This window comes from Cupriavidus sp. FW306-01-F10A (genome assembly GCF_058782785.1).
This window is the reverse complement of record NZ_JBYSYA010000021.1, coordinates 55,069-106,743: the sequence shown is the minus strand read 5'-3', so window position 1 is coordinate 106,743 and position 51,675 is coordinate 55,069. Positions and strand designations below refer to the sequence as shown.

Annotated in this window: 48 protein-coding genes and 1 tRNA gene (1 of these 49 only partly in view); 23 read left to right on the top strand and 26 right to left on the bottom strand. The window is 67.5% G+C overall.

What is annotated here, in order from left to right; translation table 11 throughout:
* Positions 1–111: 111 nt before the first annotated feature.
* A complete protein-coding gene (locus AC3WLF_RS24830; protein WP_492358960.1) occupies positions 112–1,368 on the bottom strand; it encodes an SUMF1/EgtB/PvdO family nonheme iron enzyme in 1,257 nt (418 codons plus the stop codon).
* 144 nt (positions 1,369–1,512) lie between these two features.
* Positions 1,513–2,610, bottom strand: a complete 1,098-nt coding sequence (egtD, locus tag AC3WLF_RS24825; RefSeq protein WP_492358959.1) for an L-histidine N(alpha)-methyltransferase — start codon at positions 2,608–2,610, stop codon at positions 1,513–1,515.
* Positions 2,611–3,133: 523 nt separating this feature from the next.
* On the opposite strand from egtD, the gene AC3WLF_RS24820 reads away from it, so the two are divergent.
* The 3 genes from AC3WLF_RS24820 (at position 3,134) to AC3WLF_RS24810 (ending at position 5,270) form a co-directional block, all read left to right on the top strand.
* Positions 3,134–3,835 (top strand): TerC family protein, encoded by a 702-nt coding sequence (locus tag AC3WLF_RS24820; protein WP_010813608.1) that lies wholly within the window; start codon positions 3,134–3,136, stop codon positions 3,833–3,835.
* 143 nt (positions 3,836–3,978) lie between these two features.
* A complete protein-coding gene (locus AC3WLF_RS24815; RefSeq protein ID WP_492318694.1) occupies positions 3,979–4,773 on the top strand; it encodes a thymidylate synthase in 795 nt (264 codons plus the stop codon).
* A complete protein-coding gene (locus AC3WLF_RS24810) occupies positions 4,770–5,270 on the top strand; it encodes a dihydrofolate reductase (protein ID WP_492318695.1) in 501 nt (166 codons plus the stop codon). Before AC3WLF_RS24815 ends, AC3WLF_RS24810 begins: the two co-directional genes overlap by 4 nt.
* Positions 5,271–5,336: 66 nt before the next feature.
* Here the strand turns inward: AC3WLF_RS24810 and pmbA are convergent, their stop codons facing one another.
* Positions 5,337–6,704, bottom strand: a complete 1,368-nt coding sequence (gene pmbA, locus AC3WLF_RS24805; protein ID WP_013957507.1) for a metalloprotease PmbA — start codon at positions 6,702–6,704, stop codon at positions 5,337–5,339.
* A 58-nt stretch (positions 6,705–6,762) separates the two neighbouring features.
* On the opposite strand from pmbA, the gene yjgA reads away from it, so the two are divergent.
* Positions 6,763–7,374, top strand: a complete 612-nt coding sequence (yjgA, locus tag AC3WLF_RS24800) for a ribosome biogenesis factor YjgA (protein WP_492351566.1) — start codon at positions 6,763–6,765, stop codon at positions 7,372–7,374.
* Entirely contained in the window at positions 7,371–8,009 is a 639-nt protein-coding gene (gene mog, locus AC3WLF_RS24795; protein ID WP_051591363.1) for a molybdopterin adenylyltransferase, read from the top strand. Before yjgA ends, mog begins: the two co-directional genes overlap by 4 nt.
* 47 nt (positions 8,010–8,056) lie before the next feature.
* Here the strand turns inward: mog and AC3WLF_RS24790 are convergent, their stop codons facing one another.
* On the bottom strand, positions 8,057–8,938 hold the full coding sequence (locus AC3WLF_RS24790) for an AEC family transporter (protein ID WP_010813614.1): 882 nt from the start codon (positions 8,936–8,938) through the stop codon (positions 8,057–8,059).
* Between the two features lie 95 nt (positions 8,939–9,033).
* Positions 9,034–9,660, bottom strand: coding sequence for an oligoribonuclease (gene orn, locus AC3WLF_RS24785; RefSeq protein WP_492318698.1), 627 nt, complete (start codon positions 9,658–9,660; stop codon positions 9,034–9,036).
* A gap of 227 nt (positions 9,661–9,887) precedes the next feature.
* On the opposite strand from orn, the gene AC3WLF_RS24780 reads away from it, so the two are divergent.
* The 3 genes from AC3WLF_RS24780 to AC3WLF_RS24770 are packed head-to-tail and all read left to right on the top strand — an operon-like array spanning position 9,888 to position 12,442.
* A complete protein-coding gene (locus AC3WLF_RS24780) occupies positions 9,888–11,135 on the top strand; it encodes a M48 family metallopeptidase (RefSeq protein WP_492357535.1) in 1,248 nt (415 codons plus the stop codon).
* On the top strand, positions 11,132–12,103 hold the full coding sequence (gene rsgA, locus AC3WLF_RS24775; protein ID WP_492357536.1) for a ribosome small subunit-dependent GTPase A: 972 nt from the start codon (positions 11,132–11,134) through the stop codon (positions 12,101–12,103). Before AC3WLF_RS24780 ends, rsgA begins: the two co-directional genes overlap by 4 nt.
* Positions 12,104–12,136: 33 nt before the next feature.
* Entirely contained in the window at positions 12,137–12,442 is a 306-nt protein-coding gene (locus tag AC3WLF_RS24770) for a putative signal transducing protein (RefSeq protein ID WP_316150879.1), read from the top strand.
* A 28-nt stretch (positions 12,443–12,470) separates the two neighbouring features.
* Here the strand turns inward: AC3WLF_RS24770 and AC3WLF_RS24765 are convergent, their stop codons facing one another.
* Entirely contained in the window at positions 12,471–13,466 is a 996-nt protein-coding gene (locus tag AC3WLF_RS24765; RefSeq protein WP_010813619.1) for a CobD/CbiB family protein, read from the bottom strand.
* A gap of 179 nt (positions 13,467–13,645) precedes the next feature.
* Complete coding sequence (locus tag AC3WLF_RS24760) at positions 13,646–14,344, bottom strand: pirin family protein (RefSeq protein ID WP_492357537.1); 699 nt, start codon at positions 14,342–14,344, stop codon at positions 13,646–13,648.
* Between the two features lie 153 nt (positions 14,345–14,497).
* Between AC3WLF_RS24760 and AC3WLF_RS24755 the strand changes: the two genes are divergently transcribed.
* Positions 14,498–15,418: a LysR family transcriptional regulator gene (locus tag AC3WLF_RS24755; RefSeq protein WP_010813621.1), complete on the top strand. Its 921-nt coding sequence runs from the start codon at positions 14,498–14,500 to the stop codon at positions 15,416–15,418.
* A gap of 11 nt (positions 15,419–15,429) precedes the next feature.
* The gene (gluQRS, locus tag AC3WLF_RS24750) at positions 15,430–16,362 is read left to right on the top strand and encodes a tRNA glutamyl-Q(34) synthetase GluQRS (RefSeq protein WP_492358958.1); all 933 of its coding nucleotides are present in this window, start codon (positions 15,430–15,432) and stop codon (positions 16,360–16,362) included.
* 61 nt (positions 16,363–16,423) lie between these two features.
* Here gluQRS and AC3WLF_RS24745 read toward each other — a convergent pair whose 3' ends face one another.
* Positions 16,424–17,926: a DEAD/DEAH box helicase gene (locus tag AC3WLF_RS24745; protein WP_176844223.1), complete on the bottom strand. Its 1,503-nt coding sequence runs from the start codon at positions 17,924–17,926 to the stop codon at positions 16,424–16,426.
* Positions 17,927–18,244: 318 nt separating this feature from the next.
* On the opposite strand from AC3WLF_RS24745, the gene AC3WLF_RS24740 reads away from it, so the two are divergent.
* The gene (locus AC3WLF_RS24740; protein WP_189374251.1) at positions 18,245–18,391 is read left to right on the top strand and encodes a hypothetical protein; all 147 of its coding nucleotides are present in this window, start codon (positions 18,245–18,247) and stop codon (positions 18,389–18,391) included.
* 36 nt (positions 18,392–18,427) lie between these two features.
* Here the strand turns inward: AC3WLF_RS24740 and AC3WLF_RS24735 are convergent, their stop codons facing one another.
* Together AC3WLF_RS24735 and AC3WLF_RS24730 are read right to left on the bottom strand one after the other, a co-directional pair.
* Positions 18,428–19,438, bottom strand: coding sequence for a tripartite tricarboxylate transporter substrate binding protein (locus AC3WLF_RS24735; protein WP_492358957.1), 1,011 nt, complete (start codon positions 19,436–19,438; stop codon positions 18,428–18,430).
* 193 nt (positions 19,439–19,631) lie between these two features.
* Positions 19,632–21,260, bottom strand: a complete 1,629-nt coding sequence (locus AC3WLF_RS24730) for an acyl CoA:acetate/3-ketoacid CoA transferase (protein WP_492356998.1) — start codon at positions 21,258–21,260, stop codon at positions 19,632–19,634.
* Between the two features lie 180 nt (positions 21,261–21,440).
* Here AC3WLF_RS24730 and AC3WLF_RS24725 point away from each other — a divergent pair, with 180 nt between their 5' ends.
* On the top strand, positions 21,441–22,220 hold the full coding sequence (locus AC3WLF_RS24725; protein WP_492318706.1) for an IclR family transcriptional regulator domain-containing protein: 780 nt from the start codon (positions 21,441–21,443) through the stop codon (positions 22,218–22,220).
* A 529-nt stretch (positions 22,221–22,749) separates the two neighbouring features.
* Here the strand turns inward: AC3WLF_RS24725 and AC3WLF_RS24720 are convergent.
* On the bottom strand, positions 22,750–23,103 hold the full coding sequence (locus AC3WLF_RS24720) for a DUF1428 domain-containing protein (RefSeq protein WP_010813628.1): 354 nt from the start codon (positions 23,101–23,103) through the stop codon (positions 22,750–22,752).
* Positions 23,104–23,188: 85 nt separating this feature from the next.
* Entirely contained in the window at positions 23,189–24,106 is a 918-nt protein-coding gene (locus AC3WLF_RS24715) for a LysR family transcriptional regulator (RefSeq protein WP_492318707.1), read from the bottom strand.
* A 69-nt stretch (positions 24,107–24,175) separates the two neighbouring features.
* Here AC3WLF_RS24715 and AC3WLF_RS24710 point away from each other — a divergent pair, with 69 nt between their 5' ends.
* The 4 genes from AC3WLF_RS24710 (at position 24,176) to AC3WLF_RS24695 (ending at position 27,466) form a co-directional block, all read left to right on the top strand.
* On the top strand, positions 24,176–24,316 hold the full coding sequence (locus AC3WLF_RS24710; protein WP_492358956.1) for a hypothetical protein: 141 nt from the start codon (positions 24,176–24,178) through the stop codon (positions 24,314–24,316).
* 31 nt (positions 24,317–24,347) lie between these two features.
* Positions 24,348–24,857: a nucleoside deaminase gene (locus AC3WLF_RS24705; protein WP_492318708.1), complete on the top strand. Its 510-nt coding sequence runs from the start codon at positions 24,348–24,350 to the stop codon at positions 24,855–24,857.
* 138 nt (positions 24,858–24,995) lie between these two features.
* Positions 24,996–25,187 carry a hypothetical protein gene (locus AC3WLF_RS24700; RefSeq protein ID WP_454751400.1) on the top strand — a complete coding sequence of 64 codons (192 nt, stop codon included), beginning with the start codon at positions 24,996–24,998 and terminating at the stop codon, positions 25,185–25,187.
* Between the two features lie 32 nt (positions 25,188–25,219).
* A complete protein-coding gene (locus AC3WLF_RS24695; protein ID WP_492351558.1) occupies positions 25,220–27,466 on the top strand; it encodes a phosphocholine-specific phospholipase C in 2,247 nt (748 codons plus the stop codon).
* A gap of 61 nt (positions 27,467–27,527) precedes the next feature.
* Here the strand turns inward: AC3WLF_RS24695 and AC3WLF_RS24690 are convergent.
* From AC3WLF_RS24690 to AC3WLF_RS24665, 6 genes are all read right to left on the bottom strand, one after another.
* Positions 27,528–27,606: transfer RNA gene (locus AC3WLF_RS24690), tRNA-Ile, on the bottom strand.
* A gap of 10 nt (positions 27,607–27,616) precedes the next feature.
* Entirely contained in the window at positions 27,617–30,169 is a 2,553-nt protein-coding gene (rpoD, locus tag AC3WLF_RS24685) for an RNA polymerase sigma factor RpoD (RefSeq protein ID WP_492358955.1), read from the bottom strand.
* Positions 30,170–30,372: 203 nt separating this feature from the next.
* A complete protein-coding gene (gene dnaG, locus AC3WLF_RS24680) occupies positions 30,373–32,184 on the bottom strand; it encodes a DNA primase (protein ID WP_492318711.1) in 1,812 nt (603 codons plus the stop codon).
* 202 nt (positions 32,185–32,386) lie between these two features.
* Positions 32,387–32,836, bottom strand: a complete 450-nt coding sequence (locus tag AC3WLF_RS24675) for a GatB/YqeY domain-containing protein (protein WP_492358954.1) — start codon at positions 32,834–32,836, stop codon at positions 32,387–32,389.
* Between the two features lie 128 nt (positions 32,837–32,964).
* A complete protein-coding gene (rpsU, locus tag AC3WLF_RS24670; protein ID WP_492318713.1) occupies positions 32,965–33,177 on the bottom strand; it encodes a 30S ribosomal protein S21 in 213 nt (70 codons plus the stop codon).
* Positions 33,178–33,313: 136 nt separating this feature from the next.
* Entirely contained in the window at positions 33,314–34,579 is a 1,266-nt protein-coding gene (locus AC3WLF_RS24665) for a BaiN/RdsA family NAD(P)/FAD-dependent oxidoreductase (protein WP_492358953.1), read from the bottom strand.
* A 157-nt stretch (positions 34,580–34,736) separates the two neighbouring features.
* Between AC3WLF_RS24665 and tsaD the strand changes: the two genes are divergently transcribed.
* Entirely contained in the window at positions 34,737–35,771 is a 1,035-nt protein-coding gene (tsaD, locus tag AC3WLF_RS24660; RefSeq protein WP_010813639.1) for a tRNA (adenosine(37)-N6)-threonylcarbamoyltransferase complex transferase subunit TsaD, read from the top strand.
* Positions 35,772–35,831: 60 nt separating this feature from the next.
* On the opposite strand, the gene folE2 is transcribed toward tsaD, so the two are convergent.
* The 4 genes from folE2 to AC3WLF_RS24640 all read right to left on the bottom strand — a co-directional run bounded on the left by folE2 (position 35,832) and on the right by AC3WLF_RS24640 (position 39,984).
* Positions 35,832–36,635: a GTP cyclohydrolase FolE2 gene (folE2, locus tag AC3WLF_RS24655; protein WP_492351556.1), complete on the bottom strand. Its 804-nt coding sequence runs from the start codon at positions 36,633–36,635 to the stop codon at positions 35,832–35,834.
* Between the two features lie 217 nt (positions 36,636–36,852).
* Positions 36,853–38,769, bottom strand: coding sequence for a 1-deoxy-D-xylulose-5-phosphate synthase (gene dxs, locus AC3WLF_RS24650; protein ID WP_492318716.1), 1,917 nt, complete (start codon positions 38,767–38,769; stop codon positions 36,853–36,855).
* A 25-nt stretch (positions 38,770–38,794) separates the two neighbouring features.
* The gene (locus tag AC3WLF_RS24645) at positions 38,795–39,679 is read right to left on the bottom strand and encodes a polyprenyl synthetase family protein (protein ID WP_492358952.1); all 885 of its coding nucleotides are present in this window, start codon (positions 39,677–39,679) and stop codon (positions 38,795–38,797) included.
* Positions 39,676–39,984 (bottom strand): exodeoxyribonuclease VII small subunit, encoded by a 309-nt coding sequence (locus AC3WLF_RS24640; RefSeq protein WP_492358951.1) that lies wholly within the window; start codon positions 39,982–39,984, stop codon positions 39,676–39,678. The genes AC3WLF_RS24645 and AC3WLF_RS24640 overlap by 4 nt, the downstream gene beginning before the upstream one ends.
* A gap of 380 nt (positions 39,985–40,364) precedes the next feature.
* Here AC3WLF_RS24640 and AC3WLF_RS24635 point away from each other — a divergent pair, with 380 nt between their 5' ends.
* From AC3WLF_RS24635 to AC3WLF_RS24625, 3 genes are all read left to right on the top strand, one after another.
* A complete protein-coding gene (locus AC3WLF_RS24635) occupies positions 40,365–41,468 on the top strand; it encodes an aromatic ring-hydroxylating oxygenase subunit alpha (RefSeq protein ID WP_492318719.1) in 1,104 nt (367 codons plus the stop codon).
* Positions 41,469–41,678: 210 nt separating this feature from the next.
* Positions 41,679–42,602: a DMT family transporter gene (locus AC3WLF_RS24630; RefSeq protein WP_010813645.1), complete on the top strand. Its 924-nt coding sequence runs from the start codon at positions 41,679–41,681 to the stop codon at positions 42,600–42,602.
* 49 nt (positions 42,603–42,651) lie between these two features.
* Positions 42,652–43,509 (top strand): sulfurtransferase, encoded by an 858-nt coding sequence (locus tag AC3WLF_RS24625; RefSeq protein WP_492358950.1) that lies wholly within the window; start codon positions 42,652–42,654, stop codon positions 43,507–43,509.
* A 2-nt stretch (positions 43,510–43,511) separates the two neighbouring features.
* On the opposite strand, the gene AC3WLF_RS24620 is transcribed toward AC3WLF_RS24625, so the two are convergent.
* The 4 genes from AC3WLF_RS24620 to polA all read right to left on the bottom strand — a co-directional run bounded on the left by AC3WLF_RS24620 (position 43,512) and on the right by polA (position 49,859).
* Positions 43,512–44,402, bottom strand: coding sequence for a ZIP family metal transporter (locus tag AC3WLF_RS24620; protein WP_011615804.1), 891 nt, complete (start codon positions 44,400–44,402; stop codon positions 43,512–43,514).
* Between the two features lie 121 nt (positions 44,403–44,523).
* The gene (locus AC3WLF_RS24615) at positions 44,524–45,402 is read right to left on the bottom strand and encodes a dienelactone hydrolase family protein (RefSeq protein WP_010813648.1); all 879 of its coding nucleotides are present in this window, start codon (positions 45,400–45,402) and stop codon (positions 44,524–44,526) included.
* A 156-nt stretch (positions 45,403–45,558) separates the two neighbouring features.
* The gene (locus AC3WLF_RS24610) at positions 45,559–46,884 is read right to left on the bottom strand and encodes an NAD(P)/FAD-dependent oxidoreductase (protein ID WP_492318721.1); all 1,326 of its coding nucleotides are present in this window, start codon (positions 46,882–46,884) and stop codon (positions 45,559–45,561) included.
* 158 nt (positions 46,885–47,042) lie between these two features.
* Entirely contained in the window at positions 47,043–49,859 is a 2,817-nt protein-coding gene (gene polA / locus AC3WLF_RS24605; protein WP_492318722.1) for a DNA polymerase I, read from the bottom strand.
* A 4-nt stretch (positions 49,860–49,863) separates the two neighbouring features.
* Between polA and AC3WLF_RS24600 the strand changes: the two genes are divergently transcribed.
* The 3 genes from AC3WLF_RS24600 to AC3WLF_RS24590 form a co-directional block, all read left to right on the top strand.
* The gene (locus AC3WLF_RS24600) at positions 49,864–50,811 is read left to right on the top strand and encodes an LOG family protein (RefSeq protein WP_011615808.1); all 948 of its coding nucleotides are present in this window, start codon (positions 49,864–49,866) and stop codon (positions 50,809–50,811) included.
* A 220-nt stretch (positions 50,812–51,031) separates the two neighbouring features.
* Entirely contained in the window at positions 51,032–51,466 is a 435-nt protein-coding gene (locus AC3WLF_RS24595; protein ID WP_492351552.1) for a hypothetical protein, read from the top strand.
* A 131-nt stretch (positions 51,467–51,597) separates the two neighbouring features.
* A protein-coding gene (locus tag AC3WLF_RS24590) for a homoserine kinase (RefSeq protein ID WP_492318724.1) crosses the window boundary here: on the top strand, positions 51,598–51,675 show its start. The gene runs 918 nt beyond the window's last position; only the first 78 of its 996 coding nucleotides appear in the window; the start codon lies at positions 51,598–51,600; the stop codon falls past the right edge of the window.

Sequence of the window (51,675 nt, the reverse complement as noted above, 5' to 3'; positions counted from 1 at the left end):
CGGCTTGCGGTTTACAACTGCTTCGGCGGCTAACAATGAAAAATGCCGTTCAGTCTTAACTGAACGGCATTACACCCTCGGGTGCTTTTTTTTGTTGTCGCGTACCGCCCGCTACAGCGCGCAGGTGCGAAAGCCAATGAAGGACAGATCATCCTCCGGCAAGCGCGCCCACCTTGCCCGCACGTGGCGCAGCCGCGCGGGGCTGGCGAACGACACACCGCGCACCGCCTGGTGCGAGCCGAAGCGCCCCACCACCTCGCTGTCTGACGGCGCGGCGGCAAACCCGGCGTACGGCTCATAGGGCGTGGCAGTCCACTCACGCAGCGCCCCCCACTGCAGGCCGCGGTTCTGCGTCGCGGCAAGCTCCCATTCCGATTCCGCCGGCAGGCGCCGCCCCGCCCACACGCACCACGCCTGCGCCTCGTACAGCGTGACATGGCGCACCGCCTCATCCGGATTGAGCGTGCGCAGCGTGCCGAAGCGCTCCACCATCCAGGCGCGCGATTCCGGATGGCGCGACCAGTAGCGCGGCGCCGAGCGTTCCTGCGTCATCAGCCACTGGCGCCCCGCTGCCGACCACCACGCCGGGTGCTCGTAGCCGCCGTCCTCGACGAACTCTAGGAACTGCGCGTTGCTGACCGGCGCCATGTCCATTTCAAACGCGGGCACGTAGGTGGGTTGCGGCGGCAGCTCATCGGGCCAGGCAAAGCCGTCGGGATCGCTCCAGCCGAGCGTGAAGCGGCCGCCCGGGAAATGCAGGGTGCCGCCATGCCCCGCAGGCTGCACCGGACCGGCCCCGATGGCCTCCGCGGGCGCCATGCCCAGCGCCTGCAACAGCGCGGCCACGCCTTCGCCCTGGGCATCTTCATGCAGCAGCGCGCGGCGGTACGGGTACAGGGTCAGGTCGCTGTCGTCGGCCAGCAGCGCAATCCGGCGCAGCACGCCGTCGAGCACGTCGGCGGCGTAGCGCTTGACCACCGCGACGTCGGGCAGCGTGACCTCCCAGCGCTCGTCGGGGCCGATGCGGTCCGGGTCGAACCACTCGTCGGCGCCGTCCAGCAGCGACGGCTCGGCCGCCACCGGCACCGGCACGCCGCCGCGGTCCACCTGGCGCACGCCGCGCAGGCACCACCACTCCGCATGCCAGGCCACGTGCCCGAGCGTCCACAACGGCGGATCGGCATCGTACTGATGCGGCACGTCCCAGGCGCGGCGCGTCTGCCCGAACGGTGCCAGCCACGCCAGCGTGCGGTTGCGCGCATCGACCAGCGCCTGCGCCAGCCCTTCGCGCGGCAGCCGGCGCGGATCGGACCAGGCCGCCTTGCCGCCGGTGAAGTAGAGATCGGGAAGCATGGGAAAGCCGCTCATCGGGAAAGTCCGTGCAGGGGAGTGAACAGTGGACAGGCAGTGACCGAAGCAGGCAACTGCTGGCCTGGCGCTCGCACGCCAGGCCGGCCGCGGCCATTATGACACTACCTGCCATCCCTGCCGGATGGTGCCCGCGAGGGCGGATCAGCCGCGCGCGTGGAACACGGCGAACCAGCCGCTCGGGTCGGTCCAGTACACCGGGTCGTCAAACCCGGCGGCTTCCAGCAAGAGCGTGAAGTCCTCCGGGCGGTACTTGTAGGAGTCCTCGGTATGGATCCGTTCGCCGGCGGCAAATTCGCGCGCGCCGCCCTGCCACTGCACGCGCACGTCGCGGCACGCCTGCAGGTGCATCTGGATGCGCGAGGCCGCGCGGTCGAAGCTCGCCACATGGCGCCAGTCGTCCAGCGAGAAATCCGTGCCGACGATGCGGTTCACGTTGCGCAGCACGTTGCGGTTGAACGCGGCGGTCACGCCCAGCGCATCGTCATAGGCAGACACCAGCGTGGCTTCTTCCTTGTGCAGGTCAACCCCGATCAGCACGCCGTCGCCGCGCCCGGCCGCGCCGCGCATGCGCTGCAGCAATGCCAGGGCCTCGACCGGGGCGAAATTGCCGATGCTCGAGCCCGGATAGAAGAACAGCCGCCTGCCGCGCCTGACGTTGGCGGGCAGATCGAACGGCGCACACAGGTCGGCGCCCAGGCCCAGCATCGGAATGTCGGGATGCTGTTGCTGCAGCGACGACAGCGTCGTGCGCAGGAACTCTATGGAGATATCCAGCGCCACGTACTGTGCCGGGCGCAGGGTGCCAAAGAGCCTGGCAGCCTTTTCGCAATTGCCCGCACCCAGGTCCACCAGCACGCAGCCGCTGCCGGCACGCGCGGCAATGGCGGGCGCCGCGCTGGCAAAGATCGCGGCCTCGGTGCGGGTCGGGTAGTACTCTGGCAGGTCGGTGATGGCTTCGAACAGGCGCGAGCCCAGCACGTCGTAGAAGAACTTGGGGCTGATGGCGGCCTGCCCGGCACGCAGCCCGGCCAGCACCTGCTCGCGCAGCGCGCCGCTGTCCTCGCGGTACTGCTGCACGAACTCCGGCTGGGGCGGCTGCCGGTGCGCGCGGCCATTGGCCAGCGCGACCAGGGCGGGCGGTGCGGCCGCATGGCCGTTGTGGTGGTTCAGGGGTGGGAGAGGTGTCTGCGGGGCTTTTTTCTGGAAGGGGGTATTCGGCGGATTCGGGACAGCCGGCATGTCGTTTCCTTGTGTGGTCGCGAATGGTCACTGCTTCACTGCGTATTCCCCAAGGCCGCGCTGTGCATGTCGTGCGCGCCGGTCTCCGCAACGCCTCCCTGTGCCGTCCGGGACGCATCGGGCGAAGCCGAACTTAAAGGATAGGCCCATCCGGCGGATCGCGCACCGCCCGATCGCCGGATGGGCCGTATGCAGCACATCAAAAAAGCTTGAGTCAGTATCTTTCCTAATGGGGCATATCCCTTGCAGTTCGTTTATAATCCCGCCCAGCGCGGCCCCGAAACGGGTCGTGTCCCTCAAAGGGGAGTAGCTCCGGGGCCCATGCCCTTAGCACAATCGTCATTCCGGGACCCTTGTCCCCGGTTGTGCTGACTACCGGCGTGCATACCGCGCCAGTGGTCGAGCAAGACCTTTGCAACCTGGACTTCATGGTTTGCAAAGGCGCCCCCACGCTCCCGTGCTACGTGAATCCAGGCGAACCCGATACGCGCACTTGCGCTGATTTGTACCCTGAGGAGAGTTCATGGAGTGGTTTACCGATCTGTTCACGATGCAGTTCCTGACGGCACTGCTGTCCATCGTCGTCATTGACCTGGTGCTGGCTGGCGACAATGCCATCGTGATCGCCCTGGCGGCGCGCAACCTGCCCGCCCACCTGCAGAAAAAGGCCATCATCTGGGGTACCGTCGGTGCCGTGGTGGTGCGCTCGGCCATGACGATCGGCGTGGTCTGGCTGCTGAAGATTCCGGGGCTGATGCTGATCGGCGGCCTGGCGCTGGTGTGGATTGCCTACAAGCTGCTGTCCGACGAAGGCGACGGCGAGGGGCACGGTTCGGGCGCCTCGACCCTGTGGGGCGCAATGAAGACCATCATCATCGCCGACGCGGTGATGGGCGTGGACAACGTGCTGGCCGTGGCCGGCGCCGCGCACGGCAGCTTCCTGCTGGTGGTGCTGGGCCTGCTGATCAGCATCCCGATCGTGGTGTGGGGCTCGAGCCTGGTGCTCAAGCTGATGAGCCGCTTCCCGATCATCATCTACCTGGGCGCGGGCGTGCTGGCGTTCACGGCAGTCAAGATGATCGTGCACGAGCCGATGATCAAGGCGTTCTTCGAAGCCAACCCGGTGGTCAACTGGGGCCTGTACGTGCTGATCGTCGGCGGCGTGCTGGGCGCCGGCTACCTGGTGCAGAAGCGCCGCGTGCAGCAACCGGCCGGCAGCCACTAAGGCGGCAAGCCGTGCCAGGCATGGCCGGGGCACCCGCCCCGGCCAGCCCGCTGAAGGGCCATCCTGAGGGATGGCCCTTTTGCTTTAAAATGCCAGCTTTGCGGGACCAGTGCCCGCGTCACTCCCGATCCCGCCCCGCGCCGATGAAACAGTACCTCGACTTCATGCGCCATGTGTACGAGCATGGCACCGACAAGGCCGACCGCACCGGCACCGGCACGCGCTCGGTGTTCGGCTACCAGATGCGCTTCGACCTGCGCGCAGGCTTCCCGGTGGTGACCACCAAGAAGCTGCACCTGAAGTCGATCATCTATGAACTGCTGTGGTTCCTGCAGGGCTCGACCAACGTGCGCTGGCTGCAGGAGCACGGCGTCACCATCTGGGACGAGTGGGCCGACGAGAACGGCGAACTGGGCCCGGTCTACGGCTCGCAATGGCGCTCGTGGCCGGCGCCGGACGGCCGCCATATCGACCAGATCACCGAGCTGGTGGCGCAGATTCGCGCCAACCCGGATTCGCGCCGCCTGATCGTATCGGCCTGGAACGTGGCCGACATCCCGCGCATGAAGCTGCCGCCCTGCCACGCGTTCTTCCAGTTCTACGTGGCCGATGGCCGGCTGTCGTGCCAGCTCTACCAGCGCAGCGCCGATATCTTCCTGGGCGTGCCGTTCAATATCGCCAGCTATGCGCTGCTGACCCATATGATGGCGCAGCAGACCGGGCTGGAAGTGGGCGACTTCGTCTGGACCGGCGGCGACTGCCACCTGTACAACAACCATTTCGAGCAGGTGCAGACCCAGTTGGCGCGCGAGCCGCTGGCGCTGCCGCAACTGAAGATCCTGCGCAAGCCCGACAGCATCTTCGACTACCGCTACGAAGACTTCGAACTGGCCGGCTACCAGTCGCACGCCGCCATCAAGGCACCGGTGGCCGTATGACGCTGCTGACACTGGTGGTCGCCCGCGCCCGCAACAACACCATCGGCCGCGACAACGCGCTGCCTTGGCGCCTGCCGGAAGACCTGGCGCACTTCAAGCGCACCACCATGGGCGCGCCGGTGATCATGGGCCGCAAGACCTGGGATTCAATCGGCCGCCCGCTGCCGGGGCGCCGCAATATCGTGGTCAGCCGCAACCCGGACCTTCGCATCGAGGGTGCCGAGGTGGCGGCCTCGCTGGAAGACGCCCAGCGCCTGTGCGTGGGCGCGGAGCAGATCTTCCTGATCGGCGGCGCGCAGCTCTACGCCGAGGCCATGCCGTGCGCGGACCGGCTGGTGGTGACCGAGATCGACGCGGATGTGGAAGGCGATGCCTTCTTCCCGGCGATCGACCGCACCCAATGGGTGGAGACCGCGCGCGAGACGCATCATTCGGAGGCCAATGGCTTCGACTATGCCTTCGTCACGTACGAGCGGCCGCCGTCGGACGAGTCGTAAGCCGTTGCGCGGGCAATAAAAAAGCAGGCCGTCCGGCCTGCTTTTTCTTTGGGCGGCGCGCGCCGCTCAGGTGCCGGCAATCGTCATCTGCTCAAGCAGGATCGAGCCCGTTTCCTTGGTGCCGCGCACCAGCGCATCCGCGCCGATAGCGACGATCTGCTGGAACATCTCGGCCATATTGCCGGCGATGGTGATTTCCTCCACCGGGTACTGGATCACGCCATTCTCGACCCAGTAGCCCGAGGCGCCGCGCGAATAGTCGCCGGTCACGTAGTTGACGCCCTGCCCCATCAGCTCGGTCACCAGCAGGCCGGTGCCGAGCTTGCGCAGCATCGCCGGGAAATCGTCGCCGGGCTCGGTCAGCGAGCTGGTCAGTGTCAGGTTGTGCGAGCCGCCGGCGTTGCCGGTGGTCTGCATGCCGAGCTTGCGCGCGGAATAGGTCGACAGGAAATAGCCCTGCACCACGCCGTCGCGGACCACGTCGCGGGCACGGGTGCGCACGCCTTCCTCGTCGAACGGGGCGCTGCCCATGGCGCCGGGGGTGTGCGGCTGCTCATGGATCTGGATATGCGGCGCAAACACGGCCTGGCCCAGCGAATCGCACAGGAACGTGGATTTGCGGTACAGCGCGCCGCCCGACACCGCCTGCACGAAGGCGCCCAGCAGCCCCGCGGCCAGCGGCGCCTCGAACAGCACCGGGCAGCGGCGCGTGGACAGCTGGCGCGCCTGCAGCCGCGCCAGCGCGCGCTCGGCGGCGTAGCGGCCGATGTCCTCGGGCGCGGCCAGCGCCAGCGGCGAGCGCTTGGACGAGTACCAGTCATCGCGCTGCATGCCGCTGCCGCTGCCGGCGATCGGCGCGCACGAGATGAAATGGCGCGAATACGGGTAGCCGCCCGAGAAGCCGCGCGTGGTCGCCAGCACGAACTGCGAATGCTGCGCCGACACGCTGGCGCCGTCGCTGTTGCGGATGCGCGGCGACACCGCGAAGGCGGCGGCCTCGGCGCGGGTGGCGATGTCGATGGCGCGCTCGGCGTCCAGCGCCCACGGGTGGAACAGTTCCAGGTCCTGTGGCGCGCGTTCCAGCAGTTCTTCCTCGGCCAGGCCGGCGCAATCGTCCTCGGCCGTGAAGCGGGCGATGTTGTAGGCGGCCTCGGCGGTGGCGCGCAGCGCGGCCGGAGAGAAGTCCGAGGTGCTGGCATTGCCGCGGCGCTTGCCGATCATGACCGTGACCCCGACCACCTTGTCGCGGTTCTGCTCGATGGTTTCCACCTGCCCCTTGCGTACCGATACCGACAGGCCGCTGCCTTCGGAGATCTCGGTGGCGGCGTCGGTCGCCCCAAGTTCGCGTGCAACGCGCAGCACATCGGCGGCCATCTCGCTGAGCTGGGCCTGGGTGTAGGTGAAGTGCGCGGTCTGTTCTGCGATCTGGTCCATGCTGGGCGGGTGTCATCAAAAGTCCAAGCGGCAATCATAGCAAGATAAAATGCCGGGCATGACGCGAAATTCCCGTAATCCGAATGGCTCGCGCTTTCCCGGAGGCTTTGCGCCCGAACCGGAAGACGACGAACCGAAAAGCAAGTCGCAGCGCAAGCGCGACATGACCGCCCTGCAGGATCTTGGCGCCGAGCTCGAAGCCCTGGCCAAGGACCGCCTGGCGCGCGTGCCCATGCCCGAAGCGCTGGCCGACGCCATCCACCAGGCCCGCCGCATCAACAGCCACGAGGGCAAGCGCCGCCAGATGCAGTTCGTGGGCAAGATCATGCGCGGCCTCGAGGACGAAGAGGTCGAGGTGATCCGGCAAGCGCTGGAGGGCTTCAAGGGCACCAGCAAGGCCGAAACCGCCCGCATGCACCTGATCGAGCGCTGGCGCGAGCTGCTGCTGGCCGACGACGCGGCGCTGACGCGCTTCCTCGCCGAGCACCCCGGCATCGACGTGCAGGCGCTGCGCAACACCATCCGCAACGCGCGCAAGGAAAAGGAGCAAGGCAAGCCGCCGCGCTATTTCCGCGAGCTGTTCCAGGCCATCAAGACGGCGCTGGACGCGAAGGATGGCAACGCCGGCGCCGCCGCGGACCAACCCCCTACCCCGGAGCCCGAGGCATGACCCAGACCACGCAGCCGGTAGTCCGCAACCATCCCGATGAACTCGTTGTCGGCTTCGTTTCGATCTCGGACCGCGCCTCGGCCGGCACCTACCAGGACGAAGGCATCCCGGCGCTGCGCGAGTGGTTCGGGCGCACGCTGACCACGCCCTGGCAGGCGGTGGAGCGGCTGATCCCGGACGAGCAGGCGCAGATCTCGCGCACCCTGATCGACCTGGTCGACGTGGCCGGCTGCGACCTGGTGCTGACCACCGGCGGCACCGGCCCGGCGCGCCGCGACGTGACGCCCGAGGCCACGCTGGCCGTGGGCACCAAGGAAATGCCCGGCTTCGGCGAGCAGATGCGCCAGGTCAGCCTGCATTTCGTGCCGACCGCGATCCTGTCGCGCCAGGTGGCGGTGATCCGCGAGACCGCCAGCCGCGCCGCGCTGATCGTCAACCTGCCCGGCCAGCCGCGCGCCATCCGCGAGACCCTGGAGGGCCTGCGCGATGCCGATGGCAAGGCCGTGGTGCAAGGGATCTTTGCTGCGGTGCCGTATTGCATCGACCTGATCGGCGGCCCCTACATGGAAACCGACGAAGCCATCGTCAAGGCCTGGCGCCCGAAGAACGCCGTGCGGGCCAAGCCCGCGGCGTAAACGCCAATCCCCGCAGGCGCCCGCCTGCGGGCTCCCCTCCCCGCGCCTCAGCGCAAGCCCAGGTACAACCCCACCGGCACGAACACCACCGCGGCGATATTGCCCAGCAGCACGATCGACGCCACCTGGTCCGGCTCCTGCCGGAAATGGTCCGCCACCAGGAAGTTCAGCACTGCCGGCGGCAGCGCGGCAAACACAAAGAGCAGGCCACGCTGCAATTCGGTCAGCGGCACCCACTGCGCCAGCAGCAGCGCCACCGCGATTCCCGTCAGCGGGCAGGCCGCGGCGCCGACCAGGCCCATGCCCCAGTTGCGCAGGCTGACGTCCTTCATGCGCACGCCCAGTGCAAACAGCATCAGCGGCACGGTGGCGTCGCCCAGCAGCTTGACCGACTGGTAGACCGGGTCCGGCAGCGTGAACCATGGCCGCGCCAGCGCCAGCGCCACGCCCGCCACGGTGGCCAGCACCATGGGGTTGCGCGCGATCTGCGCCATCGACGCATGGCGGTTGACGATCTTCATGCCGATGGTGAAGTGCATCAGGTTCGATGCCGCGAACAGCGCCACCGCCGGCGCCAACCCAGCCGGACCGAAGGCAAATACCGACAGCGGCAGGCCCATATTGCCGCAGTTGTTGAACATCATCGGCGGCACGAAGGTGCGCGGATCGGCCTTCAGCAGCCGCGCCAGCGCCCACGCCAGCACGCCCGAGCCCAGCACCACCGCCACCGCGCAGCCCAGCAGCACCAGCTGGTCGGCCAGCACGAAATCCTTGCTGACGAAGGCCGACACCACCAGCAGCGGCGCGATCACGTCCAGCGTGGCGCGGTTGATGCCGGCCATGTCCGGATGGGCCTTGCGCCCGTACAGCCACCCGACCAGGATGATCAGGATGACCGGCGTGATGATGGAGACGATGCGCTCAAGCATGGGCAGGCGGGCGGGACGCGCCCCGGCGGCGGCCGCCCCGTGCGGACGGCCCGTCGCTTGCAGTGGGTTGTTGTTCCGGGAGCAGCCGGCCCCGCTTATTGCGCGGGCGTGTCGGCGGCCGGCGCGTCCGCTGCCGGTGCGGCGCCCGGCGCGGTGTGACGGATAAAGTGCGTGCGGTAGTAGCGCAGTTCTTCGACCGATTCCAGGATGTCGGCCAGCGCCGTATGCAGCTGGCGCTTGATAAAGCCCTTGTGGATGGCCGGCTCCCAGCGCTTGCACAGCTCCTTCAGCGTGGACACGTCCAGGTTGCGGTAGTGGAAGAACGCCTCCAGCTTGGGCATGTAGCGCGCCATGAAGCGGCGGTCCTGGCAGATCGAGTTGCCGCACATCGGCGACTTGTTGGCCGGCACCCAGCGCTTGAGGAAGGCCAGCAGCTCGGCCTCGGCCTGCTCTTCAGTCAGGGTCGATGCCTTGACCTTGTCGATCAGGCCCGAGCGGCCGTGGGTGCCCTTGTTCCAGTTGTCCATGCCATCGAGCACGGCGTCGCTCTGGTGGATCACCAGCACCGGGCCTTCGGCCAGGATATTGAGTTCGGAGTCGGTAACGACGATCGCGATTTCGATGATGCGATCGGTATCCGGCTGCAGGCCGGTCATTTCCATGTCCAGCCAGATCAGGTTGTTTTCGCTTTTGACGGATTTGGCGGTGGCTTGGCTTGTCATCGGGACTGCGGAAGATAGGGATTTCAGGGAAGCGGCCGCGGCGGGGGCGGGCGCGAACAATTTATAATTCTCGCATATCCGTCCGGAATGGCCGTTTGCGCACCAGCGCCGGGGCGTTTTCCGGATATCCCGGACCACCGCCTGCCCCACCCCGGGGCCCGGCGGTCCCAACGGACGCCCGCCGCGCACAATGCGGGGCGCCCGCACCCACAACAAGGCTCTTGCCGATGTTCACGATTGTCTTTCTCGCCGCCCTGGTGCTGATGGTGCTGACCAGGCTCTGGCTGGCCGCCCGCCAGGTCCGGCATGTGGCGCAGCACCGCAATGCGGTGCCGCCGCGCTTTGCCGACACCATCAGCCTGGCCTCGCACCAGAAGGCCGCGGACTACACCATCGCCCGCACCCGGCTGTCGATGCTCGAGGTGCTGGCCGGGGCCGCGGTGCTGATCGGCTTCACCATGCTGGGCGGGCTGCAGTGGCTCAACCAGTCCTGGCTGGACACTTTCGGCCCGGGCTATGCCTATGGCGTGGCGCTGGTGGCCAGCGTGGCGCTGATCGGCGGGCTGGTCGACCTGCCGTTCTCGCTGTACGGCCAGTTCGGCATCGAGCAGCGCTTCGGCTTCAACAAGATGACGTTCGGCCTGTGGCTGGCCGACATGGCCAAGATGCTGGTGGTGGCCTGCGCGCTGGGCCTGCCGCTGCTGCTGGCGGTGCTGTGGCTGATGGAGCGCGCCGGCTCGCTGTGGTGGGTCTGGACCTGGCTGGTGTGGATGGCCTTCAACCTGTTCCTGCTGGTGGTGTTCCCGACCTTTATCGCGCCGCTGTTCAACAAGTTCGAGCCGCTCACCGACGAATCGCTGCGCCAGCGCATCGAGGCCCTGATGAAGCGCTGCGGCTTTGCCAGCAAGGGCCTGTTCGTGATGGACGGCAGCAAGCGCAGCGCCCACGGCAATGCGTATTTCACCGGCTTCGGCGCGGCCAAGCGCATTGTCTTCTTCGATACGCTGCTGGAGCGCCTGACGGGCGACGAGATCGAGGCGGTGCTGGCACATGAGCTGGGCCACTTCAAGCGGCGCCATGTGGCCAAGCGCATCGTCGTCACCTTTGCGCTGAGCCTGGTATTCCTGGCGCTGCTGGGCTGGCTGGCCACGCGCAGCTGGTTCTACACCGGGCTGGGCGTGGTGCCCAACCTGGGCGTGTCCAACAACGCGCTGGCGCTGGTGCTGTTCTTCCTGGCGCTGCCGGTGTTCACCTTCCTGCTGGGGCCGCTGTCGAGCCTGTCGTCGCGCCGCCATGAGTTCGAGGCCGACGCCTTTGCCGCCGACCAGACCGATGCCGGCAACCTGGTGTCGGCACTGGTGAAGCTGTACAAGGACAACGCCTCGACGCTGACGCCCGATCCGCTCTACAGCGCCTTCTACTACTCGCATCCGCCCGCCGCGCAGCGGATCGACCGCCTGCTGGCGCACGCATGAGCCGCGCCACGCGTCACCGCAACGCCGGCGGCGGCAGCCATGCCGGCACGGCCACCGAATCCGCGCTGATCATCGCCGCCCATGGCCGCCACTACGTGGTCGAGCTGGGCGACGGCACGCGCATGCATGCCTTCCCGCGCGGCAAGAAGAGCGACTGCGCGGTGGGCGACCATGTCAGCGTGGAACGCGCCGCCGCCGACCAGTGCGTGATCACCGCGGCCTCGCCGCGCAAGAACCTGCTGCACCGCTCCGACCAGTTCAAGTCGAAGCTGCTGGCCGCCAATATCGACCAGGTCGTGATCGTGCTGGCAACCGAGCCGGGCTTCTCCGAAGACCTGCTCGGCCGCGCGCTGGTGTCGGCCGAGGCCATGGAGATCCGGCCGCTGATCGTGCTCAACAAGACCGACCTGCCCGACCGGCTGGAGGAAGCGCGAGGGCGCCTGGCGCTGTACCGCAGGCTGGGCTACGACACGCTGGAGCTGTCGGTGCGCGCCGACCCGGCGCAGGCGCTGGCCGCGCTCAAGCCGCGCCTGGCGGGGCTGGCCAGCATCCTGATCGGGCAATCGGGCATGGGCAAGTCGTCGCTGCTGAACCTGCTGATCCCGGGCGTGGATGCGCAGACCCGCGAGATCTCGGCCAAGCTCGACTCCGGCAAGCACACCACCACCTTCACGCGGCTCTATCACCTGCCGGCCGAATGGGGCACCGTGGACGGCCATCAGGGTGCGCTGATCGATTCGCCGGGCTTCCAGGAATTCGGCCTGTACCACCTGAGCGAGGGCATGCTGGAGCGCGCCTTCCCGGAGTTCCGGCCGCTGCTGACCGCGTGCCGCTTCTACAACTGCCACCATGTCAACGAGCCCGGCTGCGGCGTGCTGGCCGCGGTCGCCTCGGGAGCGATCTCCGAGCGCCGCCACCAGCTCTACATGCAGTTGCTGCACGAATCCAACCAGCAGAAGCCGTGGTAAGGTAAGCGCACCTGGGTTACCCGGTGCGCTGCCATGAAACTGCTGCTGTCCGCCACTTCCCTCGTCCATGCGGCCCATTGCCGGAACGTCCTGCGGGCGGCCGGCATCCGGGCGGAATTGCGCAATACCTGGCTGGCCGGCGCGACCGGCGAGATCCCGTTCCGGGAGAGTGCGCCACAGGTGTGGCTGGTCGATGACGAGATGGAAGCGCAGGCGTGGGCGGCGCTCAATGCCGCCGCCAACCCGGCGCCGGGGCCGAGCTGGCAATGCCGCCACTGCCTGGAATGGCACGAGGCCCAGTTCGGGGCCTGCTGGCGCTGCGGCGCGGCCCGCGACTAGCGCGCCGCCCCCCCCTTTTTAACGCTGGTCAGCCGACCCAGAGCGCCAGCGACAGCATCGCCAGCAGCAGCATCCACAGCACCACCGCGCGCCATACCAGGCCCACGGCCGACTGCAGCGTGCGCACGCCGGGCTCGGTGCCGAATTCGGGCGGCACCGGTTCCGGGCCGCCGTTTTCCTCTTCCATGCCGGGCGCATAGTCCACGGCCGGGCCGGCCACGCTGGCGCGCAGCACCACGGTGGAATCATCCTCGGCCAGCGGCGTGCCCAGGCGCACGCCCAGCGCCCCGCCCCCGCTGGCAAGCAGGATGCCGTTGACGGCATCGTTCCACTTGCGCGCATGGTTGCGCCAGGCGTAGACCGCGTCCTCGAAGTTGCCGACGATGGCAAAGCCGATCGCCGTCAGCCGCGACGGAATCCAGTCCAGCAAATAGAAGGCACGCGCCGCAAAGCGGCCCAGCGCGGGGCTGCGCTCGGTCGAGGGCTGGTTCCAGTGGCGGCTCAGGTATTCGGCGGTGCGGTACAGCACCACCCCGCCGGGGCCGACCGGCACCAGGAACCAGAAGAACACGCCGAACACATGCCGGTGCACGGCGATGATTGCCGCTTCCAGCGTGTGCCGCACGATCTCGGAGACCGGCATCTCGACGGTGTCCAGGCCGGTCCATTCGTGCAGCAGCGTGCGCGCGGTATGGACGTCATCGCGGTTGAGGGCCTCGTGGATGTCGGTGAAGTAGTGGCTGAACTGGCGAAAGCCCAGCGTCATGTACAGCACCAGCACATTCCAGGCGAGCGTCAGCGCCACGCTGATCGAGGCCAGCAGGTAGTGCACCACGATCACCGCCAGGGTCAGCGGCAGGACCACGGTCAGCCAGGCCAGCGCGGCATCGCGCGGCCGGCCGGTGTCGAAGGCATGTTCCGCGCGGTCGCCGAGTGCGCGCACGATCTCGTGGATCGGGTTGTTGCGGCCCAGGGCGCGGAATTGTTCAGCGATCAGCGCCAGGAGAATGGAAACAAAGGTCATCTTGGTACGGGGTGTTCCAAGGGCACGCCTGGCCCTTCCGGGCTTGCCGGCGATGTGTCGGCGCAGGCGCAATGCATAGCGAGAAGATAGCACAGCGCTACCTGCCGGGGCCCGGCGCGCCGCGCAAAAAGCAAAAGCCCGCCGTCAGGCGGGCTTTTGCATGCGGCAATGGACGATGCTCAGGGCAGGTCGAACACCAGTACTTCGGCGCCATCGCCGCCGGACAGCGCGACCTCGCCCTCGGCTTCCAGCCTCGCCGCGTCGCCGGCTTCAAGCGCCTTGCCGTTGACCGTCACCCGGCCGCGCGCCACGTGGATATAGGCGCGGCGGCCCGGCGCAAGCGCCAGCGTGGCAGCCTCGTCGCCATCGAACAGGCCAACGTACAGGCGCACGTCCTGGTGCACCACCACCGAGCCCTCGGCACCATCGGCGCTGGCCACCAGGCGCAGCTTGCCGCGCTTGTCGGCTGCGTCGAAGTGCTTTTCCTCGTAGCCAGGCTCGATGCCGTTCTCGGCCGGCATGATCCAGATCTGCAGGAAGTGGGTGGTGTCGTGCGCGGCGTGGTTGTACTCCGAATGGCGCACGCCGGTGCCGGCGCTCATGCGCTGCACATCGCCCGGGCGGATCACGCTGCCGTTGCCGATGCTGTCCTTGTGGGCCAGTTCGCCCTCAAGCACGTAGCTGATGATCTCCATGTCGCGGTGGCCGTGCGTGCCAAAGCCCATGCCCGGCGCGACGCGGTCCTCGTTGATCACTCGCAGCGGCCCAAACTGCACATGTTGCGGGTCATAGTAGTCGGCGAACGAGAACGAATGAAAGGACTTCAGCCAGCCATGATCGGCGTAACCACGCTCTGCAGACTTTCTGATTTCAATCATTTTGATGGCCCTCCTTGAGCCTGTTTGCCCGCAAGCACTGGCTTGGTAACCGTGTCGCGGCATACGTTTTCGCTTTTGATGCTAGGAAGTTTAGGGCTTGAGGCGTATATTTACGGGGATCGACTTAGAAGCAGTCATTCAGAATTTCTGAACATGGCCCTCTCGCTAGAATCCCTCGAAGTCCTGGACGCCATCGAACGCAAGGGCAGCTTTGCCGCCGCCGCCCACGAGATGGGCAAGGTCCCTTCCGCGCTGACCTACGTGGTGCGCAAGCTGGAAGAAGACCTGGACGTACTGCTGTTCGACCGGCGCCGCCACCGCGCCGAGCTGACGCCGGCCGGACGCGCCCTGCTCGATGAGGGCCGCCACCTGCTGCATGCCGCCGATGACCTGGCACGGCGCGTCAAGCGCCTGGCTACCGGCTGGGAGGCTACCCTCACCATCGTGGTCGACGACCTGATCAACTTCCGCGCGCTGCTGCCGGTGATCCACGACTTCTACGCCGAGAACACCGCCACCCGGCTGCGCTTTTCCAAGGAAGTGCTGGGCGGCGCCTGGGATGCGCTGGTCAACAACCGCGCCGACCTGGTGATCGGCGGCGCTTACGATGCGCCCAGCACGCAGGGCTTCCAGATCCGGCCGCTGGGCTCGATGCCGTTCGTGTTCGCGGTGGCCGCGCACCATCCGCTGGCCACCGAGGAAGGCCCGCTCACCACCATCCAGATCGCCAGGCACCGCATCGTCGCGGTGGGCGACACCTCGCGCAACCTGCCGGCGCGCACCCATGGCGTGCTGGCCGGGCAAGACGTGCTGGTGGTGCCCACCATGCGCGACAAGCTCGAAGCACAGATCCGCGGGCTGGGCTGCGGCTGGCTGCCGGCGCCGATGGCGCAACCCCATATCGAAAGCGGCGTGCTGCAGGCGCGCGAGACCGTCGAGGTGCGCGCGCCCGGCAACTTCAAGGTAGCCTGGCGCACCAGCAACCGCGGCAAGGCGCTGCAGTGGTGGGCCAGCAAGCTGGAAGACCCGCGCCTGGCGCAGGCACTGCTGCAGCAACCCGACTTCGCCGGCTGAGGGCAGGCCTCATGGCAGTGACAGCAACGACGGCAGCACCGACGGTTGCCGCGGCCGGCTATCGCGGCCGCTTTGCCCCCTCGCCCACCGGGCCGCTGCATATGGGCTCGCTGGTCACCGCGCTGGCGAGCTGGCTGGACGCGCGCGCGCACGGCGGCCAGTGGCTGGTGCGCATCGAGGACATCGACATGCCGCGCTGCGTGCGCGGCGCGGACGAAGACATCCTGCTCACGCTGGAACGCCTGGGCATGGCGCCGGACGAGCCGCCGGTATGGCAGAGCCGGCGTGAACCGTGCTATGCCGATGCGCTGCGCCGCCTCGACGCCGCCGGGCAGCTCTACCCGTGCGGCTGTTCGCGCAAGGAGATCGCCGATTCGCTGGTACACGTGCGCGAGCGGCACCAGACCCTGGGCTATCCCGGCACCTGCCGCCACGGCCTGAACGGCAAGCTGCCGCGCGCCTGGCGCGTGCGCGTACCGGACGGCCCGGCCGCCACCGTCTGCTTCGACGACCGCTGGCAGGGCCGCCAGTGCCAGGACCTGGAAACCGAGCTGGGCGACTTCGTGCTGCGCCGCGCGGACGGGCTGTGGGCGTATCAACTGGCGGTAGTGGTGGATGACGGCCTGCAGGGCATCACGCATATCGTGCGCGGCGCCGACCTGCTCGACTCCACGCCGCGCCAGATCCACCTGCAGCGCCTGCTGGGCCTGCCCACGCCGGCCTACCTGCACGTGCCAGTGGTGGTCAACCAGACCGGCGAGAAGCTGAGCAAGCAAAGCGGTGCGCAGGCAATCGACACCACCGCACCGCTGGACGCGCTGCGCGAGGCCGGCACCCACCTGGGGCTGTCGAACCACGCGGACAATGTGAAGGACTGGCTTGCGCGCGCCACCGACGGGTGGCGCCAATTGCTGGCCGACCTGCCGCAACCCCCGCACGGATAGCGCCCCCCCAAAAGCAAATGGCCCGCGCAGGCGGGCCATTTTCAGCTGCGGCAGGATCAGATCAGGACTTGCGCGGCACGCCGCCCAGCAGGGCAGCTACCGGCCGCTTGGGCGCCTGGCGGCCGCGGCTCAGCGCGGCGGCCACTTCATCGGCCGCCTTGGCCTGGGCGACGCTGGCTGCGCTGGGCTCGTACGGGCGCGAGAAGAACGGATCATCCGAGGCACGGAACACCTGGCGGTTGGCGCTGTGCTCGTGGCGGCGCGGACGCTCTTCGCCCTCGCCATTGCCGCGCGCGCGACGCACGTCGCTACGCTCGCGGCGGCGCTCGGTGTCGCCCTGGCGGGCGCGCTCGCCGGTCGGGTCGAAGCCTTCCAGCTTGCCGCGCGGGATGCTGCGCTTGATCAGCTTCTCGATATCGGACAGCAGGCGCTCGTCATTGCCCGGCACGTAGATCGACAGCGCATCGCCGCTGGCGCCGGCACGGCCGGTACGGCCGATGCGGTGCACATAGTCTTCGGCGCTGTATGGCACGTCGAAGTTGACCACGCACGGCATGTCGGGAATATCCAGCCCGCGCGCGGCCACGTCGGTGGCGACCAGCGCGTCGATGGTGCCGCTCTTGAACCCTTCCAGCGTCTGCATGCGCTCGGTCTGGGTCTTGTCGCCGTGGATGGCGGCGGCGTTGATGCCCTCGCGCTCCAAATGGCGCGCCAGGCGCGAGCAGCCGATCTTGCTGTTGACGAAGACGATGCACTGGCGCGACAGCCCCTGCTCGGCGCGCTGCTTGAGCAGGTGCACGACCGCCGCCTGCTTGTGGCCGTCTTCGACCAGGTACACCATCTGGCGCACGTTCTCGTTGGTCGAGTTGCTGCGCGCCACTTCGATGGTGACCGGGTGCTTCAGGTAGCTGGAGGCCAGCCGCTTGATTTCCGGCGAGAACGTAGCCGAGAACAGCAGCGTCTGGCGATGTGCCGGCAGCAGGTTGATGATGCGCTGCAGGTCCGGCAGGAAGCCCATGTCGAGCATGCGGTCGGCTTCGTCCAGCACCAGCATCTGCACCTGCGACAGGTTGACCGACTTCTGCTGCACGTGGTCCAGCAGGCGGCCGGGCGTTGCCACCAGGATCTCCACGCCGCGGCGCAGGGCATCGGTCTGCGGGTTCATGTCGACGCCGCCGAACACCACGGTGCTGCGCAGGTCGGTGTGCTTGGCGTAGCGCGCGACGTTGTCATAGACCTGGTCGGCCAGTTCGCGCGTGGGGGTCAGCATCAGCGCGCGCACCGGGTGGCGCGCCGGCGAGGCGCTGGCATTGGCCAGCGGCAGCAGGCGCTGGATGATCGGCAGCGCGAAGCCCGCGGTCTTGCCGGTGCCGGTCTGCGCGGCGCCCATCATGTCCTTGCCTATCAGCACGACCGGGATGGCCTGTGCCTGGATCGGGGTGGGCGTGGTGTAGCCCTGTTCGGACAAGGCGCGCAGGATGCGCGCGTCCAGGCCGAAGCTGTCGAATGTCTGCACGGCGGTCTGCCCCGCGGTAGTGGCTTCTGGTGCGTTCGTAGTGGTCATGGGTATCGGTGTCTGGCGGGAGGCGAACCCGGCACAAACGGATACGCGTCTGGAACTCATCTCGCCCTGACTCTCGCCTGGCGCCGGGAGGGTTCCGGCACGGCCAAGCTGGCTGCAGCATTTGGCCAAGAGAATCAAAGACTTAGATTTTAGCACCTCTGCCAGCACAGTGGGCATTCTGGCAGCGCCGTGCGACTGGCGCGACAGATGGCGGCGCAGGCTGGCGGGATTTCAAGAAACTGTCATATCCGCCACGCAAGATGCCGGCGGCGCGGCGGCCACGGCCGGACCGCGCCACCCCACCTCACCGAGACCTACATGGACTTCGAGCTTTTCCGCCAGACCTGCCAGCAGTTCCTGCGCACCTCCAGCCAGTTCCTTGGCCTGGCCGCGGCCGCCTGCCAGCCGGCGCTGCCCTTGCCGGCGCTGCCGGCCAGCCAGCCGCAAGGGCAGCAGCCCGCCTGAGCTTCAGCCGGGCCACCGGAGCGGCATCCGAATCACTCAGTCGCCACGGATGCCATTGTCCTGGATCACCTTGCCCCATTTGATGTAGTCGGCCTTCATGCGCGCGGCCAGCTGCTCGGGCGGCATATAGGCGGCCACCGTGCCGGCGCCCAGCATCTTCTGCTGCACGGCCGGATCGGCCAGCGCCTTCTTCAGCTCGGCCGACAGCGTGGCCACCACCTCCTTGGGCGTGCCGGCCGGCGCCAGCAGCCCGCCCCAGGCAGTGGCGTCGAAGCCCGGGAAGCCCTGCTCGGCCACCGTCTTGACGTCGGGCGTGAAGCTCACGCGCTTGGCGGAGCCCACCGCGATCGGGCGCAGCTTGCCGGCCTTGATGTGCGGCAGCGCGGCGATCATGTCCGAGAACATCATCGGCACCTGGCCCGCCAGCAGGTCGGAGATGGCGGGCGCGCTGCCCTTGTACGGCACGTGCTGCACGTCGAAGTGGCCCAGGTTCTTCAGCAGCTCGGTCGACAGGTGGCCGAAGCTGCCATTGCCGGCGCTGGTGTAGTTCAGCGCGCCGGGCTTGGCCTTGGCCTTGGCGATGTACTGCTGCAGGCTGGTCACGTCCGGCATCGCCTGCGGGTTGACCACCATCACGATGGGCAGGTCATAGGCCGCGCCGATCGGCGTGAAGTCCTTGAAGAGGTCGTAGCCCTTGCGGTTGATCAGGTGCGGCGCCAGCAGCGTGGGCGTGGCCAGCACCAGCAGCGTGTAGCCGTCGGCGGGACTCTTGGCGACGTTCTCGGCGCCGATGGTGCCGGAGGCGCCGGGACGGTTGTCCACCACCACCGGCTGCTTGAGGGATTCGCTCATCTTCTGGCCGATGATGCGCGCGGCGGTGTCGGTCGGGCCGCCCGGCGGGAACGGCACCACCAGGCGGATCGCCTTGCCGGGATAGGCCTCGGCAAAGGCCGGCGCGGCGGCGAGCGGCAGCGCGGTGGTCAGGAAGGCGGTGCCCAGGCGGCGCGCGAAGTGACGGTGGAAGGTACGGCGGCTAGTGCTCTGCATGGTATGGCTAAGTCCTGCGGTAGATCGCGATAGATCGAAAACCGATGCGCGGCTCAGGGCCGCGCCGGGATGAAGCGACAGCGGTTCGGTAACGTCATGACAGATCCTGGCGTACCTCCTCGCGAACCGGTCTTGGCCGGCCCGTCTGCTTGATGCCAATGGCGGCGGTGCTTGCGCCGCCGGCCACGAATGATTACAGGTGCAGGGGCCCGGCCTGGAACAGCCGCGCATCCATCTGGCGCAGGTCCGGCGCCACGGCCACGGGCGTTGCGCACTGGTCCAGCACATCGCGCTGCAGGTCAACGCCCGGGGCGATCTCGACCAGCGTGAGGCGGGCATCGCCATCTGCGCCAGCGCGCATCTCGAACACCGCGCGCTCGGTGATGTACAGCACCGGGATGCCAAGCGACGCCACATAGGGCCCGTTGAAGCTCAGGTGCGACACCTCCGGCACGATCTTCTTCACGCGGCCTTCGCGCACGATCTGCAGGCCGCCGTCGCCGGCGCGGACTTCCAGCCCGCCCGCCGTCAGCGTGCCCATGAACACCACCGCGCGCGCGCTCTGCGTGATGTTGATAAAGCCGCCGACACCGGCAATCGATGCGCCCTCGCCTGCGCCGAACTTGCTGACGTTGACGTTGCCGTGGCCATCGAGCTCGGCCAGGCCCAGGATGGCCAGGTCGATGCCGCCGCCCTCGTAGAAATCGAACTGCGCGGGCTGGTCCACCACCGCCTCCGGGTAGGCCGAGGCACCGAAGCTGAGGCCATCCGCGGGCGTGCCGCCGATGGGGCCGGCCTCGACGGTCAGCGTGAAACCGTCCAGCCCGGCCTGGTGCGCCAGCATGCCGACCGCTGCCGGCATGCCCACGCCCAGGTTGACCACGCGCGGCGCTCGGCGCGCCAGCTCCATCACCGCACGGCGCTGCACGATGGTGCGCGCGTCGAGCGGGGCGGCAGCCACCGGCGCCGCTTCCGCTTCGGCCACCGCTGCCTCGCCCTGCCACGGCGTCACGTAGGCCGGGTTGTAGGACTCGGCAAACGTCATCTGGTGGTTGGCGGGGTTGTCGCAGACCACCACGTAATCGACCAGGATGCCGGGCACGTGGATGGCCTGCAGGATCTCGTGGTGGTCGACCAGGCTTTCCACCTGCGCGATCACGATGCCGCCCGAGTTGTGGGCCGCCTGCGCCATCGCCAGCAGCTCATGGTGGAAGGCTTCGCGATGCGTGCTGAGGTTGCCGCGGGTGTCGGCCGCGGTGCAGCGGATCAGCGCGCAGTGGATCGGGAAGCTCGGGTAGAACAGGTATTCTTCGCCGCGGAAGTCGACCGCATCGACCCAGCATGTCTTGCCCTCGGCAATGGCCTGGCGCGCGCGCTGGTTGACGGCGCCGCCGTGGTAGCGCGCATCCTGCGCGGTGCGCGGGTCGACGAAGGTGTGCAGGCCGATCTTGGTCATCACGCCGGGCTTGCCGCCGGCGATGGCGCGGTACAGGTGCGTCAGCACGCCCTGCGGCAGGTTGTAGCCCTCGCACTGCTCGGCCATGGCCAGCGTGGCCAGCCGCGTGGCCGAGCGCCAGTGGCCGCCGACGATGCTGGCGGTCATGCCGGCATTGCCGAAGTGGTTCACGCCGCGCGCGCCGCGGTCGCCCTGCCCGGCCGAGTACACCAGCGTCAGGTCGCGCGGCAGCCCGCTCTGCAGGAAGCGCTGCTCCAGCGCCTCGGTCACGGCCTCGGCATGGCCGGCGCCGACAAAGCCAGCGCTGGCCACGGTCCAGCCATCCTGCACCAGTGCCGCCGCTTCGCGTGCGGTGATCACCTTCATCGCTGTCTCCGGTTTCGTTGTGCCGTCCCGCATCAGTGACGGCACGTTTTTCCGTGAATCTTGTTTTGCGAACATTTGTTCGGAAAACGCTATCATACGGAAATGCCGGCCGCTGGCGCAAGTCCGGATCGGCATGGAGAATCATGTGATTCCCCCTCCATTTCCCCGTATTGAGCCGAAATGCCGCAAGCAGAAGCCGCCAAGAAAGACGAACTGCTGGAATCGCTGAGCAAGGGCCTGGCGCTGCTGCGCCTGTTCGCCGCCGGCGCGGAACGCCTGACCATGCAGGACGTCGCCGAGCAGCTCGACGTGACCCGCGCCGCCGCGCGCCGGCTGCTGCTGACCCTGGAGCACAACGGCTACGTGGCGCAGGACGGCCGCCACTTTGCGCTGACGCCGCGGGTGATCGAGCTCGGCTATGCCTACTTTGCCTCGATGAGCCTGCCGCAGATGGCACGGCCCTACCTGCAGGGGCTGTGCGAGTCCCTGGGCGAAAGCTGCTCGGTGGGCGTGCTCGATGCGGAATCCGTGGTGCTGGTGGCGCGCGAGGAGCCGCGCCAGCTGCTGCGCGTGGACATGGCGCTGGGGCGGCGCATGCCGGCCTATGCGCATTCGCTTGGCCGCGTGCTGCTTGCCGGCCTGGACGATGACGCGCTCGAGGCCTACCTGGCAGGCGCCACGCTGCGCAAGCTGACGCCGTTCACGGTCAGCTCGCGCACGGCGCTGGCGCGCACGCTGCGGCAGGTGCGCACCGACGGCTACTGTGTGCTGGTGAGCGAGCTGGTGGACGGCTATGCCGGGATCTCGGTGCCGTTGCGCGACCAGGCCGGCAAGGCGGTGGCCGGGCTGGGCTTCAGCATGGTGCTGGGCAGCCGTGACCAGGCCCAGCTGGAGACGCGCTTCCTGGAGCCGCTGCGCGAGGCCGCCGCCCGCATCGAAACCATCCTGCAGGCGCGCTGAGGCGCCTGCGGCCCATGTAGAAAAGCCCCGCGTGCCGGGGAGGCAGCGGGGCTCAAATGGTAGCGGGGCAATCTGCTCGACCACCCACGCCTTGATCTTGGCGCATCGCGCTACTGCGGGCATCCCCCAAATGTGGGCCATTGCCATGCCGCGTTGCCGGCAGGCCGCAAACGCGCCCTGCGAAGCCTGTCAATCATGGCCCTGTCACATTCCTGAAGGAATCCGGGTTTTCGCCGAGCGGGTTTTCGCCAGCTTCCGGCCAGCGGCCGGATGCGGTCTACTGGACTCACATCGACGGCCTGGCACCGCAAACGCCGGATCGCCGCAGCCGATGGTGCCTCAGAACAAGTCCAATGACCGGGAGACAGACCATGGTGACGAAGAAAGAAGACGCTTTCGTACTGAAGAACCTTCTCGCCCTCGCAGCAGTGGAAACCCTGGGCGGCGCGATTGCCCTGGGCATGGTCTTCCACCTGATCTGAACCCGCTTGCCTGCGCGCCGGCGCTGCCACGCCGGCGCCCGGCGCGCTCATTCGTCGACAATCACCTCGAAGCCGCCAAAGATCATCCGCTGGCCGTCGAACGGCATCGGATCCATGCCTTCCTTCAGGCGCGGGTCTGCCATCGCCGCCTTCATGCCGGTGTCGCGCTTCTCGCGCGATGGCCACAGGATCCACGAGAACACCACCGCTTCATCCTCCTTGCGCTGCACCGCCATCGTAAAGGACGTGACCTTGCCTTCCGGTACATCGTCACCCCAGCATTCCACCACCTTCAGCGCGCCGTGCTCCTTGAACACCGCGGCTGCCTTCTGCGCCACCTGGCGGTAGGTCTCGCGAGTGGCCTGGGGAACGGCCAGTACAAATCCGTCGATATAGGACATGGACTTCACTCCTGGTCAGATTGAATCGGGCGAATCGGATCAAACGCGCGATTGCGTCTGACTACCATAGTCCATCGCCACGCCCTCAGCGGGTGGTCCGCTGCCCGCGCCGGTCGACCTCGAACACCATGTTTTCCCGGAGGCGCTGCCGCAGCCACTGCTCGGTCCGGCCCTGCGGCCGGCCCGACTTCGCCCAGATCAGGTCGACGCTGACCAGCCAGTCCGTGTACGGATAGGCCGCCAGGTCCAGTTCCACCAGTTCGCCGCGCTCCAGCGCCGCGCGCACCAGTTGCCGCGGCAGCGTGGCCCAGCCCAGCCCGCTTTTCACCATTTCGACCAGCGCCAGGTAGCTTTCGGCGCGCCACACCCGCGCTGCGCGCAGGTATTCGCTGGTGGGCAGCTTGTCGGCATGCGCGCTGAAGGCCAGGCGCCGATAGGCGTGCAGGTCGGCAAACGAGACCTGCTCGCGCCCGGCCAGCGGGTGTCCCGGGTGCACCACATGCACCATGATCAGCTTGCCCAACTGCACGAAGGCCAGTTCCGGCGCGTAGTGCGGCTGCGCGAAGGCGATGCCGAGCTCGGCCTCGCCCTGCAGCACCAGTTCGCTGACATCGCCGTAGACCGGATTGCGGATGGTCAGGTCGACATACGGAAACTCCCGCTCGAATTCGGCCAGCACCGGCATCACCGCGTGGTACGGGATTTCGATCGCCAGCGTCAGCCCGGGCGGGTTGGCATCGGCCAGGCTGGCGGCATGGGCCTGCAGCGAGAGGCAGCGCTCCAGCACGGCTTCGGCCTCGGTCAGCAGCTTGCGGCCGGCCCCGGTCAGCGCCGGATTGCGGCTGCTGCGGTCGAACAGCGGCACGCCGAGGTCGATCTCCAGGTTGGACACCGCCGCACTGACCGTGGACTGGGTCTTGCCCAGGCGCCGCGCGGCGGCGGAAAAGGAGCCTGTCTCAACCACCAGGGCGAATACCTGCAACTGGTCCAGCGAAAAACGCATGGCCATCCTCCCGCGACCCATCGACTGGATCGATAGGTATTGATTTGTTGTACCGAAGAAGTTGCGGAGATGATGCTGCAACAACCGAGGGATCACAAATCCCGGCAAACCCGGCCGGCGTTGCCCAATCCGCTCAACGGCAGCGCCGCACAGGCCGGCACGGAAGCGCCGCTGCTGCCGGCGCAAGCCGAAGAACCCACCCAATCCTGATCCCTTTCCCCCAAACCGGAGACCCCCAAACATGACCCGAATCACAGACCCGTCCGGCGCCGAACTCTCGCCGCTCGACCTGGAACTGCTGCACCAGTCGATCGCACTGTCCGATGCATCCAGGGCCCGCGGCCGCCATCCGTTCGCCGCGCTGGTGGCCGACCAGGCCGGCAATATCATCGCCAGCGCCGGCAACAACTCGATGCCTCCGGAGGGCGACCCGACCCAGCACGCCGAACTGGTCGCCGCCGCGCAGGCCGCGCGTGCGCTGCCGCCGGAGCAACTGGCCGACTGCACCCTCTACACCAGCGCGGAGCCGTGCTGCATGTGCGCCGGCGCGATCTACTGGACCGGCATCGGGCGCGTGGTCTATGCGCTGTCAGAGCACAAGCTGCTGGGCCTGACCGGCGACCATCCGGAGAACCCGACCTTCTCGCTGCCTTGCCGCGAAGTGTTCGCGCGCGGGCAGCGCCGGGTGGACGTGGTCGGGCCAGTGCTCGAGGACGAAGCCGCGGCACCGCACGCGGGCTTCTGGAAGTAGCCATCGTGCCTGCCGTCCGCCCGGCGGACGGCAGGATCGGCGTTGGACATTCTGTCATCGGCACGTCACCCCGCCTTCCTACACTCGCCTGGCTCCGGCTCCCAGCAGCCGCCACACCCACCCAGCCAGGCGAACCCGATGCTCCCCTGCAAACTCCCAAGAACCCTGGCCGCGACCCTGATCGCGGCGGCATTGCTCACCGCATGCGGTGGCGATGACGGCGGCGGCAACCTGTCGCCGAGTGCGACTGTCACGCCGAACGCACAACCGGAACAGCCCGGCAAGAAGCCGGACCAGCGGCCCGACCCCGTGATCCGCTGCGCCCCCTGACAACGCAAGTCCCGACGCCATCCGACAAGACCATGGTCTCTCGCCGCAACTTCCTGCAAGCCGCAGCCGGCACCGGCTTCGCCGCCGCCGCGCTGGCCGCGTTCCCGCCCAGCATCCGCAAGGCCCTGGCCATCCCGGCCAACAATGCCACCGGCACCATCAAGGATGTCGAGCATGTGGTGATCCTGATGCAGGAGAACCGTTCCTTCGACCACTACTTCGGCACGCTCAAGGGTGTGCGCGGGTTCGGCGACCGCTTCACCATCCCGCTGCCCAATGCGCGCAAGGTATGGCAGCAACAGCGCGCCAACGGCGCCGTGCTGACCCCGTATCACCTGGATGGCACCAACAACAACGCGCAGCGCGCGGCCGGCACGCCGCATGCCTGGGTGGACAGCCAGCAAGCCTGGGACCACGGCCGCATGGCGAACTGGCCGACGTACAAGACCAATACCTCGATGGGCTACTTCAAGGAGAAGGAGATCCCGTTCCAGTTCGCACTGGCCAATGCATTTACGCTGTGCGACGCGTACCACTGCTCGATGCATACGGGCACTGACGCGAACCGTTCATTCCACCTGACCGGCACCAACGGCCCGACGGCTGCCAACGTGGCCTTCGTCAACAATGAGTGGGATGCGATCGACGGCCTGCCCGCGTCGGCCAACACCGGCTACACCTGGAAGACCTACGCCGAGCGGCTGGAAGCAGCCGGCATCAGCTGGATCTGCTACCAGAACATGCCGGACGAATGGGGCGACAACATGCTGGGCGCGTTCCAGCAGTTCCGCAAGGCCAACCTGGCGTCGGGCTTTCCGGTATCCAGCGGCGGCGCGCCGGGCGCGCCCTACGCCAACACCGGCCAGCCGCTGCCTTACCACGCCTACGATGCGGCCACCGACAATGCCGCCAATCCGCTATACAAGGGCGTGGCCAACACTCTGCCCGGCACCAGACCCGAGGAATACCTCGACGCCTTCCGCCGCGACATCAAGGAAGGCAGGCTGCCGCAGGTATCGTGGATCAACGCGCCGTCGATCTACTGCGAGCATCCCGGCCCGTCCAGCCCGGTCCAGGGCGCGTGGTTCCTGCAGGAAGTGCTGGACTCGCTGACCGCCGTGCCCGAGGTCTGGAGCAAGACCGTGCTGCTGGTCAACTTCGACGAGAACGACGGCTACTTCGACCACGTCCCCTCCCCCTCGGCGCCGTCGGTGAACCCCGACAAGACGCTGGCCGGCAAGGCGACGCTGAGCAATGCCGAGATGCAGGCCGAATACTTCAACCATCCGGCGCCACCGGGCAGCAGGACCCAGCCTGCTGCCGACGGCCGCGTGTACGGGCCCGGGCCGCGCGTGCCGCTTTACGCGATCTCGCCATGGAGCCGTGGCGGCTGGGTCAATTCCCAGGTGTTCGACCACACCTCCGTGCTGCGCTTCCTGGAAGCGCGGTTCGGCGTGGCAGAACCCAACATCAGCCCCTTCCGCCGCGCCGTCTGCGGCGACCTGACCAGCGCGTTCAACTTCAAGACGCCCAACTCGGAAACCCTGCCCACGCTGGGCGGGCGCACCACGCGCAGCGGTGCCGACCAGCTGCGCCAGGCCCAGCAGGCCCTGCCCGCGGTGCCGCTGCCAGTCGACATGCAATTGCCGCTGCAAGCCACCGGCACCCGCCCGTCACGCGCGCTGCCGTATGAGCTGCACACCAGCGCGCGCTGCAGCGCCGTGGGGCAGGTCGAACTGGTGTTCGCCAACACCGGCACGCAAGCCGCGGTGTTCCACGTCTACGACCGCTACCAGCTGGGCCGCATTCCGCGCCGCTATGTCGTGGAAGCCGGCAAGTCCCTGAGCGACACCTGGAACGTGTTCCAGGACAACGCCGGGCAATACGACCTGTGGGTGCTGGGCCCCAACGGCTTCCACCGACATTTCCGCGGCGATACCAACCGCATCGGCGACACCGGCATCGCACCGGAGATCCGCGTCTGCTACGACATTGCCAACGGCGATGTCTATGTCGACCTGATCAACGCCGCCCGCAAGGCCTGCCACTTCAGCATCCAGGCGCTCGCGTACCGGACCGATGGCCCGTGGCCGGTCACCGTCGGCGCCAACGGCGACAAATCCGTGCACTGGTCGCTGGAGGAAAGCGGGCAGTGGTATGACTTCGCGGTGACGTGCGACAGCGACCCGGCCTTCTATCGACGCTTCGCGGGGCGGGTGGAGACCGGCAGGCATACGGTGAGCGATCCGGCGATGGGGGTGGTGACAGCGCAGGATTGAGCGGTAGTTCGAGGCAAGAAAAAAGGGACTGCAGGTATCAACCTGCAGTCCCTTTTCACATTGGTGGGCCTCCCGTGAGTCGAACACGGCACCAACGGATTATGAGTCCGCTGCTCTAACCAGGCATGAGCTAGAGGCCCTTGGAAGCGATTAGTTGCCTTCCAGGAAGCTCTTCAGCTTGTCCGAGCGGCTCGGGTGGCGCAGCTTGCGCAGTGCCTTGGCCTCGATCTGGCGGATCCGTTCACGCGTGACGTCGAACTGCTTGCCGACCTCTTCCAGCGTGTGGTCGGTGCTCATTTCGATGCCGAAGCGCATGCGCAGCACCTTGGCTTCGCGCGGCGTGAGCGAGTCCAGCACGTCCTTGACGACGTCGCGCATGGAGCCGTGCAGTGCCGCTTCGGCCGGGGCCAGCGTGTTGGTGTCCTCGATGAAGTCGCCCAGATGGGAGTCGTCGTCGTCACCGATCGGCGTTTCCATGGAGATCGGCTCTTTGGCGATCTTCATGATCTTGCGGATCTTGTCTTCCGGCATCTCCATCTTCTCGGCCAGCGTTGCCGGATCCGGCTCGTTGCCGGTTTCCTGCAGGATCTGGCGCGAGATGCGGTTCATCTTGTTGATGGTCTCGATCATGTGCACCGGAATGCGGATGGTGCGCGCCTGGTCGGCGATCGAGCGCGTGATGGCCTGGCGGATCCACCACGTGGCGTAGGTCGAGAACTTGTAGCCGCGACGGTATTCGAACTTGTCCACCGCCTTCATCAGGCCGATGTTGCCTTCCTGGATCAGGTCGAGGAACTGCAGGCCGCGGTTGGTGTACTTCTTGGCGATCGAGATCACCAGGCGCAGGTTGGCCTCGGTCATCTCGCGCTTGGCTTCGCGGGCACGACGCTCGCCCTCGGCCATCTTGCGGTTGACGCCCTTCAGTTCCTTCAGCGGCAGCACCACGCGCGACTGCAGGTCGATCAGCTTCTGCTGCAGCTCGTGCACGGCCGGCACATTGCGCTCGACAATGGTGCTGTAGGGCTTGCCGTCGGCGACGATGGTGTGGACCCACTCGAGGTTGGTCTCGTTGCCCGGGAAGCGGGCGACGAACTCCGCGCGCGGCATGCCGCACTTGTCCACAATGGTGTTCAGGATGGCACGCTCGAGCTTGCGCACTTCGTCCACCTGGCCGCGCAGCGTGTCGCACAGGCGCTCGACATTGCGGGCGGTGAAGCGGATGCCCATCAGCTCGGCCTGGATGGCTTCCTGCGCCTTGACGTAGGGCTTGGAGTTGTAGCCTTCCTTTTCGAACGCGCGGCGCATCTTGTCGAACTGCTCGGCGATCACGCGGAATTTCTCCAGCGCGTTCTGCTTCAGTTCTTCAAGCTGGCGCGCGGAGGCGCCGGCACCGGCGCCGCCTTCATCGTCCTCGTCCTCGTCGGCGTCTTCCTCGTCGTCGGACTCGAGGTCCTCTTCAGCGGCAGGCGCAGCGGCGGCGGCCGGGGACTCGGCCACTTCCTCGGCGTTCGGGTCGATCAGGCCGTCGACGAATTCGTCGATCTTGATCTCGTCGTTGGCCACGCGCTCGGCATGGGCCAGGATCTCGGAGATGGTGACCGGGCAAGCCGAGATCGCCATCACCATGTCCTTCAGGCCGGCCTCGATGCGCTTGGCGATCTCGATTTCGCCTTCGCGCGTCAGCAGCTCGACCGTGCCCATCTCACGCATGTACATGCGCACCGGGTCGGTGGTGCGGCCGAACTCGGAGTCAACCGTGGACAGGGCCGCTTCGGCCTCTTCCTCGGCTTCTTCCTCGCTGGTGGCGGACGGTGCGTTGTCGTTGAGCAGCAGCGTCTCGGCATCCGGCGCCTGTTCATAGACAGCGATGCCGATGTCGTTCAGCGTGGCGACCAGCGTGTCGATCGTTTCCGAATCGACCATGTCGTCCGGCAGGTGATCGTTGATTTCCGCGTAGGTCAGGTAGCCGCGCGACTTGCCCAGCTTGATCAGCGCCTTGAGTTTCTGGCGACGCAGCTCAAGCTCTTCCTCGGTGCCCTGCTGGGTCGAGGCGAACTCCTTGAGCAGGGCCTTTTCCTTGGCCTTGCGGTCCTTGGCTTTCTGCTTTTCGGTCTTCGGCGCCGCGGCCGGGGTTGCCGCCGGGCGCGCATCGTTCTCGTAAAACTCTTCAGTCACGTCGTCTGTTGTGCTGTCGTCGTGCTGCATCTCGGCCTTGGGCTTGCGGCCACGCTTTTTCGGCTCCGGCTTGATTGCCGGCGCAGCGGGACGCTCGGATGCAACGGATGCAGGTGTCGCGGCACGCGCCTTGGTTGCCGTAGTGGTGGTGCCGGCCTTGGCCTCCCCACTCTTGGCGCCGGCGGCTGCCGCTCGCTTGCTCTCGACTTCGGTATTCTGCTGTTTCGCCACGGTGATACTCTTACCTTTCACTGGTGCAGATGCGGCGACCTTGCCGCTCGTACTGGCGCTCTTGCCGCTCTCGCGTGCCGAAGTCGAGGCCTTTGTCTTTTCGGATGTGCGAGTCCTGGCGGGAGTCGTCACGGCGGGCGCTTGCGCGCTACGCACGGACTTTGATGGCGCAGACCGGGCTGGTGTCTTGACTGACGCGGTCGATGTCTTCGCCGCCGTTGTTTTCACAGACGCCTTGCCGCTCCCTGATTGGGGAGCTTTAGAGGTAACCCTTTCGGTTGCTTTGGCCTTTGCCATTGGCACGCTCACTTTCACCAGAACTGGAGAGAAAGATTTCGCAATCCAAACCGGCTATTGTAGCACGCCACGCATAGCCGGCTCCTGTCAGGTGAGGTTTTCACCTGAAAAATCAAGGCTTAAGCTCGGCGGGGCCGGGCCCAGTCCCTTATCCAACGCTTACCGCTGCCTCCTGGTTGATGACCAGGGCACCCGCAGGCGCCTCAGCCAAGTTGGCGCCGCCGGTGGATTTCGCCCACCAGCCAGCGCATGCGCTGCTTGGCCGCTTCATCGGCCGTGCCGGCCACTACCTCCGCCTGCAGTCCGTCGAGTTCGCGCCGCAGCGGCTCGGCCAGCAGCTTGGTAATGGCCGCATCGAAATCCTGTATTGCAGGTGCTTCCTCGATCTCTTCTCGCAGCACCGCGGCACGCGCCACGGCATACACCTCGGCATACGGCGACTGGGCCAGGTGTTCGCTGAAGGCCGCAAAATTGACCTCGCCCTGCACGCTGTCGCACGCCTCCACCAGGTGCGCCAGCACTTCACTGTCACTGCTCTCGCCGCCCAGCAGCAGCGCGCGTGCATCCTCGTCCAGCCTCGCCGACAGCGCCGGATAGCACATCAGCAGCTGGATCACCCGCTGCTCCAGCCCAGTCGGGGCCTGACGGCGCGTGCGCGGGCGCGGCTGGGCGAAGCGGCCGACGCGGGCCGGGTCGCTGCGCAGGCCGCAGATGGCCTCGATCTCCGCGGGTGTCGTTGCCGTGGCATCGGCAAGTTCGCGCACAATCTGTAGCCTCAGGCCGCCGGCGGGCATGGCCTGCAGTAGCGGCTTGGCCTCGTACTGGGCGCGGGCGCGGCCTTCGGGCTGGCGCAGGTCCAGGTCTTCGGTGACGGACTGCAGCAGGAAGCGCGACAGCGGCATGGCGTTGCGCACCTGGGTGGCAAAGGCCTCAGTGCCCTCTTCGCGCACATAGCTGTCCGGATCGTGCTCCGCCGGCAGGAACAGGAAGCGGATGGTCTTGTTGTCCGCCACATGCGGCAGGCAGGCTTCCAGCGCGCGCCGGGCCGCGCGGCGCCCGGCAGAGTCGCCGTCGAACGAGAACACCACGGCGTCGGTCTGGCGCAGCAGCTTCTGCACGTGCACAGGGGTGCACGCCGTGCCCAGGGTGGCAACGGCATTGGCAAAACCGAGCTGGGCCAGCGCCACGACGTCCATATACCCTTCGACCACCAGCACGTAGCCGGTTTCCCGGATCGCGTGACGGGCCTCGAACAGCCCGTACAGCTCCGTGCCCTTGCTGAACAGCGGGGTTTCGGGAGAGTTCAGGTACTTGGGCTCGCCCTGCCCCATCACGCGCCCGCCGAAGCCGATCACGGCCCCCTTGGTGTTGCGGATAGGGAACATGATGCGGTCGCGGAAGCGGTCATAGCGGCGCGGCTTGCCGTCCGCATCGCGCTTGTCGCTTTCGATCAGCAGGCCGCACTCGACCAGCGGCGCCGACACGTTGTCATCACGATAGCTGCCGAACACGGCCTCCAGGCCCTGCCAGTCATCCGGCGCGTAGCCCAGGCCAAAGTTCGCGGCGATCTCGCCGGTCAGGCCGCGGCCCTTCAGGTACTGGATCGCCTGCGGCGCGCCGCGCAGCTGGCGGCGGTAGAAATCGGTGGCGCGGGTCATGGCGTCGGACAGCGCCACCGAACGGGCCTGCTGCTCCGCGCGCTGCCCGGGCGGCAGCCGGTCGCGCTCTTCCGGCACGCTCATGCCGACCGACTGGGCCAGTTCGCGCACCGCTTCCGGGTAGGACTGGCCGGAAAACTCCATCAGGAAGCCGATGGCCGAGCCGTGGGCGCCACATCCGAAGCAGTGGTAGAACTGCTTGGTCGGCGACACCGTGAATGACGGCGATTTCTCGTTATGGAAGGGGCACAGCCCCATGAAATTGGCGCCGCCCTTCTTCAGCTGCACATACTTGCCCACCACATCGACAATGTCGACACGGTTGAGCAGGTCCTGAATAAAGGATTGCGGAATCACCCGACTGACCGTCCTGAGGCATAGCCGTCCCGCGGCGGGCGGCTTCTTTTAGGAATGCGTGACCGGTGCGGCGCCCGGCTGCTAATCGGAATATTGTAGTGCAGCGTGATAGGGCCGCCCGAACTGTCTGACATCTCCGTGCAACTGCACCGAACCACGCAGATCCGGTGCCTATCTTGCCAGCAACCGATTAAATCAGTATTTACTTTGCTGCAAGTGCCGCCTTGACCAGGGCCGATACGGCGGTCATGTCGGCACGGCCGGCCAGCTTGCTCTTGAGCACGCCCATGACCTTGCCCATGTCCTGCGGACCGGCGGCGCCAGTGGCGGCAACGGCCTGCTGGACTTCGGCGGCGACGTCCTCGTCCGACAGCGCAGCGGGCATGTAGGCCTTCAGCACCTCGACTTCCGCCGACTCCTTGTCTGCCAGGTCATTGCGACCTGCCTGCTGGAACTGCGAGATCGAATCCTTGCGCTGCTTGATCAGCTTCTCGATCACGGCCAGAACGGCGGTATCGTCCAGTTCCACGCGCTCATCGACCTCGCGCTGCTTGATGGCGGCCAGCAGCAGGCGGATGGTGCCGAGGCGCTCCGTTTCGCGCGCGCGCATGGCGGTCTTCATGTCTTCGCTGATACGGGCTTTGAGGGACATCGTGATCTTCCAGAAAGTGGGTGGACACTCACAGGTGGCGGCGGTGACCGCCCGCTGCAAGGCCCAGAATGCAAAAACCCGCCGAAGCGTAGGCCACAGCGGGTCGGATACAAGCGGGAGCGCCGGGGTCAGTACAGTTTCTTCGGCAGCATCTGGCTGCGGATGCGCTTGTAATGGCGCTTTTCGGCGGCTGCCTTCCTGCGTTTGCGCGCGGCGGTGGGCTTTTCGTAAAACTCGCGCGCCCGCAGTTCCGGGAGCAGCCCGTTCTTCTCGATGGTGCGCTTGAAACGGCGCATGGCAACTTCAAAAGGCTCGTTTTCCTTGAGATGGATCGTGGTCATTTGGCCAGAAAATGAAGAATTTTCGGGTAAGCGGCTCTACGAAGTTCTGGATTGTAGCACCAACAATTGAGCGCGGAAGTGGCGTGCAACGGACACTTGCCGAGTGCCGCCCACTGCCCTTCCAGCCTTCGCCAGACTACCCTTGGGCTACCGATTGCCCTGCCGAAGTGGTGCGCGATGCCTCAGCCGCGGCCTGCCCCGCCGCCACCGCGGACGCCCACGCCCACTGGAAGTTGTAGCCGCCCAGCCAGCCGGTCACGTCCACCACCTCGCCGATGAAATACAGGCCCGGCACCTCGCGCGCCATCATGGTGGTTGACGACAGCGCCCGCGTGTCGACCCCGCCCAGCGTGACCTCGGCCTTGCGGTAGCCCTCCGTGCCCGACGGCACGATGCGCCAGCCGTTGAGCGTGGCGCCAAGCTTGCGCAGGGCCTTGTCGGTCACATCATGCAGCGGCATGGCGGCATCCACGCCCGAGGCCGCGCACCAGGCATCGGCCAGCCGCGCCGGCAACCGTTGCGCCAGCAGGTTGCCCAGGTGCTTGCGGCTGCCGGCCTTCTGCTCCAGCAGCCACGCGGCGGCATCCTCGCCATCAAACAGGTCGATGGCGATCGGCGTGCCGGGACGCCAGTAGCTGGAGATCTGCAGCACGGCGGGACCGGACAGGCCGCGATGGGTCCACAGCAGGTCTTCGCGGAAGGCTCCGGCCGTCTTGCCATTGCCGGTGGCGATATCCACTTCCAGCGACACGCCGGCCAGCGGCGCGAACGGCACCCAGTCCTTGCCATCGAAGGTCAGCGGCACCAGCGCCGGCCGGGTTTCGACGATGCCCAGCCCGAACTGCCGGGCGATGCGATAGCCAAAGTCGGTGGCGCCGATCTTGGGGATCGACAGGCCGCCGGTGGCCACCACCAGCGCCCCGGCCCGCACCGTGCCGGTGGCGGTGAGCAGCAGGAAGTCGTCGCCCTCGCGCCGGACCTCGGCCACGCTGCAGCCGGTCTGCCAGCGCACATGGCCGGTGTCGCATTCGGCGCGCAGCATGGCGATCACGTCTTCGGCGCTGTCGTTGCAGAACAGCTGGCCGCGATGCTTCTCGTGCCAGTCGATGCCGTAGCGGCGCATCAGGCCAAGGAAATCCTGCGGCGTGTAGCGCGCCAGCGCCGAGCGGCAGAAGTGCGGATTGCACGACAGGTAGTTGGCGGGCCCGGCCTGCAGGTTGGTGAAGTTGCAGCGCCCGCCGCCGGAGATGCGGATCTTCTCGGCAAGCTTGGTGGCATGGTCGATCAGCACCACGCGCGCGCCATTCTGGCCGGCCACGGCGGCACACATCATGCCGGCCGCGCCCGCACCCAGCACGGCCACGTCATACCGGCCCGTCCGGGCCGATGTTGCCCCGCTCATTGCACGCCTCGCGCATCCATGTGTATTGCCACCGCCAGAGAAAGGGCAGATTGTAGCGAAAAGCACGCCGCGCGCTGCTGTGCTACCCTGCGCGCTTCCTGCAACCTGTTGTTTCGACAGCCGTTTCCCTGACCGGAGACGGCCCTATGCGCTTCCCATGCTTGTCCTCGGCATCGAATCCTCCTGCGACGAAACCGGCCTCGCCCTCTATGACACCGGCGCCGGCCTGCTCGCGCACGCGCTGCACTCGCAGATCGCCATGCACCGCGACTACGGCGGCGTGGTGCCGGAACTGGCGTCGCGCGACCATATCCGCCGCGTGCTGCCGCTGCTGGAGCAGGTGCTGGCCGATGCCGGCCGTACCCGCCAGGACATCGACGCCATCGCCTTCACCCAGGGCCCCGGGCTGGCCGGCGCACTGCTGGTGGGCGCCTCGGTGGCCAATGCACTGGGCTTTGCGCTGAACGTGCCGATGGTGGGCGTGCACCACCTGGAAGGCCACCTGCTGTCGCCGCTGCTGACGCGCGAGCCGCCGCCCTTCCCGTTCGTGGCGCTGCTGGTGTCGGGCGGGCATACGCAGTTGATGGAAGTGCGCGGCATCGGCGACTACACGCTGCTGGGCGAAACCCTGGACGACGCCGCCGGCGAAGCCTTCGACAAGACCGCCAAGCTGCTGGGCCTGGGCTATCCGGGCGGCCCCGAAGTGTCGCGGCTGGCCGAATTCGGCATCCCCGGCGCCTTTGCGCTGCCGCGGCCGATGCTGCATTCGGGCAACCTGGATTTCTCGTTCGCCGGACTGAAGACCGCGGTGCTGACGCAAACCCGCAAGCTCGCCAACACCTGCGAGCAGGACCGCGCCAACCTGGCGCGCGCCTTTGTCGATGCCATTGTCGACGTGCTGGCCGCCAAGTCGATGGCGGCGCTCAAGCAGACCGGCCACAAGCGGCTGGTGGTGGCGGGAGGCGTGGGTGCCAACCGCCAGTTGCGCGAGCGGCTGGACCAGATGGGCAAGCAGCGCAAGATCGACGTGTATTACCCGGATTTGGCGTTCTGCACCGACAACGGCGCGATGATCGCGTTTGCCGGCGCCATGCGCCTGCAGGCCGCGCCCGAACTGGCGCGGCACGAGTATGGCTACGGCGTGACGCCGCGCTGGGACCTGGCGGATATCCGCCTGCCTTCGGCGGCCTGAACCGGACCGAAAAAAGAGCCACCGCATGCGGTGGCTCTTTCCATTGCAGCGACAACGCGGTCAGTCGACGCGCTTGTCCCGCTCGATCACCGCATACGCGCTGTGGTTGTGGATCGACTCAAAGTTCTCCGCCTCCAGCACATAGGCCACGATGCGGTCATCCGCATTCAGCCGCATGGCGATATCGCGCACCAGGTCCTCGACGAACTTGGGGTTCTCATAGGCGCGCTCGGTGACGAACTTCTCGTCCGGGCGCTTGAGCAGGCCCCACAGCTCGCACGAGGCCTCTTCCTCGGCCATGCGCACCAGCGCTTCCACCGGCAGCTCGCCGGCCAGTTCCACGTCCATGGTGATATGCGAACGCTGGTTGTGCGCGCCATATTGCGAGATCTTCTTCGAGCACGGGCACAGGCTGGTCACCGGTACCAGCGCCTTCAGGAACACGCGCGTGGCGCCGTTGCGCACTTCGCCGGTCAGCGTGACCTCGTAGTCCAGCAGCGACTCCACGCCCGACACCGGCGCGGTCTTGCTGATGAAGTACGGGAAGGTGACCTCGATGCGGCCGGCCTCGGCTTCCAGCTTTTCCAGCATCTTGTCCAGCATCAGCCGGAAGCTGGCCAGCTCCAGCGGCGCGCGCTCTTCTTCCAGCAGCGCGACGAAGCGCGACATATGCGTGCCCTTCTGGTCCGCCGGCAGGTGCACGTCGAGATTGAAGGTGCCCACGCTCGGCACGATGCCGGTCGGGGTCTTCAGGGTCACGGGGTAACGCACGCCCTTGACGCCGACACGCTGGATGGGAATCTGGCGGTTGTCGGGGCTCGACTGGACGTCGGGCATGACGAAGGCGGGATTGATGTCATTCATCTACGGTTTCCTCCAGGGCCGCGCCCAGGTGGGGCGGCACGAGCCCTTACGGTCGCGGCAATTTCGCAGTCCATCCATGCCGCGCAACGAGTGTGAAACCACGGGATCCGGCAAGTGGCACGCCGGCCCGCAGCTGCGAACACAAAAAAGGGGAGTTTAAGGGAATTCGGACGCACTCGTGGTGCGAGGGCCGAATCCCCTTCGGGACAGCAGGTGATCAGGCCACGCGCGAGGCGACCGTGACCTTGGGCTGGTCCAGCCCGAAGCGCTCGCGCACCGAGCGCTCGATGCCGGCCGCATCCAGGCCGCATTGCTGCAGCAGATAGGCCGGGTCGCCGTGGTCGACGAAGCGGTCGGGCAGGCCCAGCGTCAGCACCGGCTTGTCGATGCCGGCCTCGGCCAGTGCCTCCAGCACGGCGCTGCCGGCGCCGCCCATCACGCTGCCCTCTTCCACCGTCACCAGGTAGTCGTTCTCCGCGGCCAGGCGCTTGACCAGCTCCACGTCGAGCGGCTTGACGAAGCGCATGTCGGCGACCGCGGCGTCCAGCGCCTCGGCGGCACCCAGGGCCGGGTGCACCATCGAGCCGAACGCCAGGAAGCCCACGCGATGCCCCGCGCGCGCACCGCCCTCGCGGCGCATCACGCCCTTGCCGACTGGCACGGTGGCGAGCTCTGCGGCAATGGCCGCGCCCGGGCCGGAGCCGCGCGGATAGCGCACGGCGCTCGGACACGCCTGGTGGAACGCCGTGGTCAGCAGCTGACGGCACTCGTTCTCGTCGGACGGCGTCATCACCATCATGTTGGGGATGCAGCGCAGGTAGGCGATATCGTAGGCACCCGCGTGCGTGGCACCGTCGGCGCCGACCAGGCCGGCACGGTCCAGCGCGAACACCACCGGCAGGTTCTGCAGCGCCACGTCGTGGATCAGCTGGTCGTAGCCGCGCTGCAGGAAGGTCGAGTAGATCGCCACCACCGGCTTGAGACCCTCGCAGGCCAGGCCGCCGGCGAAGGTCACGGCGTGCTGCTCGGCGATGCCCACGTCGTAGTAGCGGTCCGGGAAGCGCCGCTCGAACTCGACCATGCCCGAGCCCTCGCGCATCGCCGGGGTAATGCCGACCAGGCGCTTGTCGGCCGCGGCCATGTCGCACAGCCAGTCGCCGAACACCTGCGTGTAGGTCTTGCGCGCCGGCTTGGCCGCCGGGCGGATGCCCTCGGCCGGGTTGAACTTGCCCGGGCCGTGGTAGAGGATCGGGTCGGCCTCGGCCAGCTTGTAGCCCTGGCCCTTCTTGGTCACCACGTGCAGGAACTGCGGGCCCGCGCCCTCGAGCGCGCGCTCGCGGATATTCAGCAGCGTCGGCACCAGCGAGTTCAGGTCGTGGCCGTCGATCGGGCCGATGTAGTTGAAGCCGAATTCCTCGAACAGCGTGGCCGGCACCATCATGCCCTTGGCATGTTCCTCGAAGCGCTTGGCGAACTCCAGCACCGGCGGCGCCACCGACAGGACTTTCTCGATGCCCTTCTTGGTGGCCGCGTAGAACTGGCCGCTCAAGAGCCGCGCCAGGTGGCGGTTGAGCGCGCCCACCGGCGGCGAGATCGACATGTCGTTGTCGTTGAGCACCACCACCAGCGGCAGGTCCTTGTAGACGCCGGCGTTGTTCAGGGCCTCGAAGGCCATGCCCGCGGTCATGGCGCCGTCGCCGATCACCGCCACCGAGACGCGCTTCTCGCCCAGCGTGCGCGCACCCAGCGCCATGCCCAGCGCGGCCGAGATCGAGGTCGACGAATGCGCCGTGCCGAAGGTGTCGTATTCGCTCTCGCTGCGACGCGGGAAGCCCGAGATGCCGCCCCACTGGCGCAGCGTGCCCATGCGCTCGCGGCGCCCGGTCAGGATCTTGTGCGGATAGCTCTGGTGGCCCACGTCCCACACCAGCCGGTCATCGGGGGTGTTGAAGACGTAGTGCAGCGCGATGGTCAGCTCGACCGTGCCCAGGTTGGACGACAGGTGGCCGCCGGTCTGCGAGACCGACTCCAGCACATAGGCGCGCAGTTCGTCCGCCAGGGTCTGGAGCTCGCGCCGGTCGAGCTTGCGCAGGTCTGCGGGGGCGTCAATCTTGTTGAGGAGTGCGTAGGTCATGATGTCCGTTCGGCCGGCTCTCTGTTTAGTGTGTGCGCAGCACGATCAGGTCCGCCAGGTCCCGCAGGCGGTCCGCGCGCTCGCCAAAGCCGGCCAGCGCCTCGTGTGCGTCGGCGCGCAGCGTCCCGGCCAGTGCGCGTGCCGGGTCAAGCCCCATCAGCGACACATAGGTCGGCTTGTCATGGGCGGCGTCCTTGCCGGCGGTCTTGCCCAGCGTGGCGGTATCGGCAGTGACGTCCAGAATATCGTCAACCACCTGGAACGCCAATCCCACTGCCGCCGCATAGCGGTCCAGCGCGGCCAGGCCCTCGGCGTCGATTTCACCACATAGCGCACCCATGCGCACACTGGCGCGCAACAGCGCGCCGGTCTTCATGCGATGCATGGCCTCGAGCGCCTCGCGCGTCATGGCGCGGCCCACGTTCTGCAGGTCGATCGCCTGGCCGCCGGCCATGCCGGTCGAGCCCGACGCCAGCGCCAGCTCGGCCACCAGCTGCAGCCGCGCCGCGGGCGCGATCGCCCCGGCACCGGCCAGCACGATAAAGGCCTGGGTCTGCAGCGCGTCGCCAACCAGCAATGCGGTGGCCTCGTCATAGGCCTTGTGCACGGTGGGCCGGCCGCGGCGCAGGTCGTCGTCGTCCATGCAGGGCATGTCGTCGTGCACCAGCGAATAGGCGTGGATCATCTCCACCGCGCAGGCCGCCGCGTCGCAGGCGGCCGGAGCCGCCCCGCTGACCTCGCCGGCGGCATGCACCAGCAGCGGCCGCACGCGCTTGCCGCCGCTCAGTGCAGCATAGCGCATGGCTTCGTGCAGCGTATGCGGGACGGTCCCGGCAGCGGGCAGCGCCGCCTGCAGGGCGGCCTCGGCGCGGGCGCCCTGGGCCTGCATCCATTGGGCAAAATCACTCATGCCTCGTCCGCCCCCGGTGCACCGTTGGCGCCATTGCCCTCGCCGGCCAGCGGCTTGAGCACGTCGCCTTCCAGCACGCGGACCTGCTGCTCGACCCGTTCCAGCTTCTGCTGGCAGTAGCGCACCAGCTCGGCGCCGCGGCGGTAGGCCGCCAGCGATGCCTCCAGCGGCAGTTCGCCGCTTTCCATGCTGGCCACCAGCGTTTCCAGCTCGGCCATCGCCGCTTCGTAGGAAGCGGGCGGCGCCGATGCGCTGGTGTCGGCGGTGTTGTCGGTCTGGACCGGAGCGGTCGTCGTTTTTGGCATATCAGGACCTGGAATCAAGGACCCCGGGGGAAACCCGGATGGGGAAGCCCGGATTTTACGCCAAAGCGGGAGCTTGCCCCATCCTTGCGCACGGTCGGCGTGGACCTATCGGGGTGCACAAACCACAGAAGTGACTTGTGCGCTCGGGTCGTCTTTCCGAATGCGCCCGGTACGGCACCCCGATGACGACCCGGGTCGACTTTTTCGCTAAAAAGGCAAAAAAATCAGTCCCTTAACTTTTTGGGTCGGGTACAATCTCCCCCTCGCCGCCAGGGGGCTACCGGACCTTGCCGACCTGGCGGAAGTCTTTCCCAAATCGATTCAATTTTCGATGGTTGGGTTGTTCACTGCTTTCACCTGTTCATCTGGGAGTGGGGATAATGTCCAATCTCAGCACCGCGCTCAACCTGGCGCCGGCTGATTCGCAACTGCCCGTCGGCGTCTATTTCGACGAAGCGCTGCATCAACAAGAACTCGAACTGCTGTTCAGGAATGGCCCGGGCTATATCGGCCACGAGCTGATGGTTCCGGAAGTCGGCGACTACCACACGCTCAGGGCCGAGGACGAAGGCCGCATGCTGGTACGCAACGCCGCCGGCATCGAACTGATGTCCAACGTCTGCCGCCACCGCCAGGCCATCATGCTCAACGGCCGCGGCAATGCGCAGAACATCGTCTGCCCCCTGCATCGCTGGACCTACGACCTGAAGGGCGAGCTGCTCGGCGCGCCGCATTTCGACAAGCAACCCTGCCTGCACCTGAAGCGCTCGCCGCTGCAGAACTGGAACGGCCTGCTGTTCGACGGCAAGCGCGACGTGCGCGCCGACCTGGCCAGGCTGGGCGTGGCGCAGGACCTGAACTTCGACGGCTACATGCTGGACCACGTCGAGGTGCACGAGTGCGACTACAACTGGAAGACCTTTATCGAGGTCTACCTGGAGGACTACCACGTCGTGCCGTTCCACCCGGGGCTTGGCAGCTTCGTCTCGTGCGACGACCTCAAGTGGGAGTTCGGCGAGTGGCACAGCGTGCAGACCGTGGGCCTGCATGCCGGCCTGAAGCGCCCCGGCAGCCCGACGTACCAGAAGTGGCACGACGCGGTGCTGCGCTTCAACGACGGCGTGCTGCCCAAGCACGGTGCGATCTGGCTGACCTACTACCCCAACATCATGGTGGAGTGGTACCCCAACGTGCTGGTGATCTCGACGCTGCACCCGCTCGGCCCGCGCAAGACGCGCAATGTGGTGGAGTTCTACTACCCCGAGGAAATCGCGCTGTTCGAGCGCGAGTTCGTAGAGGCCGAGCGCGCCGCCTACATGGAAACCTGCATCGAGGACGACGAGATCGCCGAGCGCATGGATGCCGGCCGGCTGGCACTGCTCAAGCGCGGCACCAGCGAAGTCGGGCCGTACCAGTCGCCGATGGAAGACGGCATGCAGCATTTCCATGAGTGGTATCGCCGCGCCATGGCTTACGCGGGCTAGTCCGGCGGACTAGTGCGATAACCGCACAACGCACGCAAGAACGGACCGCCCCGGCGGTCCGTTTTCCTTTGGGACGCGAAGTGCGCTGCTAGAATCATTGTCCGGTGCCGGCAGCCACACCGCTTGCGCGACGCGAGGCCAGACACGAAGCCCGCCCGCGCGCCGGACGCCTCTCCTTCCCGCTTCGTTTCGCTTCACCGCGCCCTCGCCATGCAATCGCTCTGGATGCTGTTCGCCGCCTTCGCCTTCTCGTTGATGGGGGTTGGCGTGAAGCTGGCATCCGATCTCTACACCACCGGCGAGATCGTCTTCTACCGCGGCCTGATCAGCGTGGTCATCATGTGGGTGCTGCTGTCCTCGCGCGGGATCCCGGTGCGCACGCCCTACATGCTGTCGCACATCAAGCGCAGCGTGTTCGGCGTGACCGCGCTGATGCTGTGGTTCACCTCGATCTCGCTGCTGCCGCTGGCCACCGCGATGACGCTGAACTACATGTCGCCGGTGTGGATCGCGCTGATCCTGGGCGCCGGCGCGGCGCTGGCCGGCACCGGCGGCAATGCCGACCGGCGCCTGGTGCTGGCGATCCTGCTGTCCTTTGCCGGCGTGATCTGCCTGCTGCAGCCTTCGGTCGGCAAGGACCAGCTGACCGGCGGCCTGGTCGGACTGATCTCGGGCATGTTCACGGCGCTGGCCTATGTCGAGGTGCGCCAGCTCGGCCAGCTGGGCGAGCCCGAGGGCCGCATCGTGTTCTATTTCTCGCTGGTCGGCATGATCGCCGGGCTGGTGTGGATGCTGCTGGGCGGCGTCAGCGCGCATACCTGGTACGGCGCCGGCCTGCTGCTGGCCATCGGCATCCTGGCCACGCTGGGACAGACCGCGATGACGCGCGCCTACAAGCGCGGCAACACGCTGCTGACCGCCAACCTGCAATACGCCGGCATCGTCTTTTCCAGCGTGTGGGGCATGCTGATCTGGTCCGACCGGCTGAACTGGCTGTCGTGGCTGGGCATGGGGCTGATCATCGCCAGCGGCATCGCCACCACGCTGATGCGCGCGCGCCAGGGCACCGATGCCAAGCCCACGCCGGCCACGCCGGTCAAGTCGCCGGAGGCGGAAGTCCACCCCGAGGTGTAGCATCCCCTGGTGAACTAGACCCATTTCCATCGATCGCAACAGGATTCCCATGCAGAAACCGCTGATTTCCGTCACCGCGCTGCAATCGCTGCTGGCCACCCCCGGCGGCTGCGTCGTGATCGACTGCAGCTTCGACCTGGCCGACCCGGCCGCCGGCCGCGAGGCCTACCGCACCGGCCACCTGCCCGGCGCCTTCTACCTGCACCTGGACAACGAGCTGTCCGGCCCCAAGACCGGCAGCAACGGCCGCCACCCCCTGCCCGACGCCGACGACCTGGTGGCGCGCCTGCAGGCGCTGGGCGTGGACGACGACACCCCGGTAGTGGCCTACGATGCGCAGGGCGGCATGTTCGCCGCGCGGCTGTGGTGGCTGTTGCGCTGGCTCGGCCACGATGCCGTGGCCGTGCTCGACGGCGGCAAGGACGCCTGGGTCAAGGCCGGCCTGCCGCTGGAACACGATGCCACAGAAGAGCCGGAATTCCCCGGCAAGTTCCAACGCCGCAAGTCGCTGGCGCCGACCGTCGACGCCGCCGCGCTGGTGGACAACCTCGAGCGCGCCTCGCTGCTGGTGGTGGATGCGCGCTCGCCCGACCGCTTCCGCGGCGAGAACGAGACGCTGGACCCGGTTGGCGGCCATATCCCCGGCGCGGTCAACCGCTTCTTCAAGGACAACCTGGGCGCGGACGGCCGCTTCAAGCCGGCCGAGACCCTGCGCGCGGAATTCGGCGCAGTGCTGGGTGCGCGCGCCCCGGCGCAGGCAGTGATGCAGTGCGGCTCCGGTGTCACGGCTTGCCACAACCTGCTGGCGCTGGAAGCGGCCGGCCTGGGCGGCGCGGCGCTGTACCCGGGATCATGGAGCGAATGGTGCGCCGATCCGGCGCGCCCGGTCGCGACCGGGGCCGCCTGAGGTCAGCGTGACGAGGCAATGGGCGCGGCGGGCGCAATATGGCCGTGCCCGCCGTGGCTGTGGCTCTCGTGCACGCCGTTGGTGATGAAGACGATCGCCGAGATGCCCGCGGCCACCAGCACCACCTGGATCGCCGACTCGCGCCAGCGCGGCTTGCGCTGCATCTGGGGCATCAGGTCGCTGACCGCGATATAGAGGAAGCTGCTGGCGGCAATCACCAGCACGTACGGAATCCAGCCGCTCAGCTGGTCGAGCAGGAAATACCCGACCACGCCGCCGGCGATGGCCGCCAGGCTCGACAGCAAGTTGAAGGCAAAGGCACGGGCCTTGGAGAAGCCGGCATTGAGCAGCACGATGAAGTCGCCGACTTCCTGCGGGATCTCGTGCGCCGCGATCGCCAGCGCGGTGACCACGCCGATATGCGGATCGGCCAGGAAGGCCGCCGCGATCACAATGCCGTCGGCAAAATTGTGGAAGGTGTCGCCGACCAGGATGGTCAGGCCGCTGCGCCCCGCTTCCTCGCGGTCATGGCCGTGGTGATGGTGGTGCCCGTCGCCCTCGTGGTGGTGCGAGTGGCGCAGTAGCGAGATCTTTTCCAGCAGGAAGAAACCGAGCAGCCCGGCCAGCAGCGTGCCGAACAGCGCGCGCGGGTCGGCGCCGGACTCGAACGCCTCGGGCAGCGAATGCAGCAGCGCGGTGGCCAGCAGCACGCCCACCGAAAAGCTCACCATGCGCTCGACCACGCGGGACGCCACCGTCAGCGACAGCAGCGCCGCCCCGAAGATGCTGCCCACCCCCGAGATCGTGGCGGCGAGCAGGATATACAAAAGCGTCGAATGGATGATGGGCTCCCGGGGTGGCGGTACCGGGCGGCCCCGCCGTTCCGCCCGCATCGCGCCGGGCGGCTAACGCAACAATGTTGCAATAACTCAAAGGCCGCATTGTACGTATCCGCCGGGACTTTGCAATCCTGCTGTCGGGCGAGAGGCGCCTCGCGGCGCCGGGACGGCCGGATCAGGCCACGCCGTGCTGCCTGAACCAGTCCAGGCACTTCTGCCAGCCATCCCTGGCATCGGCTTCACGGTAGCTGGGCCGGTAATCGGCATGGAAGGCATGGCCGGACTCGGGATAGACGATAAAGCGCGAGGCCTTGGCGTCCGGGTCGGACGACGCCGCCAGCGCGGACTTCATCCTCTCCACCTGCTCCTGCGGGATGCCGGTGTCCTTGCCGCCATACAGGCCGAGTACCGGGGCATGGAGCTGGCCGACCAGGTCGATGGGATTCTTCGGCTTGAGCGGGGTCGGCTCGGGCGCCAGCTGGCCATACCAGGCCACGCCGGCCTTCAGGCGCTTGCTGTGCGCTGCATAGAGCCAGGTCATGCGCCCGCCCCAGCAGAAGCCGGTGATGGCCAGGCGCGACACGTCGCCGCCGTTGGCACCGGCCCAGGCCACCGCGGCGTCCAGGTCGCCCATCACCTGCGCGTCAGGCACCTTGGCAATCACCTCGCGCTGCAGCTCCTGGATGGTGCCGAAGCTCTGCGGATCGCCCTGGCGCGCGAACAGTTCCGGCCCGATCGCCAGGTAGCCCAGCTTGGCAAAGCGCCGGCACACGTCGGCGATATGCTCGTGCACGCCGAAGATCTCGCTGACCACCAGCACCACCGGCAGGTTCTTCTTGCCTTCGGGCTGGGCGCGGTAGGCCGGCATGCTGAAGCCGCCCGAGGGGATGGTGACCTCGCCGGCGCTCAGGCCGGCAAAGTCGGTCTTGATGGCCTGCTGGGCCATCACCGGCAGCGCGGCCGCCGCAAAGGCGGAACCCAGCGCCGTCTTGACAAAGCCGCGGCGGTCGAACGTCTGGCCGGGGACGAGGCTATCCACTTCCGGTTTGAGCATGCGTGTCTCCAGGATCATTGGTGGCTGGGCCGGGATGCGGCGCCAGCGGCAGATTTTAAGCAGACATGGAGAAAACATGGGGCGGCTTTGCAGCCCCCCGCACGCCAGCCGCCCGCGCGGCATGGTGCAGCGCGGGAAGCCCCGGCCCGGCGCGCGTCAGTGCAGCTTGACGCGCGGGCTGGTCTTGCGACGCAGCCAGTGCGAGACCGTGTCCAGCGCCATGCCCACGGCGCCGTGCAGCGCCATCACATGCATCCGGTACAGCGACGTGTACATGACGCGCGCCATCAGCCCTTCGATGAACATCGAGCCGCCGATCAGCCCGCCCATCAGGCTGCCCACCGCGCTGAAATGCCCCAGCGACACCAGCGAGCCGAGGTCCTTGAAGGCGAACGACGGCAGCGGACGCCCGTCCAGCCGGGCGCGCAGGGCGTTGTAGAGGAAGGTGGCCTGCTGGTGCGCGGCCTGTGCGCGCGGCGGCACCGTGGTCTGCTTCTCGGCCCACGGGCAGCTGGCGCAGTCGCCGAAGGCGAAGATGTCCGGGTCGCCCTCGCTCTGCAGCGTCGGGCCGACCACGATCTGGCCCTGGCGGCTGACCGGCAGCCCCAGCGTGGCCAGCACCGGCGGCGCGGTGATGCCCGCCGCCCATACCGTCAGGTCGGCATCGATATGCTTGCCGCTGGCGGTCAGCACCGCCTGCGGCGTGACCTCGGTCACGCGCTCGCTGGTCAGGACACCGACGTCGAGCTTCTTGAGCAGCTTGGCGGTCTCGACCGAGACCCGTTCGGACAGCGCCGGCAGGATGCGTGGGCCGGCCTCGATCACGTGGATATGCACGTCGCGGCGCGGGTCAAGCTGGTGCAGGCCGTAGGCGCTGAGCACGTGCGCGGTGTTACGCAGTTCGGCCGACAGCTCAACGCCGGTGGCGCCCGCGCCGATGATGGCCACGTCAACGCGCGGCCGACCGTCCTCGCCCACGCGCCCGCGCCCGTTCTGGGCCCGCACGCAGGCCGCGATCAGCCGCTTGCGGAAGCGCTCGGCCTGCGCCACGACGTCCAGTGCGATGGCATTCTCGGCCGCGCCGGGCACGCCGAAGAAATGCGTGACGCAGCCGATCGCCAGCACCAGCGTGTCATAGGGCAGCTCGCGCGCCGGCAGCAGTTCGGCGCCGTCCTCGTCGAAGCTGGCCGATACCGAGATGGTCTTGCGGGTGCGGTCGATGCCGGTCAGCTCGCCCAGCTGGAACTCGAAGTGATGCCAGCGCGCCTGCGCCGCGTATTCCAGCTGGTGCGTGTTGGGGTCCATGCTGCCGGCTGCCACTTCATGCAGCAGCGGCTTCCAGATGTGGGTGGGCAGGCGGTCCACCAGCACCACCTGCGCCTGCCCCTTGCGGCCGAGCTTGTCGCCCAGCTTCGTTACCAGTTCCAGCCCCCCTGCTCCCCCACCGACGACAACGATGCGGGGCGTCCTTGTTTCTGTCATGGTCTACCTGATGCGTTTTTTGTAAATTCTTGCCTGAGGCGTTTGCCACAGTCTGCTGCATTGCAGCATGGCTGGCAAGCCGGTGGGCCTGACTCAGCAGTCGCTTCATTCGATACCACAACGCATGGGCGGCGCAGGCTGGCTGACAGGCGGCCTCGTCAGTGCGCTTCTTCCCAGTTGGCGCCGCTGCCCACTTCGGCCACCAGCGGCACGCGCAGCTGCGCCACCGAGCACATCAGCTCCGGCAGCCGCACCTTGACCAGCTCCAGCTCATGCTCCGGCACCTCCAGCACCAGTTCATCGTGCACCTGCATGATTTGGCGCGTCTGCAGCCCGTCGCGCTCCAGCCAGCCCTGCACCGCGATCATCGACAGCTTGATCAGGTCGGCGGCGGTGCCCTGCATCGGCGCGTTGATGGCGGCGCGCTCGGCCGCCTGCCGGCGCGGGCCGCTGCCGCCGTTGATGTCGGGCAGCCACAGCCGGCGGCCGAACACGGTCTCGACATAGCCTTGCTCGCGCGCGGTCTGCCGGGTCTCTTCCATGTAGTGGGCCACGCCCGGGTAGCGCATGAAATAACGGTCGATGTAGTGCTTGGCGGCCTCGCGCTCGATACCCAGGTTGCCGGCCAGGCCGAACGCGCTCATGCCGTAGATCAGGCCGAAGTTGATCACCTTGGCGTAGCGGCGCTGCTCGCTGCTGACGGCCTCGCGCTCCACGCCGAAGATCTCGCCGGCGGTGGCGCGGTGGATGTCCTCGCCGTTGGCAAAGGCGCGCAGCAGGTTCTCGTCGCCCGAGATATGGGCCATGATGCGCAGCTCGATCTGCGAGTAGTCGGCCGACACGATCACGCTGCCGGGCTCGGCGATAAAGGCTTCGCGGATGCGGCGGCCCTCCTCGGTGCGCACCGGGATGTTCTGCAGGTTGGGCTCGGTCGACGCCAGCCGGCCGGTCACCGCGGTGGCCTGGCCGTAGCTGGTGTGCACGCGGCCGGTCTGCGGGTTGACCATCTTGGGCAGCTTGTCGGTATAGGTGGACTTGAGCTTGGCCAGGCCGCGGTAGTCCAGCAGCAGCTTGGGCAGCGGGTAGTCCTCGGCCAGCTTCTGCAGCACCTCTTCGTCGGTCGAGGGCGCGCCGCTGGCGGTTTTCTTCACCACCGGCAGCTTCATCTGGCTGAACAGGATCTCGCCGATCTGCTTGGGCGAGCCCAGGTTGAAGGGCTGGCCGGCGGCCTCGTAGGCGGCCTGCTCCAGCGCCAGCATGCGCTGGCCCAGCTCGGCGCTCTGCGCGGCCAGGCGTTCGGCATCGATCAGCACGCCGTTGCGCTCGACCTTCTGCAGCACCACCGAGACCGGCATCTCGATCTCTTCATACACGCGGCGCAGGCCCGCCGCGGCTTCCACCTGCGGGAACATCTTGCGGTGCAGGCGCAGGGTCACGTCGGCGTCTTCGGCAGCGTATTCGGTGGCGCGCGCCAGGTCGATCTGGTCGAAGCCGATCTGGCTGGCGCCCTTGCCGCACACCTCTTCATAGGTGATGGTCTTCAGGCTCAGCAGGCGCTCGGCCAGGCTGTCCATGCCATGGTTGCGGTGCGAGGCCAGCACGTAGCTCTGCAGCATGGTGTCGTGCGCCACGCCGCGCAGCTTCACACCATGGTTGGCAAAGACATGGACGTCGTACTTGAGGTTCTGGCCCAGCTTCGGGCGGCCGGCATCTTCCAGCCATGCACGCATGCGCCCCAGCACGAACTCGCGCGACAGCTGGCCGTGGTCGGGCAGCCCGGCCACGTCCGGGCCACGGTGCGCCACCGGGATATAGCAGGCCACGCCCGGCTCGACCGACAGCGAGATGCCGACCAGCTGCGCCTGCATCGGGTCCAGCGAAGTAGTCTCGGTGTCGATCGCCACCAGCGGTGCGGCCTCGATGCGCCGCATCCAGTCTTCCAGCTGGGCTTCGGTGCTGACCGTCTGGTAGCTGATCTCGGTCGGCGCGGCCTGGTCCGCTGCCGGTGCCTCGGCTGCGCCGGCCGCGGCCGGCACATCGAACAGGCCGCCTTGCGCCGGCGCGGCGGCCGCGCGGGCGCGGGCCTGGGCGCGGGCATCGGGCAGGCTTTCGCCGGTCGCTTCGCGCAGCCAGGTCTTGAAGCCGTAGCGCGAGAAAAACGCCACCAGCTTGTCCTTGTCCTCGCCGATTTCGCGCAGCGCGTGGAAGTCCGCCACCGCGGCGGAGAGGTCGCAGTCGGTCTTGACCGTGACCAGCTGGCGCGCCATCGGCAGCCAGTCCAGCGTATTGCGCAGGTTCTCGCCCACCACGCCCTTGATGCCGGGGGCGGCGGCGATCACGCCGTCGAGCGAGCCATGCTCGGCCAGCCATTTGACCGCGGTCTTGGGGCCGACCTTGGGCACGCCCGGCACGTTGTCGACCGCATCACCGATCAGCGACAGGTAGTCGATGATGCGCTCGGGCGGCACGCCGAACTTGGCCACCACGCCAGGGGGATCGAGCACCTCGCCGCTCATGGTGTTGACCAGCGTGACCTGGTCGTTGACCAGCTGCGCCAGGTCCTTGTCGCCGGTGGACACCACCGTGCGCACGCCCTGCTCCGTGGCCTGGCGCGACAGCGTGCCGATCACGTCGTCGGCCTCCACGCCGTCAACCACCACGATCGGCCAGCCCATGGCGCGCACGGCCTCATGGATCGGCTCGATCTGGCGCGCCAGGTCTTCCGGCATCGACGGGCGATGTTCCTTGTAGGCCGGATACATGTCGTCGCGGAAGGTCTTGCCCTTGGCGTCGAACACGCAGGCGCTATACTCTGCCGGGTAGTCGTTGCGCAACTTGCGCAGCATGTTGATCATGCCGTAGATTGCCCCTGTGGGCAGACCCTCCCCATTCCTCAGGTCCGGCAGAGCGTGATAAGCGCGATACAGATAGCTCGATCCATCGACGAGCAAGAGTGTTTTTGGACTATCCGACATTCCCATGGACTCAAAATTGACTGGTGCCGCTGCAGGCGGTGCCTCGACCGCCCCCCTTGCTGACCCGGATGTTTCCGACATTTCCGGCGATACCGTGCAACCCCCGCCGGAGGCTGCTTCCGAGCACGCCGCGGCCATCGCCGCGGCGGCCGATGCTGCTGCCGCGGGCAATCCGCCCGAAGTTGCTGCTGAAAAGGCCGCTGCTGCGGCCGCGCGCGCCAATCCGCGCAAGATGATCCCCAGCCTGCGTGCGCTGGCCGACGAAGACCGCGCTACCGCAAAGAAGGCGCGCGCCTCGTGGCAAATGTTCACGATTATGGCAGAGTTCATCGAGGCCACCGAGTACCTCTCCGAGATCCGCCCGGCCGTGTCGATCTACGGCAGCGCGCGCCTGCGCGAGGACTCGCCGTACTACCAGCGCACCATCGAGATCGCCCGGCTGTTTTCGGACGCCGGCTTTGCCGTGATCTCCGGCGGCGGCCCCGGCATCATGGAAGCGGCCAACAAGGGCGCGCATGCCGGCAAGTCCGCCAGCGTCGGCCTGAACATCGAACTGCCGCACGAGCAGCAGGGCAATCCGTACCAGGACATTGCCATGCGCTTTCGCCACTTCTTCACGCGCAAGGTCACCTTCGTCAAGAATTCGGACGCCTTCATCGTGATGCCGGGCGGCTTCGGCACGCTCGACGAGCTGGCCGAGGTGCTGACGCTGGTGCAGACCGGCAAGTCGCGCTCGGTGCCGGTGATCATGTTCGGCAGCCGTTTCTGGAAGGGCCTGCTGGACTGGTTCCGCTTCACGCTGCTGCCGATGGGCCTGATCGCCGAGCACGACCTGGACCTGATGAAGATCGTCGACGAACCGCACGAAGTGCTGGAAGCGGTCTACGACTACTACGAGCAGCGCGGCGGCGACAAGCCGATTCCGCCCAAGGAAGAGATGTTCTACCTGTAAGGCATGGACGCCGGGGCGCGCGGCGCCAAGCCACGTACCCGGCACCCGGCGCCCGTTGCGCAGGTGCCCCCCGGGGCACGGCAGCGGCCTGCGCACGGCAGGAATTGCTAGAATGGAACCTGTCCGTCTGCCAAGCCCGGCGCCGCCGGGTTGCAGTCCAACCGCCGCATGCCGCGGGGTTGCGCGCAAGCTGCGCCGCAGCCCCGCACAGGAGCACCTGATGACCTCCCCCTCCACCGCCCGCTCGGTCCGGCCCACGCGGTCTTCCGCCGTGGCCGGCGAGCCTGAATCGCCTGCCAGGCGGTCCGTGTCCAGCCTCGCCGCCGTGGCCGCCGCCACGCTGGCGCTGGCTTCCGGCTGGGCCGTCGCGCAGGAAAGCAATGCGCTGACGCAGCAGGAGCTGAACCAGATCAACAACCAGCCGATCGCCCCGGCGGCCAAGTCGCAACTGAACCAGCCGCGCCAGCCGAGTTTCCAGCTCAATGAACGCGATGGCACCCAGGTGCGCGAGTACCGCGACAAGGGACGGGCCACCGATATCCAGGTCAGGTCGGGTTTCGGCACTAAATACGAGATGAGCAAGCCGGAAGACAGCTCGCCCAAGATCCGCGAGCACGATGTCAACCGCGTGCCTTCGGTCAACCTGAAGTTCTGAGTTCGCTTGCCCACGGCCTGGCGTAAGCCCCAGGCCGCGCCGGCCCTCCGGCAGTGTCATGCCGCGGCGGCGGTCCGGACTTTGTCCGGAACCGGTGCCCGCCGCTTTCCGATTCGCTTCACACAACGAGTATGGCCGTATTCACCACGGTCTCGCAGGACGAGATCGCCCGCTGGCTGCTGGATTTCAACCTTGGCGAAGTGCGCGAG

Coding starts and splice junctions, on each gene's coding strand:
- rsgA (WP_492357536.1), top strand. CDS start 11,132: ATGAGCCGCGCCACGCGTCACCGCAACGCCGGCGGCGGCAGCCATGCC.
- AC3WLF_RS24745 (WP_176844223.1), bottom strand. CDS start 17,926: ATGACCACTACGAACGCACCAGAAGCCACTACCGCGGGGCAGACCGCC.
- AC3WLF_RS24760 (WP_492357537.1), bottom strand. CDS start 14,344: ATGATTGAAATCAGAAAGTCTGCAGAGCGTGGTTACGCCGATCATGGC.
- rpsU (WP_492318713.1), bottom strand. CDS start 33,177: ATGACCACGATCCATCTCAAGGAAAACGAGCCTTTTGAAGTTGCCATG.
- AC3WLF_RS24830 (WP_492358960.1), bottom strand. CDS start 1,368: ATGAGCGGCTTTCCCATGCTTCCCGATCTCTACTTCACCGGCGGCAAG.
- AC3WLF_RS24620 (WP_011615804.1), bottom strand. CDS start 44,402: ATGCGGGCGGAACGGCGGGGCCGCCCGGTACCGCCACCCCGGGAGCCC.
- AC3WLF_RS24700 (WP_454751400.1), top strand. CDS start 24,996: ATGCTCCCCTGCAAACTCCCAAGAACCCTGGCCGCGACCCTGATCGCG.
- orn (WP_492318698.1), bottom strand. CDS start 9,660: ATGACAAGCCAAGCCACCGCCAAATCCGTCAAAAGCGAAAACAACCTG.
- AC3WLF_RS24705 (WP_492318708.1), top strand. CDS start 24,348: ATGACCCGAATCACAGACCCGTCCGGCGCCGAACTCTCGCCGCTCGAC.
- folE2 (WP_492351556.1), bottom strand. CDS start 36,635: ATGAATGACATCAATCCCGCCTTCGTCATGCCCGACGTCCAGTCGAGC.
- AC3WLF_RS24730 (WP_492356998.1), bottom strand. CDS start 21,260: ATGAAGGTGATCACCGCACGCGAAGCGGCGGCACTGGTGCAGGATGGC.
- AC3WLF_RS24770 (WP_316150879.1), top strand. CDS start 12,137: ATGAAACTGCTGCTGTCCGCCACTTCCCTCGTCCATGCGGCCCATTGC.
- dxs (WP_492318716.1), bottom strand. CDS start 38,769: ATGACCTACGCACTCCTCAACAAGATTGACGCCCCCGCAGACCTGCGC.
- mog (WP_051591363.1), top strand. CDS start 7,371: ATGACCCAGACCACGCAGCCGGTAGTCCGCAACCATCCCGATGAACTC.
- AC3WLF_RS24610 (WP_492318721.1), bottom strand. CDS start 46,884: ATGACAGAAACAAGGACGCCCCGCATCGTTGTCGTCGGTGGGGGAGCA.
- AC3WLF_RS24635 (WP_492318719.1), top strand. CDS start 40,365: ATGTCCAATCTCAGCACCGCGCTCAACCTGGCGCCGGCTGATTCGCAA.
- AC3WLF_RS24725 (WP_492318706.1), top strand. CDS start 21,441: ATGCCGCAAGCAGAAGCCGCCAAGAAAGACGAACTGCTGGAATCGCTG.
- AC3WLF_RS24815 (WP_492318694.1), top strand. CDS start 3,979: ATGAAACAGTACCTCGACTTCATGCGCCATGTGTACGAGCATGGCACC.
- AC3WLF_RS24710 (WP_492358956.1), top strand. CDS start 24,176: ATGATGCTGCAACAACCGAGGGATCACAAATCCCGGCAAACCCGGCCG.
- AC3WLF_RS24595 (WP_492351552.1), top strand. CDS start 51,032: ATGACCTCCCCCTCCACCGCCCGCTCGGTCCGGCCCACGCGGTCTTCC.
- egtD (WP_492358959.1), bottom strand. CDS start 2,610: ATGCCGGCTGTCCCGAATCCGCCGAATACCCCCTTCCAGAAAAAAGCC.
- pmbA (WP_013957507.1), bottom strand. CDS start 6,704: ATGGACCAGATCGCAGAACAGACCGCGCACTTCACCTACACCCAGGCC.
- AC3WLF_RS24625 (WP_492358950.1), top strand. CDS start 42,652: ATGCAGAAACCGCTGATTTCCGTCACCGCGCTGCAATCGCTGCTGGCC.
- AC3WLF_RS24640 (WP_492358951.1), bottom strand. CDS start 39,984: ATGCCAAAAACGACGACCGCTCCGGTCCAGACCGACAACACCGCCGAC.
- AC3WLF_RS24765 (WP_010813619.1), bottom strand. CDS start 13,466: ATGACCTTTGTTTCCATTCTCCTGGCGCTGATCGCTGAACAATTCCGC.
- AC3WLF_RS24720 (WP_010813628.1), bottom strand. CDS start 23,103: ATGTCCTATATCGACGGATTTGTACTGGCCGTTCCCCAGGCCACTCGC.
- AC3WLF_RS24600 (WP_011615808.1), top strand. CDS start 49,864: ATGGACTCAAAATTGACTGGTGCCGCTGCAGGCGGTGCCTCGACCGCC.
- gluQRS (WP_492358958.1), top strand. CDS start 15,430: ATGGCAGTGACAGCAACGACGGCAGCACCGACGGTTGCCGCGGCCGGC.
- AC3WLF_RS24630 (WP_010813645.1), top strand. CDS start 41,679: ATGCAATCGCTCTGGATGCTGTTCGCCGCCTTCGCCTTCTCGTTGATG.
- polA (WP_492318722.1), bottom strand. CDS start 49,859: ATGTCGGATAGTCCAAAAACACTCTTGCTCGTCGATGGATCGAGCTAT.
- AC3WLF_RS24810 (WP_492318695.1), top strand. CDS start 4,770: ATGACGCTGCTGACACTGGTGGTCGCCCGCGCCCGCAACAACACCATC.
- AC3WLF_RS24755 (WP_010813621.1), top strand. CDS start 14,498: ATGGCCCTCTCGCTAGAATCCCTCGAAGTCCTGGACGCCATCGAACGC.
- yjgA (WP_492351566.1), top strand. CDS start 6,763: ATGACGCGAAATTCCCGTAATCCGAATGGCTCGCGCTTTCCCGGAGGC.
- AC3WLF_RS24780 (WP_492357535.1), top strand. CDS start 9,888: ATGTTCACGATTGTCTTTCTCGCCGCCCTGGTGCTGATGGTGCTGACC.
- AC3WLF_RS24615 (WP_010813648.1), bottom strand. CDS start 45,402: ATGCTCAAACCGGAAGTGGATAGCCTCGTCCCCGGCCAGACGTTCGAC.
- AC3WLF_RS24790 (WP_010813614.1), bottom strand. CDS start 8,938: ATGCTTGAGCGCATCGTCTCCATCATCACGCCGGTCATCCTGATCATC.
- AC3WLF_RS24740 (WP_189374251.1), top strand. CDS start 18,245: ATGGACTTCGAGCTTTTCCGCCAGACCTGCCAGCAGTTCCTGCGCACC.
- AC3WLF_RS24675 (WP_492358954.1), bottom strand. CDS start 32,836: ATGTCCCTCAAAGCCCGTATCAGCGAAGACATGAAGACCGCCATGCGC.
- AC3WLF_RS24715 (WP_492318707.1), bottom strand. CDS start 24,106: ATGCGTTTTTCGCTGGACCAGTTGCAGGTATTCGCCCTGGTGGTTGAG.
- AC3WLF_RS24820 (WP_010813608.1), top strand. CDS start 3,134: ATGGAGTGGTTTACCGATCTGTTCACGATGCAGTTCCTGACGGCACTG.
- AC3WLF_RS24645 (WP_492358952.1), bottom strand. CDS start 39,679: ATGAGTGATTTTGCCCAATGGATGCAGGCCCAGGGCGCCCGCGCCGAG.
- AC3WLF_RS24695 (WP_492351558.1), top strand. CDS start 25,220: ATGGTCTCTCGCCGCAACTTCCTGCAAGCCGCAGCCGGCACCGGCTTC.
- tsaD (WP_010813639.1), top strand. CDS start 34,737: ATGCTTGTCCTCGGCATCGAATCCTCCTGCGACGAAACCGGCCTCGCC.
- AC3WLF_RS24735 (WP_492358957.1), bottom strand. CDS start 19,438: ATGCAGAGCACTAGCCGCCGTACCTTCCACCGTCACTTCGCGCGCCGC.
- rpoD (WP_492358955.1), bottom strand. CDS start 30,169: ATGGCAAAGGCCAAAGCAACCGAAAGGGTTACCTCTAAAGCTCCCCAA.
- AC3WLF_RS24665 (WP_492358953.1), bottom strand. CDS start 34,579: ATGAGCGGGGCAACATCGGCCCGGACGGGCCGGTATGACGTGGCCGTG.